Origin of the sequence: Leucobacter sp. NPDC015123 (genome assembly GCF_043080205.1) — a bacterium.
Lineage (GTDB): Bacteria > Actinomycetota > Actinomycetes > Actinomycetales > Microbacteriaceae > Leucobacter > Leucobacter aridicollis_A.
In genome coordinates this window covers 56,776-113,462 of the sequence record NZ_JBIBVH010000001.1, presented here as the reverse complement: position 1 = coordinate 113,462, position 56,687 = coordinate 56,776, and the positions used below count along the sequence as shown (strand labels likewise).

Genomic DNA, 56,687 nt, shown 5'->3' with positions numbered 1-56,687 from the left:
CGGGGAAGGGGAGAGCAGGCACGACGAGGTGGAGGAGCCACCCGACGAGCAACGCGGAAATGATGACGAGCAGCACCGACAGGCCGGCCACCGGTCGAAGATTTCGACGGAAGTCCACGAAGGGCACGTTCATCGCGGCCGAGTACAGCAGCGGTGGCAGCACGCCGAGCAGGATGATCTCTGGATTGATCTCGATGAGCGGAACGCCTGGCAGATAGCCGATCCCGATGCCGACGACAACGAGCACGAGCGGTGCCGCGATTCCGATACGGCCGCTGACCAGGGAGACCCCCACAAGCACGACGACGGCTGCTACTGCGACAAGTGCAAGCTCCATCGCCCTAGTTTCTCATGCGCGGCATGGCTCGGGAAAGTCCACGGTGTCGGCTGCGGCGGGCGCGAACGGGGGTGCCCAGCTATCTGGGTGCGAGTGCGATCTCCGGTTCGGCCTCGCCGTAGAACGCAGCCCACGGCCTCGATGCAGAGCCGAGCGCGCCAACGTCGAGGCGTTCGCCGTCGAACGGCGTGCACGCGATGACTCGCGTCTTCGGGTCGCGCCGCCACGTACCGACTGCGCGGCCCCCGTGCACGATGGTCGCGAGAAACATGCCGTTCTTCCCAGGGATCAGATGGCCGAGGTGTCGCGCGTCAAACTGGGGCGACCGCTCCGAGAAGCCGAGGATGTGTTCGTCGAACGCTGGGAGCAGCTGCCAGTGATCGTGATCGGCGCCCGGTGACTGGGTCTCCACCGCCCCGAGCGCTTCTGGCGCGGCCCACAGTGCGCCCGCGGCACCGGTCACCCCGTCGCGCCGAGCCTCGACGATTGCCCCCTGCTCGGCCGCAAGGGCGAGCCCGTGCGCAGCGCTCGCCGCTGGGAGCATTGCCCACGACGCGAGGTCCTTGCGGCTCACCGCTCCTCGCCCGCGCACGTAGCGGGCGGCGAATTCGGCGAGCGCTTCATCGCCCGCGAGGTCACGCGGCCGCCGAATCCACTCGTCGGCGAGTACGAGGCGCGGTTCAGGATCGGCCTGCGTGCCCGCATCTTGGCGCACCGGGCCAAACGTTGTGAGGCCGTTCTGGCACAGCCACCAAATGAGGTGGTAGCGCCAGCTCGGCTGCCAGTCGATCCCTGCGTCGGTCCATGCCTGGGCGAGTTCGGTGCGGTTGAGGCTCGTGCCAGCGAGTGCGGCGAGCGAGACCTCGGTCGCGCGATCAAGCACGGCATCGCTCATGCCGAGAAACGCACGCCGCTTTGCAGCACCGGCGACGACTCGGGGGTTCGTCAGCCGCTGCATCCACCCGATGTCCTCAGCAGGCACGAGATGGACGGTGCCGCGCATCGGCCAGGACCTCACGATTGCGCCAGCGTTCATCGCAGCGACGACGTCGGCTGAGGTGGTGCCCGATGCACGGACGCCGACGGCCCAGCGCGACGACCGCCAGTCCTGTCCCTGCAACGCGAAAAGGTGAGATACAACGGCACGTACGCGCCCTGTGGCCGCAGTGGCGCCCGCTGCTGAGCTGGCGGCGGCCACCGCTGGGTGTGCCGCCGAGTCGGCTGGGTGCGCCGCCTGGGCGGCAGGGCGTGCCTCCAGGTCTGCGGCGTTCGCCGAGTCGAGCCCGAGCGCGTACATTCGCGCTCGGAGGAGCGCATCGTCGGTCAGCGTGAGCGCCACGGTTTAGAACCGTGCCCGGTGGTACTGGGGCGGAACGAGATCCGCCGCGTCTTCCGCGCGCAGCTCGGCGGCCCACTGCAGCGGCAGGTGGGGGTTCGTGAGGAGCGGCCTGCCAAGAAAGACGACGTCGGCCTGGCCCGTCACGAGGATGCTCTCGGCCTGCTGCGCCGACGTGATGAGCCCAACCGCGCCAACTGGCAGCGGCCCGCGACCTACGCGTTCGGCTAGCGGCACCTGGTAGGAGGGGCCGACCCGCGGCGGGGCGACCGGGAGGTTGCCTGCAGATGAAACGTCGACGAGGTCTGCGCCGTCCTCGGCAAGCCACTCAGCGACACTGGCGGCCTCCTCGACCTCGAAGCCATCAGCCGTCCATTCGCTCGCCGAGATTCGCACAAGCATCGGGAGCTCAGGGTGTGCGGCCCGGACCCCGCGGACAACTTCACGCAGCAGCCGAGCTCGGTTCTCGAGTGGGCCGCCGTACTCGTCGGTGCGGTCGTTTGACAGCGGCGACAGAAACTCGTGCAACAAGTAGCCGTGAGCTGCGTGCACCTCGACGGCGTCGAAGCCCGCGCGGACCGCGCGCCCGGCGGCGGCGACAAACGCATCGACGAGGGCGGGAAGCTCGGCGGTGTCAAGTGCCCGGGGTACCGCGTGCGCTTCGCTGAAACGAATCGCTGATGGCGCGACGGGCTCCCAGCCACCTGACTCCACGGGCTCTGTTCCCGTCGGAAGGCCTGGCCACGCCTTGTAAGTGGACGCCTTGCGGCCGGCGTGTGCGAGCTGGACAGCAATGCGGGCGCCGTGTGAGTGCGCGATATCGACGACACGGCGGAACGCCCGCTCGTGCTCCTCGCCCCAGATGCCGAGATCTTCGGGGGAAATGCGCCCTTCGGGAACGACGGCGGTTGCTTCGACAACGACGAGCCCGGCGCCACCGCGTGCAAGCCCGCCGATGTGCTGCAGGTGCCAATCTCGGGGGATTCCGTCGCGCTCTGCCACTGAGTATTGGCACATCGGAGCAACCCAAAGTCGGTTTCGGACCTGGAGCCCGCGGAGCGTGAACGGCTGGAAGAGGAGCGGATTTGCCATGGCCCCAGGGTAACGACTCCCACCGACAACCGCATTGCCGACTGGGCCGCGTCGCGCACGCCGTGTCGGTCGTGCATGAGAAGCTTGGTGCAGTGTTCGAAGAGCTGCCGAGGAGATGAGATGCGCGAGATCAAATGCCCACACTGTGGCGAGGCGTTCACCGTCGACGAGGCAGGCTATGCAGACATTCTGAAGCAGGTCAGAGACGCAGAGTTCGAGCAGCAGCTGCACGACAGGCTGGAACTCGCAGAGCGCGAGAAGCTCAGCGCCCTCGAGCTTGCGCGAACGGCAGCCGAAAGCAAACTCCGTGAAGCGGCAGCAGAGAAGGATGCCGCCATTCAGGATCTGCGGGCGAAGCTCGAAGCGGGGGAGACCGCCAAGCGCCTCGCCGTCGCGGAGGCGCTCGGCGATGTCGAGAAGCAGCGCGACGCTCTCAAAACGCAGCTTGAGCAGTCGAAGCGCGACGCGGAGGCTGCCGTTGACCTCGCTACCGCGAAGCTCGAGGCGGCGCAGCAGCGCGCCGCGGCCGAGAAGGAGGCGGAGATCCAGGCTTTGCGCGCGAAGCTCGAGTCGGTCGAGGTCGCGCAGCGGCTCGCGATCACCGAGGCGGTGAGCGTTGTCGAGCGCGAGCGCGACGAGCTCAAGAACGGGCTCGAGCGCGCCGAGCTTTCGCAGCAGCTGTCGGAGCAGGCACTGAAAGATCGCTACGAGACTCAGCTGAAAGATCGCGACGAGGCGATCGAGCGGCTCCGCGACATGAAGGCTCGGCTGTCGACAAAGATGGTGGGTGAGACACTCGAGCAGCACTGCGAGACGACGTTTAACCAGATTCGCGCGACCGCATTTCCGAACGCCTACTTCGAAAAAGACAACGACGCGTCTGGCGGCACCAAGGGCGACTACATCTTCCGTGACCTCGATGACGGGGTTGAGATCGTCTCAATCATGTTTGAGATGAAGAACGAGAACGACACGACGCAGACCAAGCAGCGAAATGAAGACTTCCTGAAGAAGCTCGATGAAGACCGGCGTGCCAAAGGGTGCGAGTACGCCGTGCTTGTGTCGCTGCTTGAACCCGAGAGTGAACTGTACAACAGCGGCATCGTTGACGTGTCGCACAGGTTTGAGAAGATGTACGTCATCCGGCCACAGTTCTTCATTCCGATGATCACGCTGCTGCGGAACGCCTCCCTGGGTGCGCTGCAGTACAAGTCTGAGCTCGAGCTCGTGCGGTCTCAGAACATCGACATCACAAACTTCGAGAGCGAGCTTGAAACGTTCAAGGGTGCGTTCGCCAAGAACTTCGAGCTCGCCGAGCGCCAGTTCGGTGACGCGATCGATCGGATCGACAAGTCAATTGCCGAGATGCAGAAAGTGAAAGACTTGCTCATGCGCTCGGGAAACAACCTTCGGCTCGCGAACAACAAGGCGCAAGACGTGTCAATCAAAAAGCTCACCCGCGGCAACCCGACGATGCAACACAAGTTCGCTGAGCTTGATCCCGGTGAGTAGCCGAGCGGTCAGGCATCGTCAACGGCAGCGGGAGACGCCGCGCCCCCATCACAACCCGTCAGAGTTAGGACACCATGCACCTCGGAGAGATCCTCGACACCGAGCGCTTCGCTGAACCGGACGAGGTCTTCGCGATGTTCGAAGAGTGGGCATGGGAGGTGCGCGGGCTGCGCCTGTACCCGGCGCAGGAGGAAGCCATCCTCGGGATGACTCTCGGCTCGAACGTCGTCCTTGCCACGCCCACGGGAACAGGGAAGTCGCTCGTGGCGCTCGGCGCACACTTTGCTGCCCTCGCCGAGGGGCGGCGCACTGTCTACACCGCACCCATCAAGGCGCTCGTGAGCGAAAAGTTCTTCGAGCTCGTCGCCGTGTTTGGTGCCGACAGGGTCGGCATGATCACAGGCGACACTGCAATCAACTCAGATGCGCCGATCATCTGCTGCACGGCTGAGATCCTCGCGAACCTCGCGTTGCGTGACAAGACAGCGAATGGGATCACCCAGGTCGTCATGGACGAGTTCCATTTCTACGCTGAGCCTGATCGAGGCTGGGCGTGGCAGGTGCCGCTGCTGCTGATGGCGGACGCGCAGTTCCTCCTCATGTCGGCGACACTCGGTGACGTTACTGAACTCGCCGACGACCTGAGCCGGAGGACGGGCCGTGACACGGAACTCGTGACTGGCGTCGAACGGCCGGTACCGCTCGATTTCAGCTACGCCGTCGCCCCGACGCACGAGGTCATCGAGCAGCTCGTTGAGGATCGCCAGACACCCGCATACCTCGTGCATTTCAATCAGTCGCACGCAGTCGAGCAGGCGCAGGCTCTCGCAAGCATCAAACTCGTGGACCGCGCCGGGCGCGACGAGATCGCCGAGGCGATCGGGGCGTTCAGATTCTCGGCTGGCTTTGGTCAGTCACTCTCGCGGCTGGTTCGCTCGGGAATCGGCGTACACCACGCAGGTATGCTTCCGAAGTACCGCCGCCTCGTTGAGCAACTCGCGCAGCGCGGGCTCCTCAAAGTCATCTGCGGCACGGACACCCTCGGCGTAGGGATCAATGTGCCGATCCGCACCGTCGTCATTACCGCGCTCACGAAGTACGACGGCGAGAAGATGCGCCGCCTCTCGGCGCGGGAATTCCACCAGATCGCAGGTCGCGCGGGCCGTGCCGGTTTCGACACCGAGGGTGACGTCATTGCGCTCGCCCCGGAGTTTGAAGTCGAAAACGCTCGCGCTGCCGCGAAAGCGGCGGCGAAAGCGAGCGGCGGTAAGAAGGCAAAGCCGGCGAAGAAGAAGTCACCGCCGCAGGGGTTCGTTGCCTGGAACGAGCAAACGCTCGACAAGCTCGTGGCGGCGTCGCCTGAGCCGCTCGTGAGCCGCATGCGGATCACCCACTCAATGGTGCTCGGCGTCATTGGCCGCGGTGAGGATTTCGAGGGAGATGCGCTCGCGACCCTCCGCACCCTGGTATTCGACAGCCACGAGCCGCGTGCCGCGCAGTTCGCCCACGCGCGAACCGCGATCGAGATCTTCCGTACACTGGTGCGCGGCGGGATCGTCGAGACCTACGTCGACGGCTCAGGGCAGAGGCTTTTGCGCCTCACCGTCGAGCTGCAGTCGAACTTCGCGCTGAACCAGCCGCTGTCGCCATTCGCGCTCGCCGCGCTAGAGCTGCTCGACCCAGAATCGGAAAGCTACGCGCTCGATGCGATCTCAGTCATCGAAGCGACGCTCGAAGATCCGCGCGCGATCGTCCGCGCCCAGGAGCATCGCGCACGCGGCGAGGCGATCGGGGCGATGAAAGCCGAGGGCATCGAGTACGAGGAGCGCATGGAGCTGCTCGAGGAGATCACCCACCCGCAGCCGCTCGCCGACCTCCTCAGCGAAGCTTTCGAAGCGTATCTGAAGGAAGTGCCCTGGGCGCGCGACTACGAATTGCGGCCGAAATCGGTCGTGCGAGACATGATCGAGCGCGCCTTCGGGTTCCGCGACCTCGTGAACTACTACGGTCTGGGCCGGGCCGAGGGCGGTGTGCTCCGCTACCTGAGCGATGCGTACCGTGCGCTCGAGCGGACCGTGCCCGAGGCGGCGAAGACGGAGGAGCTCGACGAGATCATCGAGTGGCTCGGGGAGCTCGTCCGGCAAGTTGACTCGAGCTTGATCGACGAGTGGACCGAGCTGTCGAATCCGGATGTGGCTGCCGCGCTCGCCGCGGAGCGCGATTCGAACGAGACAGCACTCGTCGGGCCGCCACCGGCGCGCTCGCTCCTCGCAAACGAGCGAGCGTTCATGGTGATGGTGCGTAATGCCCTGTTTCGGCGAGTGCAGGCGGCGGCGTTCGAACAGTATGACGAGCTCGAGGCGCTCGACGCTTCCAATGGTTTCGCCGTGCAGAAATGGCGCGACGCCCTCGACGGATACTTCACCGAGTACGACGAGATCAGGGTCGACAGTGATGCCCGCGCCGCTGGCCTGCTCACGCTCGACAAGTCCCGGGCGGGTGCAGGGGAGTGGGAGTTCAGACAGGTGCTGCTCGATCCCGCGGGCGACCGGGACTGGGGTATTGAGGGCGAGATCGACCTCGCTGCTTCCGAGCTTGAGGGCGAACCCGTTGTGCACGTCACCCGCGTTGGGCCGACGGTCTGACGACGGCGGGGGAGAAGCTGGTGCCGCAGCTGCTGGGCGCAAGCTCCCCGGCGGAGAGCAGGGCCATCTGACGCTCTAGTTGTTGCTGGCCATGAGGTTGTTGACGTTTCTTGGGGGTAGCGGCACAGACGGGTAGACTGGGACGCATGTCGAGCCCTGAATCGGACACTCAGGGGCTTTCGGTCACGCCGTCAGCCCCTCACCTTCGCTGAGCCCTCAGCTCTCTGCTGCCCTGTGCTGTGTGCAGCACGACATTCGGGTGTCCTCTGGGCGCTGACCGTAGTGACGAGACGTTCTCTTGTTCGCACTCTCGCTTCGGAGCTACCTCGATGCCTTTCGCTCTCTATCTTCTTGCCCTGGTGGTCTTCGCCATGGGTACTTCCGAGTTCATGCTCGCCGGCCTCGTGCCCGACATTTCCACATACTTCGGCGTTCCCGTGGGGACAGCTGGTCTCCTGACATCGGCATTCGCCGCGGGCATGGTGATCGGCGCACCTGCGATGGCCGCCCTCACTCGTCGCCTCCCCGTGAAATCGACACTCTTGGGTTGCGTGACTGTATTCGCGGCGGCTCATGTCGTCGGGGCGCTGACGCCCGACTTCACTGTTCTGTTCATCACGCGCGTGATCGCCGCGATTGTCAACGCAGGCTTCTTGGCGGTCGCACTGGGCGCGGCGACGAAACTCGTGGCACCCAACGCCAAAGGTCGGGCCGTATCGATTCTGCTGGCGGGCACCACCGTCGCAACCGTCGCCGGCGTCCCCGCGGGTGCCGTACTTGGTACGGCCCTTGGCTGGCAGTCGACGTTCTGGGCGATCGCTCTCCTCTGCGTCCCCGCTGCGATCGGCATTGCCGCGGGCTTCACCACTCAAGCTGGCGACACGTCCGAGAAGGATTCGTCCTCGCTGCGGATGGAGTTGGCGCAGCTTGCCTCTCCGCGCCTCGTTCTGACGATGATGCTGGCTGCCCTGGTGAATGCCGGCACCTTCGCAACGCTGACCTTCCTTGCGCCGATCGTTACGGGAACCGCCGACCTGAGCCAGTGGTGGGTGTCGGTGGCGCTTGTGCTCTTCGGCGTCGGTTCCTTCATCGGCGTCACCGTTGCGGGACGGCTCGCTGACGCCCGACCTCGCGTCGTCATCATGGGCGGTGGAAGCGTCCTTGTACTCGGCTGGGTCGCCTTGGCGCTCTTCGCGACGAACCCCGTTGCCCTGCTCGGGCTCGTTTTCGCTCAGGGTGTGTTGGGGTTCGCTGTCGGCAGCACGCTGATTACGCGAGTGCTCTATGCGGCGGCGGGTGCACCCACCATGGCGGGTTCGTACGCGACCGCGGCACTCAACGTCGGCGCAGCAGTCGGTCCCATACTTGCCGCTGCCGCGCTCGGCGTGATACCCGGTGCGCTCGGGCCCGTTTGGGTGGCCGTCACCACGACCGCAGCGGCATTGCTGCTCACCATTCCCCTTCTCCGGCTGATCGCGCCCGCCGAGAGCGAAGTGGTCAAGTGACGCACGCTAACTCGCCCTTGACAGTCGAAGGCCGTCGCCGACTCATTGAGCGCTGCCGCTCTCGACCCCTCGCGCATGTCGCCGCAGAGATGGGCATCTCCCGCGCAACCGCATCGAAGTGGGTAACCCGGTACCGCAAGTTCGGTCAACTCGGCCTGCTTGACCGCTCATCTGCTCCAATCCGGCAGCCAAGCGCGACACCTGGCGAGACGCTAGCGCGAATCGAGGAACTACGGCGCGAGCACAAGTGGTCAGCATCCCGCATCACCTTCGAACTGCATGGAGATGGCGTTGCGATCAGTCGGCGCACCGTCACTCGGCACCTAGCCGAGCTCGGCCTGAACCGCCGTCGATTCATCGACCCAAACGGCGAGACGAACCGGCAAGTGCAGACGATCACGGCAAAGCATCCCGGGCACATGGTGCATCTCGACGTCAAGAAAGTCGGACGCATCCCCAACGGCGGTGGTTGGCGGGCTCATGGCAAAGGCAGCCCTGAGGCTCGTGCCGCCGCCCGAGCGAGAACCCGCGGGGCACGCGCCGGGTACGCCTACCTCCATTCCGCAATCGACGGGCACACCCGCCTGGCATACACTGAATCGCTCGAGAACGAACGGGCCACCACCGCCGTCTCGTTCCTGAACCGCGCCCGGGTGTGGTTCGCCGCTCACGGCATCACCCGGATCGAGCGAATCATCACCGACAATGGCGCTTGCTACCGCTCCGCGGCATTCGCCGCCGCTCTGAATGGCGCGGAGCACCGCCGTACGAAGCCCTACACGCCCAAGCACAACGGGAAAGTCGAACGCTACAACCGCATCCTCGCTGAAGAGTTCCTGTACGCAAGGACCTGGAACTCAGAAGACCAGCGCGAGAAAGCGCTGGAAACCTGGAACCTGCACTACAACTACCACCGGCCCCACGGTGTGCATGACGGGAAGCCGCCCGCATCCGCGACACCATTACGCGTCAACAACGTCCTGGCCTCATACATCTAGTCAGCCCTCCCCTCGACTGTCTCCTCGTCGAAGATTTCCTCGGTGTCCTGGCCAAGGAGCCGCGGTGGGGCAGCGACGCTGCCTGGGGTTCGCGACAGCTTGATCGGAATTCCGAGCGTCTTGCGTCCAGCAAGCTCAAGCACCATTGACCGCGCGCGAGCCTGTTCGTCGGTGAGCGCCTCGCTCACCGACTGCACGACCCCTGCCGGTATGCCACGCGCCCGGAGCTCTTCGTCCAACGCTCCGCGCGTGAGCGCAGCGATCAGCGGGGAGAGCACGGCCTTCAGATCCAGCCGGTTGCGGACCCGATCGCCGTTGGTGCGGAACCTCGGGTCAGTCGCAAGTGCTGGGACGCCAAGGAACTCGCAGAACCGATCGAACTGATCGTCGTTGCCGACTGCGATGAAGATCTGGCCGTCCAGCGCGTCGAAGCTGTCATACGGCTGAATAGTCGGGTGCGCCGAGCCACTACGTTTGGCCTCTGTGCCGTCTGCAAGCCACGAGGCTGAATGCGGGTGCAACAATGACAACGACGTGTCGAACAACGACAAGTCCACAAGCTGGCCAAGCCCGCTGTGACCACGCTCGTGCAGAGCAAACATGATGCCGTTTACCGCGTAGAAGCCCGTCACCATGTCTACCACAGGCACACCGACCTTGAGCGGTGGGCCGTCCGCCTCGCCGTTGACGCTCATCAGGCCGCCCAACGCTTGCGCAACGGCGTCGTATCCCGGCAGTCCTCCACGAGGACCCTCGGAGCCAAAGCCCGTAATCCTGCAGTGCACAAGTCGCGGCCAGCGGGTGCGAATCGTCTCATCCGAGAGCCCCCAGGACTCCAGCGTTCCGTGTCGAAAGTTCTCAACAAGCACGTCAGCGCTATCAAGGAGTGTGTGCAGGCGGCTCCTGCCTGAATCGCTTTTGAGATCGAGGCAGACATTTCGCTTGTTGCGGTTCAGGCCCTCGTAGTAGGCGCTTGATCCCTTACCAACGAACGGCGGACCCCAGCGGCGTGTATCGTCACCGGACCGGGCCTCAACTTTGATCACGTCCGCCCCATGATCGCCGAGGATCTGGGTGCACAGCGGCCCCGCGAGAACACGCGATAGATCGATCACACGAAGGCCTGCGAGCGACCCGAACTGATAGCCCATTGGGTGCCCCTCAGTACGACTTTGGAAGTCCGAGAACGTGAACTGCGACGTAGTTGAGCACCATCTCTTGGCTCACGGGGGCGAGACGGAGGATGCGCGATTCGCGGAAGTAGCGTTCGACGTTGTACTCCTTTGCATACCCCATCCCACCCAGGGTCTGCATTGCCGTGTCCGCGGCGGCGAAGCCGGCCTCCGCGCACAGCCATTTGGCCATGTTTGCCTGGCTGCCAACTGGCATTCCTGCGTCGTAGCGCCATGCGGCCTCCCGTGCCATCAGCCCGGCCGCATCCAGGTGTGTTTGGCACTTCGCGAGTGGGAAGGCAATGCCTTGATTCCTACCAATCGGCCTGTCGAACACGACGCGTTCTTTCGCGTACTTCACGGCTATCTCCATCGCGGCGCGTCCTATACCAAGGGCCTCATGTGCCAGGAGAATGCGCTCCGGGTTGAGCCCGTCGAGCAGATATTGAAACCCGAGCCCCTCCTCTCCGATGCGAGCTGCATCCGGAACGAAATAGTCGTCCAAGACGACCTCGTAGCTTGCTACCGCGTTTCGTCCAAGCTTCGGGATCGGGGTCAAGTCAATCTTTGTGGCGTCGATGTCGATCAAGAACAGTGTCATGCCGTCGGTCGGACGCGAGACATCCGTTCGCCGCTGAGTCCTTGTGATCAGCAACAGCTTCTCGGACTCGCCGGCCTTGGTGATCCACACTTTGCGACCCGTAATGCGGTAGCCGCCGGGGACCCTGGTTGCAAACGTGGAAATCTGAGTCGTGTCAGTGCCGGCTTCGGGCTCGGTCACCCCGAAGGCAACGTGGAGATCACCGCTAGCTGCACGCGGAAGAATGGTCTCTCGCTGCTCCTGAGAGCCGTGCTTGACTATGGTGTTGAGCCCGAAGATGGTGAGGTGCATGCTTGAGGCGCCGTTCATTCCTGCACCGGACGCAGCTACCTCTTCGAGGAGGAGCGCGGCTTCGGTGATCCCCATGCCTCCGCCGCCGTACTCCTCAGGGATTGCGATACCGAGCCAGCCCCCTTCTGCAAAGGCCGAGTAGAACTCCCACGGAAACTCCTGGGCCCCGTCCCTGTCTCGCCAATACTCGTGTGAGAAGCTGCGGGCTAACGTGCGGGCCCCGGACCTGATGTCTTCTTGGCTGCCGGATAGGGAAAAGTCCATATGCAATACACCGCCTCGTGTTGCGATCCGCTCATTCTCCGCATGCGAACCTAGTGCAGTTGTTATTCTGACCTACTCGTATCAAGATGTGCGGCAAATGTTACTTATGTCCAGGTGGACTGGGCTGGTTGGCCAGCTCGTGCCTGCTGCGAGATCGCCGGGTCAACTCGCGCCTGCGGCGGCCACTATCTAGACTCAAACTATGACTCACCAGGCTCTCACCCCTGAACACTTTCTCGCGAACGCTGACCACACGCTCCTCGCGCCCCCGACGACTGCAGCCGAGCTCGAGGTTTTCCTCGACGACGCAGCGGCGCTTGGCGTAAAGCGCGTCTGTGTCAGCCCCTCCTTGCTGCCAGTTGATAAGCGCGGCCTCGAGATCGTGACGGTTGTCGGGTTCCCGTCGGGAGTCCACAAGGCCGAGGTGAAAGCATTTGAGGCGGCCCAGGCAATCACTGACGGTGCAGACGAGGTCGACATGGTTGTGAACCCGGGGCTCGTGCACGCCGCCGACTGGGACGGCGTCGAAGCAGAGATTCGCGCGGTGCGCGATGCGAGCGTCGGCAAGATCCTGAAGGTCATCATCGAGAGCGCATCGCTTACAGACGATCAGATCGTTGGCTGCTGCAAAGCATCCGAGGCTGCGGGCGCCGACTTCGTGAAGACCTCCACCGGATTCAACGCGGCTGGCGGGGCGAGCGTTCACGCTGTGAAGCTCATGGCCGACACTGTCGACGGTCGGCTCGGGGTGAAGGCTTCGGGCGGAATCCGTGACGCTGAGACCGCGCGCGAGCTGTGGGCTGCCGGGGCGACGCGTTTCGGCGTCTCGGCGACAGGCGCAGTCGTTGCTGGCTGGAACTCGTCTGAGACGGCGACCGGGGCGGGCTACTAGCCACGCGACGGGGCGCGAGAAGTGACGGTAGAGATCCGTGAGCGTCGCGGGCCTGCAGTGGAGGCGCACGCCGAAATCGAGCATGCAGCCGACGAGCTATTCCGCGCGCACTTCGGCCTGCTCCCGTGGAACGAGGATGCGCCCGAGCATGCGCCGCACGGCTACGTCGAGCGCGTGTTCGACGCCGTTGACGGTGCGACGCTCGTCGGCTTCGCCAAGGTAATCGTCGCGGGAGAGTACCTCCACCTCGAACAGCTGTCAGTCTCGCCCGACCACGCCAGGCGCGGCATCGGCGGCAGGCTCGTCGATACTGTGCTGTCGGCTGCGTGGGCCGAGGGCTTTCAAGCGGTTTCGCTCCGCACGTTCGCGGAGGTCCCCTGGAATGCCCCGTTCTACGAGCGGCACGGGTTCCATGTCGTCGACGCCGTGGATACCGAGTTTCATGCGGGGCTCGCCGGCACTGAAGAGGGTCTCGGGCTCATGGAGCACGGCGCACGCGTGCATATGCTCGCGCAGCGGGCGTAGTAGGGCTGCTCCCAGAGGTCGGCTGGCTGTGGGCCGGCGCTGAGTCGTTGGTTGGGGTGCGCCCGCACCCGCCGCGAGGCTAGCGTCGCGCCCCGAGCAACTCCGAGATGTCGGCAGCAGCCGCGATGGCGCTCGGGCCGAATCGTTCGATCGAGTCGTCGGGGTGCGTGACGACGAGAGATGATATCGACAGGCTGTAGGCCGGTTCGCCGCGGTGGTTGAAGATTGGGGCCGAAACGCAGACTGTGCCGACCTCGTGCTCCTCAAGGTCGAGCGCGTAGCCGCGCTCAGCAATCTGTTCGAGGTCCTGCAGAAGCGCGTCGACCTCTGTCAGCGTTGAGTCGGTCTGTGCCGGCAGCCCGGTGCGCTCGGCGTAGCTGTGCACCTCTTCTTCTGTGCGGTGCGCGAGCAGCGCCTTGCCGAGTCCTGTGCTGTGCAGCCAGGCCGACCTGCCCGCACGTGAGTGCACCCGGTATGGGCGTTGGGACTCAGCGCCGAAGAGGTACGACACCTCCTCGGATGCGGCCTCGCCGATGTGTACTGTGCACTGGGTCGATGCTACGAGGTCGGCGATGATGGGTTCGGCGAGTGCGATGATGTCGAGCTCGGCGAGGGTACGCCCTGCGAGGAACGTGAAGCGTTTTCCCGCGCGGTAACCGTGCTCTGCATCGCCTGAGATGAAGCCCGAACCGATGAGCATTGCGAGGATGCGGTGCACCGTGGACTTGGGGAGCTCGGCAGCGTCGACGATGTCGGTAAACCTGGTGTTGAGTAAGGCTGCTTCGAGTACTGCGAGCGTTTTCTGGCTCGCCGTTTGCGGCCGCAGTAGGTACCCGTCATCGTGCTGGCTAGTGCCGTGCATCAACTCCCTTTCGCCAATCTTTCTAGCGTAGTACTCCGGGCTGACCGAATGGGAAGACAGGCTGAAAACGGAAATATTGCCGCACCAAATGTCGGGCGATGGGCTCGGCCAGCCGCTGCCTGGCCGAGGCGCCGGCCCGGGTTAGGCGGCCGAGACGCCTGCGCCGGCGAGTGGTGACCGCTGTGAGGATCGCTACACCGAGTTGAATGCGTCGCCGATGAGGGCGAGCGCTTGGGCCCGATCCACACCCAGTGCGGAGAGCTCCTGTGCGGCGCGGATGGCTATCTGGCGCGCGCTCGCCTCGACGGGGTCGTCGCCAAGGGCCACGAATGTGCCTGCCCGTCCACGGCCCTCGACGATTCCTGCCTCCTCGAGCGCCCTGTATGCGGAGGCGACTGTGTTCGCGGCGAGCCCGAGTTCGGCGGCGAGCCCGCGCACTGTCGGCAGCCGTGACCCCGGCGCGAGCTGGCCGTGTGTGACTGCGCTGACAACCGCGTCGTGCAGCTGTCTGAACGGGGGAGTCGCAGACGCCGGGTCGACCTCAAAGGCAAAGCTCGTCATGCAGGCAAGCATAGGGCCCCTGTCGCACCGAAGTGCGACAGGGGCCCGTGGCTGCAAGCAGCGGCGTGGTTAGCCGATGCCTGCCATCTCCTCGACGTGGGTCTTGCCGACGCGCTCGAGCACGGCGGGGCGCTTGGCCTTGATCCACCAGTAGCGCGAGAACGCGGCGAGCATCGTGATCACAAAGAGGTATGGAATCACGTTGAGCGGGAACGCCGGCACGGGGTAGACGTTCGCCACGAAGACGTAGGCCATTGCGAGCACCGCGACGGTCGCGGTGACCCAAATCATGCCGTTCTTCATGCCCTCGCGGGTCGTGTAGACGACGCCTGCGATCGCGACGAGCGAGTACGCGACCATGTAGCCGTAGGTGCCGTAGGTGTCGACCCAGACGGTGATATCCATGGGGTGCGTTCCGGCGAGCAGCAGGATGATGTCGAGCACGATCGCGGCGGGGCCTGCGATGAGCAGCACGCGGTGCGGGGTGAGGTGGGTCTCGTGGGTGCGGCCGAAGCGCTCGGGCACCATGCCCTCCTTGCCCATCACGTAGATGATGCGACCAACGACGTTGAGCGGCGCGACGACGACGGCGAAGAACGACGCGGCAACGCCGAACACAAGGATCGGGGTGAACCAGCCAGGCATGTTGACCTTCTCTGCGACCGCCTGGAGCGGGCTCGCGACCTCGCCAAGCTCATCGCCGAGCACTGCGATCTGCGTGTAGGCGGAGAACACGTAGAGCACGCCAACTGCGACCGCGCTCCACATGATTGCGCGGGGGATAGCCTTTTTGGGGTCCTTCGCCTCACGCCCGAGAGCGTCAGCGGAGGAGAATCCGACGAAGCCGAGGATACCGAGCACCATGCCTGCAGCGACGCCCTGGAACGGTACGCCCTCGAACGAGAACTGGGTCGGGTCCCACGCGGCGTCGCCGAGCACGATGAGTGCGGTCACGAGCAGTACGAGGATGATCGCAACCGACAACAGCTCGAGCACGAGCGAGATGCGCGCCGAGATGCGGATGCCGCGGATCGTGAAGAAGGTCGCGCCGCCGCCGATGACGACGGCGAGGGCGATGAGCCACGGCGTCGAGCCTGCTGACTCGAAGCCGAAGATCACAAGCAGGTCGGACATGTACGAGACGGCGCCGCCGAGCGAGCCTGCCGCGATACCCCATGAGCCGATGAGGAGCGCGACGCCAGCGGCGAACGCGCCGGCCGGGCCGAGGCCCTGCGCGACATAGGTGTAGAGCGAGCCCGCCGAAGCGTGACGCTTTGCGAACATGCTGATGATGTAGCCGACACACAGGATGACGATCGTGGCGAGCACGAAGGCGAACATTGTGCCGCTGCCAGCGCCGAGGAAGATTGACGCTGCGGTGAACGCGATGACCGCGCTCGGCGCGATGCTCGCGATGGCCTGGGCCGCGAGTTCGGGGCCAGACATGACCCCTTCGCGAAGGCCTGCGTCGGCCTTCTGGGTGGTGGACTGAGACATTCAACTCTCCTTTGAGAAGTCTTTTTGGGTTACGGGATGAGGAGCGTGCGGAGCACGCCGCCTGAAGCGAGGTCGTCGAGCGCGTCAGCTGCCTCGTCGAGCGAGCGGCGGCCCGAGATGAGCGGATCGAGCTTCAGCTGTCCGTCCATGTAGCGGTCCACAAGCGCGGGGATGTCGATTGACGGGCGCACCGAGCCGTAGTTCGATCCGAGGATGCGCTGGTCTGCTTCCGCGAGCACGAGCGGCTCGAACGAAGCCTTGGCGCCGGTGGGCGGCAGGCCAACGATCACAGCAGCACCGCCGAGGCCGAGCATCTGAATCGCCTGCTCGGTCGTGACAGTGCGGCCGATCGCGTCGAACGCGTAATCGACGCCGTCGGGGAGGAGCTCGAAGAGCTGCTCCACTGCGTTGCCCTCTGACGCGTCGATCCGGTCGGTCGCGCCGAACTGCATGGCCATGGCTGTCTTGTCTGCGACGACGTCGATCGCGATGATGCGTTCTGCGCCGGCGAGCGTGGCGCCCTGCACGACGTTGAGCCCGACGCCGCCGCAGCCGATCACGGCTACTGTCGATCCGGGCTCTACTGCAGCGGTGTTCATGACTGCGCCGACGCCGGTTGCGACCGCGCAGCCGACCACTGCGATCACGTCGAGGGGAGCGTCGTCGCGAACCTTGATTGCGCCGGAGGCTGGCACAACGACTTCCTCAGCGAACGACGAGACGCCGAGGTAGTGGTGCAGCGGCTCTGCCTCTCCCTCTTCGCCCTCGATGCTCAGGCGCGAGGTGCCGTCGAACAGTGATCCCTTCGCGTTGATGACCTGGGCGACCTTCTGGCAGCGCGCTTCGTGTCCCTGGAGGCAGTAGCGGCACTCGCCGCACGGCGGAACCCAGCTGAGCACGACGTGGTCGCCCACCGCGAGCGAGGTGACGCCCTCGCCGAGCTCGACGACGACGCCGGAACCCTCGTGGCCCATGACCATGGGCGCGGGGGCTTCCCACTCGCCGCGCTTCACGTGCAGGTCGGAGTGGCAGACTCCCGCCGCCGCGATCTTCACGCGGACCTCGCCTGCTTTCGGCGGTGCGAGTGTGACGTCGGCGACGGCGACGCGGGTGTTTGGCTCGCGAAAGACGACTGCTTTCATGTTGTTCCTCCTCCATTGGGGTGCGCGCTGAGAGGGCGCAAAAGTTCGTCGAAGAGATCGTAAGTACCCGACGCGCGCCATGTCACTGCGCCAAAAGTCGTTTTTGGGCGATCCGGATCATCATTTGGTACATTCAAGGCATGAGTTTCGACCTGCGAACTGTCACCCGAGTCGTTGGCGGCACATATGTCGACAACGGGATGAGCGACTACACGCCATGCGAGGGTCTCGCGCGGGTCGGCGAGTACGTTGTTGTGGCGAGTGCCGAACTCGCGACCCTCGTCACCGGAACCGTCGCTGAGCTCGACGCCAGGTTCGCGCAGGGAAGCGAGGCTGCGGCAGTGACCTCGCGTGCCGTGTTTGTGAGCCACGAAGACACACCTCGCCTGCGAAAAGTGCTCGCAGCGCACGGCATGAGCGCCGTGCTCGGGGCATCCTCATCTGGTGACGCGTTGCACTACCGGCTCGCAGCGCTGCACGCCGACGATCTCGCCGCAACAGACAGACTCGTCGCGTCGGGAACACGCGTGCTCACGCAGGTCGCGAGACGGGGCGGCGCGACTGCGGTGATGGCTGAGCTCGCCCACAGGATCGACGGCTGGGCCGTGCTGCTCGACGCCCACGGTCAGCTCATCGCGAGCGCCGGTGCGGGAAGGCTCCACCTCGACGATGCGAAAGCCGTCGCGCTCGGACGGCCCGTGCGTGTGCGGCACCCGGGCCTCCAGACCCACCAGGTCGGATCGGATCTCGATTTCACCGGGTATCTCGTTGTCGCATCCAGGTCAAGCGCGACGAGCCGCATCCGCGACCTCGCCTCGCAGGCCGCCGCACTGTTTGACCTGGTGCTGCGTACCCGCGACCCCTCCGTCACCGAGCATCTCGGGCGAGAGGCGCTCCTCGAGATCTTGCACGCAGGGGGAAACCCTGCAACCCAGCTCCTGCGCAAGTGGGGAGTGCGTGAGATCGAGCTCACCGCGTTCGTCCTCGGGACGCGAACGCGCACGGTCGACCTCGAAAGGCTCGTCGAGCGTTGGCTCGACGAGCTCGGCGTCGAGCATATCTTCGTTGGCGACCCCGGCCTCGTACGCGGATTCGTTGCGGAGCACCACGTCGGCGACCTTGTCGCGCTTGCTGATGGCTTCGAGCCGCTCGGCGCCACGTCGCTCCATCTCGGTGTCGGGGCTGCGGCCCCGATCGACGCCCTCGGCCGCAGTGCGGTGCAGGCGCGCCAGGCGTTCGACGCGGCGTTTGACGCGGGGATCGGGGCTCAACGCTACGCGGAGCTTCCGACAGTGGACTTCGTGCTTGACGTGATCTCCGAGGATCATCGCACACAGCTGGGCGGGGTGCTTGACGAGTTGCGGGATGCTCGGGGCGAGCATGGGGAACTGCTCGAGACGCTGCTCGTGTTCCTCTCGGAGAACGGTGCGCACCGCGCGAGCGCGGCACGCCTGGGGATTCACAGGCAGACGCTGGTGTCGAGAATTCACCGAGTGGAGGAGCTCACGGGCCTGTCGATGTCGCGACCAGACGACCGCGCGGCGGCCTGGCTTGCACTGCGGGCGCTCGGACACGAGGCGTTCACGCAATAGAATCGTGCTCATGCGACTCGGAGTCATCGACGTAGGTTCGAATACCGTTCATCTCCTCGTGGTTGACGCCCATCCTGGCGCGAGCCCGAACCCATACCACTCGCAGCGTTCGACGCTGCGGCTCATGCGCTACCTCGACGACGACGGTGCGATCACCGAAGAGGGTGTCACCCGGATCATCGCCGCGATCGCGGATGCAGTGAAGACCGTGCAGGAGATAGGCGTCGACGATCTTCTCGCGACGGCGACCTCCGCGATCCGTGAGGCTGCCAACGGTGAGGAAGTGCTCGCGCGGATCGAGCGCGAGACCGGTCTGAAGCTTGACGTGCTGTCGGGCGAGGACGAGGCGCGGATCACGATGCTTGCGGTGCGCCGCTGGCTGGGCTGGTCGGCGGGGGAGATTCTGCTCTTCGACATCGGTGGAGGATCGTTCGAGATCGCGCAGGGAGCAGACGAGTACCCCGACGTGCAGGTCTCCCTGCCACTCGGCGCTGGACGCTCGACGATCATGTACCTCCCAGAAGATCCACCCACAGCCGAGGGCATCTCCAGGCTGCGCGCGCACGCTCGCGAGGAGTTCACGCGGGTGCGCAAGGAGATGTTCAAGGGCAGGCCGAAGCCGAAGCGTGTCGTCGGCACGTCGAAGACGATCCGGTCACTCGCGCGCCTCATCGGTGGGCCACCCGACCCAGCGACTGGCGACCTTGCTGAGCTGCACTACGCAGGTCTTCGGGAGTGGGAGCCGACGCTGCGCGACATGCCGGGCTCGGTTCGCGAGTACCTGCCTGGGATCACGCCCGAGCGCGGCTACCAGATCATGGCAGGCGCCGTGGTGCTGCGCACGGCAATGAAGGTGTTCGATGTCTCGACTCTCACGATCTCGCCGTGGGCGTTGCGCGAGGGCATCGTGCTGCGCTACATCGATGCGCTCGATGGCCGCGGAACGGATCCGGTCTCGGAGGACAACTAACGCCCGAAAATCGGGTAGTTTTGGCGGAAGGTACAAACGCTTAACGTAGCTTCCGTGGGGTTGATATCGAAAATGCAACCATTTCCACTCTCGCGGTGCGTCGAGGGGCGTCGTGCTGTAGGAATACACTAATGAATCTCATTCGCCCGCGGTAGGCGCGGGCGCTCATCCATGGGGGTTAACCAATTGACCATCTCAACAACTAAGAAGATGCTCGGCCTCACCGCCGCGGCGGGCCTCGTGCTCGGCCTCTCGGCGTGTGGCCAGGCGCCCGAGGCTGGCGGCGAAAGCGGCGGCGCAGAGGCCGTTGCCGGCTTCAAGCCCTGCATGGTGTCTGACGAGGGCGGCTTCGACGACAAGTCGTTCAACCAGCTCGGCTACGAGGGGCTGACCAAGGCAGCCGAAGAGCTCGAGGTCGAGGCCGGCGAGACCGAGTCCAAGAGCGCGAGCGACTACGCATCGAACCTCAGCGGCCTCGTCGACGCAGGGTGCACCTTCATTGTTTCGGTGGGCTTCATGCTCTCGGAGCCGACGGTGAACGCTGCAAAGGCGAACCCCGACGTGCAGTTCGCGATCATCGACGACTGGGCTGACAACGACTTCGACGGCGAGACTGATGCGCCGAACATCAAGCCCCTCGTGTTCGACACCGCGCAGGCAGCCTTCCTCGGCGGCTACGCTGCGGCAGCTGTCTCGGAGACCGGCACCGTCGGCACCTTCGGCGGCGCAAAGATTCCGCCTGTCACCATCTTCATGGACGGCTTCCAGGACGGCGTCGACTACTTCAACAAGGAGAACGGCAAGGACGTCAAGGTCATCGGCTGGGACGTCGCGAAGCAGGACGGCCAGTTCACCGGCGAGTTCGCAGCGAACGACACCGCGAAGCAGATGGCACAGGGCATCCTCGACCAGGGCGCAGACGTGCTCCTCCCCGTCGGCGGCCCGATCTACCAGTCGGCTGCTGAGGCGATCCGCGACTCCGGCGGGACCGCGAAGCTCGTCGGCGTTGACGCCGACGTCTACCAGACTGACCCGAAGGTGCAGGACATTCTCTTCACCTCGATCATGAAGAGCATGGACATCGCTGTGTACGACGCAGTGATGGAGGCCGCTCAGGGCAAGTTCAGCGCTGAGCCGTTTGTTGGCGTACTCGAGAACGACGGCGTGAGCCTCTCCGGGTTCAACGACTTCGCAGACAAGGTCCCCGCAGACCTGCAGAAGCAGCTCGACGAGATCAAGGCAGGCATCATCGACGGCTCGATCAAGGTTGAGTCACCCTCCTCGCCGTAGGGCACTCTGATGGCGGGCCGGCGGGCGATCCTTGATCGCTCACCGGCCCGCCATCGTGGATTCACCAGGGGTTGTGCCACTGCACTACCCCAGAGAAACGAACTTGGATAGATTTACGGCATGACGCTCGAACTGCGCGGGATCACGAAGCGATTCGGATCATTCACCGCGAACGACCGCATCTCAATCGAGGTGCGACCCGGAGAAATTCACGCCCTGCTGGGTGAGAACGGCGCCGGCAAGTCCACACTGATGAACGTGCTCTACGGGCTCTACCAGCCCGACGAAGGTGAGATCGTCGTCGACGGCGAGGTGCAGCACTTCAAGGGACCGGGTGACGCGATGGCCGCAGGCATCGGCATGGTGCATCAGCACTTCATGCTCGTACCCGTGTTCACCGTCGCCGAGAACGTCATGCTCGGACACGAGAGCACGAAGTTTGCTGGCGCACTCGACCTCACGAGCGCACGCGCCCACGTGCGCGAGGTCGCAGATCGCTTCGGCTTCGAGGTCGATCCCGACGCAGTCGTCGAAGATCTCCCCGTCGGCGTGCAGCAGCGCGTCGAGATCATCAAGGCGCTGTCGCGCGACGCGAAGGTGCTCGTGTTCGACGAGCCGACAGCCGTGCTCACGCCGCAGGAGACCGACGAGCTCATGCAGATCATGCGCCAGCTGCGCAGCGAGGGCACGGCAATTGTCTTCATCACCCATAAACTCCGCGAGGTCCGTGAGGTCGCCGACCGCATCACAGTCATTCGCCACGGCAAGGTCGTCGCGGAGGCGTCGCCCGAGTCTTCGACGAACGAGCTCGCCTCGCTGATGGTTGGCCGCGCTGTCGAACTCACCGTCCAGAAGGACGCCCCGAAGCTCGGCGACGGCGGACTACGGCTCTCCGATGTCACGATCGCCGACAGCACGGGCCACATCGTCGTGGACCGAGTGAACCTCGAGGTTCGCCCCGGCGAGATCCTCGCGATCGCCGGCGTGCAGGGTAATGGCCAGACCGAACTCACCGAGTCGCTGGTGGGACTGCAGCAGCTCACGTCAGGGGACATCACCCTCAACGGGAAGTCGATCGTCGGCAAACCCGTAAAGCAGATCATCGACGACGGTGTCGGATTCGTGCCCGAGGACCGCATCGAGGACGGCCTCGTCGGCACCTTCTCGGTCGCGGAGAACCTGATGCTGAACCGTACGAGCGACCCCGAGTTCGTAAAGGCCGGAACGGTCAGGCGCGGCGTTCTCACAGACTTCGCCGAGGCGAAAATCGCCGAATACGACATTCGCACGCAGGGCCCCAGCTCTCCGGCCGGAAGCCTCTCCGGCGGCAACCAGCAGAAGGTCGTGATCGCCCGCGAGCTCAGCCGGCCGCTGAACCTGCTCGTCGCTTCGCAGCCGACGCGCGGCGTCGACGTCGGATCGATCGAGTTCATCCACACCCGGATCGTTGAGGCGCGCGACGCAGGCGTCCCCGTCGTGCTCGTCTCAACCGAGCTCGACGAGGTCTCCGCGCTCGCAGACCGCATCGCCGTGATGTACAAGGGAGCGATCATCGGCATCGTTCCAGGAAACGCTTCGCGCGAAACCCTCGGCCTCATGATGGCCGGCGAAACCCCCGAAGGAGTCGCGGCGTGAGCGCACCGACAATTGACACGAACGGGCAGCCCGCAGGGGCGAAGCCCGAGACGGCGGAGCGCCCGCCGCAGAACAAACTCATCAGCGAGCTGCTGTCGAGCTCGGTCACGACGACCGTGCTCGCGATCGTTCTGTCGATGCTCATCGGCGGCCTGCTCATTGCGTTCACCGACCCGAAAGTGATTGAAGCCTCAGGGTACTTCTTCCAGCGTCCGGCTGACACCTTCGTGGCGATCTGGGATGCGATCGCAGGCGGCTACGCCGCGCTCTTCCGCGGCTCGATCTTCAACTACGAGGCGCCGAGCTTTCTGCGCGCGATCAAGCCGCTGTCTGACACTCTGAACTTCGCCACGCCGCTCATCATGGCTGGCCTTGGCGTCGGCCTCGCATTCCGCGTCGGCCTCTTCAACATTGGTGGCCGCGGCCAGATGCTCATGGGCGCGGCGGCCTCAGGCTTTGTGATGTTCGGCATGGACCTGCCGTTCTGGCTGCACCTGCCGCTCGTCGTCGTCGCAGGCATCGCGGGCGGCGTCATTTGGGGCGGTATCGTCGGATTCTTGAAGGCCCGCACCGGCGCGCACGAGGTAATCCTGACGATCATGCTGAACTTCGTCGCGTTCTACTTCATCGCGTGGCTGCTGTCGACGCCCGGCCTCCTGATGCGCCCCGGCGGCAACCAGCCGATCTCGCCGGTCACCCCAGAGAGTGCGAAGTTCCCGCTGCTGTTCGGTGCACCGCTCACGACGCACTGGGGCTTCATCGTCGCGCTGCTCGCGGCGGGCTTCGTCTGGTGGCTGATGGAGCGCTCGTCGCTCGGCTTCCGCATGCGCGCCGTTGGCGAGAACCCGCACGCGGCCCGCGCCTCTGGCATCAAGGTCGAGCGGATCATTTTCTACGCGATGGCGATTGCGGGCGGCCTCGCAGGTCTCGCCGGCGCGAACCAGATCGCCGGCACCATCACCACCGGCTTCGGCAGCCACATCGACGCGGGCATCGGCTTTGACGCGATCACTGTCGCGCTGCTCGGCCGATCGCGCGCGTGGGGCGTCGTCTGGGCGGGCCTCCTGTTTGGCGCGCTGAAGGCAGGCAGCTTCACGATGCAGATTACCGAGAAGATTCCCGTCGATATCGTGCTCGTCGTGCAGGCGCTCATCGTGCTCTTCATTGCGGCACCGCCGCTCGTGCGCACGGTCTTTGGCCTCAAGCGCTTTGACCGAGTGCACGCACTCCAGCAGAAGGGAGCGTCGGCATGAGCGCGGTCCACGAACTCACAGGCACCCAGGTCGTCGTCGACGGCGCTGGCGTCGTCCGCACCCGCAGCCTGAAGGCGCCGATCGCGTTCGCGGTCGTCGCGGCGATCGGTCTCCTGCTCGCCTTCCCAGGCTCGCGCGCGGGGGAGAGCACGTTCCGTCTTTCCGACCGGACCCAGTCCATGCAGCTGCCCGACGTCGCGCTGCCGACCGCAGGCACCGTTATCGCGTGTGCGCTGATCCTGACCGCGATGGCGGCGCTGACGTTCGTCTTCGCAGCCCAGTACAAGCGCATCCCGCTGTGGTTCACCGTGATCTTCGCGATCATCGGCATCTTCCTGTTCCTCACCTGGTCGGCCGCCGGTGGCATCGTCCCAGTGACGGGCCTGCTCTTCGGTGCGCTGTCGCTGTCGGTGCCGCTCATCTTTGGTGCCCTCGGCGGAGTCATCGGTGAGCGCGCGGGCGTCGTCAACGTCGCGATCGAGGCGCAGTTCCTGTTCGCCGCGTTCACGAGCGCGCTCATCGCCTCGATCACCGGATCCTACGTCGCGGGCCTCATCGGCGCGCTCGTTGCGGGCGCCCTGGTTGCCGCGATCCTCGCCGTATTCTCGATCACGTATGTCGTCACCCAGGTGATCGTCGGCGTCGTGCTCAACGTGCTCATCACTGGCCTCACGAGCTTCCTGCACGGAGCCCTCCTGCAGCCGAACGCTGCGACACTGAACTCGCCGCCGCGCTTTCCGCGGTGGGCGATCCCGGGGCTCAGCGAGATCCCGATCGTGGGACCCGTGCTCTTCAACCAGACCCTCATCGTTTACCTTGCCTACATCATCGTGCCGCTCGTCACGTGGGCGCTGTACCGCAGCCGCTGGGGGCTCCGCCTCCGTGCAGTCGGCGAGCACCCGCAGGCCGCTGACACCGTGGGCATCAAGGTGAACCCGACACGGTTCTGGAACCTGCTGCTCGCTGGCGCGATTGCCGGCATCGGCGGCGCCTACTTTACGCTCGGCTCCGTTGGCGCGTTCGACAAGGAGATGGCGGGTGGCCTCGGCTTCATCGCCCTCGCAGCAGTCATCTTTGGCGGCTGGGATCCGTGGCGGGCGACGCTCGCAGCACTGCTCTTCGGGTTCACGAAGAACCTCGAGACGCTGCTGAACAACCTCGGCTCGCCAATCCCGTCCGAGTTCATGTCGATGCTGCCGTACGTCGTGACGATCCTCGCCGTCGTTGGCTTCTCGGGTAAGTCCCGTGCGCCAGCCGCGAGCGGCAAGCCCTACGTGAAGGGATAACGGCCGTGACAATTGACGACCACGGCGTCGACTGGGCGGGGCTCCGTGCCGCTGCGGTCGCGGCGCTTGATCACGCCTACGTGCCCTACTCGAAGTACCCAGTGGGAGCGGCTGCGCTCACAGACTCGGGCAGGATCGTCTCGGGGTGCAACGTGGAGAACGCGTCGTACGGGCTGACGCTCTGTGCCGAGTGTGCGCTCGTCGGCGACCTGCACATGGGCGGCGGCGGCAAGCTCGTCGCATTCGTGTGCGTGAACCGGGCCGAGGAGACGATTATGCCGTGCGGGCGCTGTCGGCAGCTCCTGTACGAACACTCAGCCGAAGGCATGCTGCTCGAGACCGTGTCGGGCATCCGCACGATCGACGAAGTGCTGCCCGACGCGTTCGGTCCGCGCGACCTCGAATGCGTCGCTGAGTCGACCTAACCTAGCCCCTTCGAAAGGAACCACCGTGAGTGTTGAGCCATTTGATGCCGTAGATGTGATCCGTGCGAAGCGCGACGGGGGAGCGGTGCCCGAGCCGGCGCTCCGCTGGATGGTTGACGCGTACACCCGTGGCTACGTCTCCGACGCGCAGATGGCGTCGTTCGCGATGGCGGTCTACCAGCGCGGGATGGCCCGAGACGAGATCCGCGTGCTCACCGACGCCATGATCGACTCGGGTGAGCGGATGAGCTTCGCTGGCCTCTCCAAGCCGACCGTGGACAAGCACTCGACCGGCGGCGTCGGCGACAAGATCACGCTGCCGCTCGCGCCGCTCGTCGCGTCGTTCGGTGTCGCTGTGCCGCAGCTGTCAGGGCGGGGCCTCGGGCACACTGGCGGGACACTCGACAAGCTCGAAGCGATTCCCGGCTGGCGTGCGGCGCTGTCGAACGAAGAGATGTTCGCGCAGCTCGACGGTGACGTCGGCGCGGTGATTTGCGCTGCTGGGTCGGGCCTCGCCCCGGCAGACAAGAAGCTCTACGCGCTGCGCGACGTGACTGGCACCGTCGACTCGATCCCGCTGATTGCGTCGAGCATCATGTCGAAGAAGATCGCCGAGGGGACTGGCGCACTCGTGCTCGATGTGAAGTTTGGCTCGGGTGCGTTCATGCAGGACTACGCGATGGCGCGCGAGCTCGCAGAGACGATGGTCGCGCTCGGCACCGACTCGGGCGTCAAGACCTCTGCGCTGCTTACCGACATGAACGTGCCGCTCGGCCTGACGATCGGCAACGCGAACGAGGTGCGGGAGTCGGTCGAGGTGCTCGCAGGTGGGGGTCCCTCCGACGTGCGCGAACTCACGATCGCGCTCGCGCAAGAGATGCTCGCGCTCGCAGGGCTGCCAGACGCCGATGTCGCAGGCGCTCTCGACAACGGCAGGGCGATGGATTCCTGGCGTGCTATGATCGCCGCCCAGGGTGGCGACCCAGACGCTGCGCTCCCCGTGGCGCGCGAGACCCACGTCGTGACCGCGCCCGTTTCTGGCGTGATGTCGAAGCTCGAGGGGCTGCCATTTGGCATCGCGGCCTGGCGCCTCGGTGCGGGACGGGCACGAGCGGAGGACCCAGTGATCCATTCGGCGGGCATCGACCTGCACGCGAAGCCAGGCGACTCGGTCGTTGCGGGCCAGCCGCTGTTCACGCTTGCCGCGGAGGACGCTGCTCGGTTCCCGCGGGCCCTTGAAGCACTCGAAGGTGCCTGGGAGATCGACGCCGACGCGGCTCCGGGAGCCCACGCGCCGGGTCCGCTCGTGCGCGAGCGCATTACCGGTTGAGGCGCGGCGCGCCCGGCGGCCGCTCGTCGCCGGGCCGGTTTTGAGTTCCGTAGGGAAACCGGGTAAAGTAATGTCTTGGTGCGGCGCTCGGAAGAGTCGCCACAGCCACAGTGGGATATGGTGTAATTGGCAACACTACGGTTTCTGGTACCGTCATTCTAGGTTCGAGTCCTGGTATCCCAGCCACAGAAAAGCCCCGGTTTTCCGGGGCTTTTTTCGTCTCACGACCCTCGGTCGCTGCTTTCTCCGCAGTGAGCTGCTGCCTGCGAGCCGCTCCCCGTGAGTCGCCCTTGCGCCAAAGGACCCTATTCTTGCAGCTGAGCCCGTTACCTACCGTCGGGAAGGGATCATGCTGCAGGAATATGGTTCTCTGGCGGGGCTGCCGATGCAGCGGGCCAAGCAGTCGGGGCTGGTGGCCCAGGGCAGCGAGCGCCACCCCCTACAGAGTAGGAATGTTCGCGAGCAGCTCCTTCGTGTAGGCGTGCGTCGGGTTGTTGAGCACCTCGTCGACCGGGCCGTCGTCCACGATCTCGCCACGGTTGAGCACGGCGACGCGTGACGCGATGTGGCGCGCCAACGCGATGTTGTGCGTGACGAAGAGCACTGTGAGGTCGCGCTCTTCTTGGAGTGTGTGCAGGAGCGAGATGATGTTCGCCTGCACCGAGACATCGAGCGCCGAGGTGATCTCGTCGCACACGAGAACCGACGGCATGTTCACGAGGGCCCGCGCGATCGCGGCGCGCTGGCGTTCACCGCCCGAGAGGTCTCCTGGCCGCCTGTCGTAGAACTGGCGGCCGAGCTGCACAGCGTCGAGTGCGTCTCTCACCCGTTCTCGGCGCTCCTCCGCGCTGTACTCGCTCGACATCTCGAGCGGCACGAGGAGTGATTGCCCGAGCGTGCGGCGCGGGTTCAGCGACGAGAACGGGGACTGGAAGATGTATTGAATCTCGCGCCGCTGGAGCTCAGTGCGACCCCGTGTGGACTTCGCGAGCTCTTCGCCCTGGTAACGGATAGAGCCCTCGTAGCCGCTGAGCAGGCCTGCGATGGAACGGGCGAGGGTCGTCTTGCCTGATCCTGACTGGCCGAGGAGGAGGGTGCTCTCGCCCGCCGCGAAATCGAGATTGATGCCGCGGAGCACCTGATTCTTGCCGTAGGCGACGCGGAGGTCTCGGATCGAGATCCGCGCTTCCGCCGAGACTGGAGCGGCAGGGCTCCCGGCGCTGCTCACACGCGACACGCCTTCGGGCCCGTGGCTTGATCGGGACACGACCTTGTCTGGGGCAGTGTGCTTCAGGATGTCGAGTTCGCCCGTCAGGAACTCTGCGGTGCGAGCGTCCATCTTCGAGAGCTTTCCGAGCTGGTTCTTGCCCGCGAGGTCTGGCACGGCCCTGAGCAGCCGGCGGGTGTAGTCGTGCTGCGGTCGCACGAGCACCTGACCGGTCTCGCCGACCTCCACGATTTCGCCGCGAAGCATGACCGCCACCCTGTCGGCGATCTCTGAGACGACGGCGAGGTCGTGGGTGATGTAGAGCCCCGCGACCCGGTTCTTCACGGTCATGTCTCGAATAGTGTCGAGGACCTGTTCTTGCGTGGTGACGTCGAGGCCAGTTGTCGGCTCATCGAGCACAATCACGTCTGGGTACATCGCGAAGGCCATTGCGATCCCAATGCGCTGCTGCTGCCCGCCGGACAGCTGGTGCGGCCAGCGGCGCTGGTACTCGTCGCTGTCGGGGAGTCCGACCTCCCGCAGCACCGAGCGGACCCGGTCCGTGCGGTCGGCCTCAGACGCGCCGTACTCGTGGATGTCGAGCACCTCGCGAATCTGGGCGCCAACCCGCATGCTCGGGTTCAGCGAGAGCGCCGGATCCTGAGGCACGTAGCTGACGCGAGCGCCGCGGAGCTGTCGCCTCGCGGACTCGCCCAGCGTGAGCATCTCGGCGGGGTCGGGGCTGTCGGATGGATAGAGCGCGACCGTTCCGCCGGTGTGCGCGAGGCCCTCGCGGATGTGGCCGAGCACTGCGAGGCCGACTGTCGTCTTACCCGATCCCGACTCGCCGACGAGCGCGAGGATCTCCGCCGCCCGCAGGTCGAGGTTCACGTCGGACACCACGGCGAGGCCGGTGGCAGCCGCGGAAATCGTGAGGTCGTCTACCTCGAGGATCGGTTCGTCGGCCGACATGCGCAGCTGCCAGGCGGTGCCGTTCTTCTGCGCGTCAGTCTCGATGGGCGCGACGGGGGACTGCTGAGTCATTACTTCTCACCTGCGTTCGTGTTGGCGGATGCGCGAGCGATCGAGTCCGCAATGAGGTTGGTGCCGACGGTCAGGATCGCGATCGCGACGACCGGGAGCAGCACGCCCGCGGGCTGCAGCGAGAGGGCGATGCGGTTCTCGTTGATCATCAGGCCCCAGTCCGCCGCGGGCGGCTGCACTCCGAGCCCGAGGAACGACAGCGAGGCGATCGCGCCGATCGAGTACGTCAGTCGGAGCCCTGCCTCGACGGCGAGCGGGCCGGTGATGTTCGGGAGAATTTCGCGGGTGAGGATCCGGCTGCGTGGCACCGCGTACATCTCGGCCGCGAGAATGTAATCCTCGTTTATGACGTTGAGCGCGGCAGACCGCGCGACACGAGCAATGCGCGGCGCGTGGGTGATGCCGATCACTGTGACGAGTACCCAGCCCTTCGGGCCGAGCACTGTCACCGCGAGCAGCGCGAACAGCAGCTGCGGCACGGCGAGGAGCACGTCGTTCGCGCGCATGATGAGCGAGTCGAGCCACCCGCCCGAATACGCGGCGGCCATGCCGAGCGCCACCCCGATGATGAGCCCGACGAGTGTCGCGAGCGCGGAGTAGATGAGGAGGCTGAGTCCGCCAGCGAGGAAGCGCGACCACACGTCGCGACCGAGGTTGTCGGTGCCGAACAGGCCGTCGGGCTGGAAGGGGCGGCTGGCGAACTCTGTCGCTGTGTATCCCGTCGCCCATGGCAGAAGCAGTGGGCCGAGGAACGCAAGCACCACGATGATCGCGGTGAGTAGCACCCCGATCTTTGCCTGACGTTGCCTCCAAAAGCGGTGCATGAACGACACGTTCGCGCCGGTGTTCGCGGACTTGCTGTGGGCGAGATCCTGCGCGGACAAGGTGTTCGTCGCGTTCAGCCCCGAGGCGTCTTGTGGGTTCGACATGTTAGTTCCCTCCTCGAGTGTGGAGTTTCGGGTTCGCGAGGATCCCGACGATGTCGGCGAGGAGATTCACGACGACGTAGATCGCGGCGACGATCATGGTGATCGCGACGACGACCATCACGTCGCGGTAGTTCACTGCCTCGATGAGCGCCTGGCCGAGCCCCGGGTACCTGAAAAGGAACTCGACGACGACCACGCCGCCGGCCATCCACGCGAGTTGGATCGCGATGACCTGCGCGACGGGTCCGATGGCGTGGGGGAGTGCATGGCGCATGATGACGCGGCGCTCGGGCACACCCTTCAGGCGTGCCATCTCGACGTAGCCCGAGTCGAGCACCTCGAGCATCGTCGCGCGCATCATGCGCACGATGTACGGGGTGACGACGAGCACGAGCACGAGCACGGGCAGGATGAGCTGGGTGGGGAAGTCCCACACCTGCGTGCCCGGGGGCTGCATCGTGACGGCGGGCAGGATCGGGAAGACCGTCGTCGCGAAGAGCGCGACGAGGGCGATGCCGACGACGAACTCGGGCAGGGCCGCGAGCACGAGGGAGATGCCGGTGATCGCCGTGTCGGTCGCGCGCCCGCGGCGGAGCGCAGACCAGATGCCGACAAGGATGCCGACAGGGATCGAGATGATCGCTGCGGCGATCATGAGAAACAGTGACGCGCCCACCCGTTCGCCGATGAGTGCGGCGACGGGCTGCGAGGTCGCCGCGGAGATCCCGAAGTCGCCGACGAAGAGCCCGCCGAGCCACAGCAGGTAGCGTTTCCACGCGGGCTCGTTGAGGTTCATCTGTTCGTGGATCGCCGCGATCCGTTCTGGGGTGGCCTGTTGACCGAGGATCGCCTGGGCCGGGTCTCCGGGAAGGAGGAGGGTGACGAAGAAGATCACCATCGAGACGACGATGAGGATCGCGACGCTGATTGCGAGGCGTCGCGCGATGAGCCGCAGAATCATGAGACTTCTCCTATCCAGACGCGCTGCAGTTGGAAGCCAGAGAGCGGGATTCCTGTGGCGTTCGGCACGAGCCCTCCGACGTACGATTGGTACGCGTCGAGTTGATTGGCGAAGCCCCAAATGATGAGGCCGCCACGCTCGTACATAGTTGCCTGCGCCGCCTCGATCAGCTCGCTGCGAGCCGCCTCGTCTGTCTCGCCGCGAGCCTGCACGACGAGATCGACGAACTCGGCATCTGTCCAGTGGGTTTCGTTGAACGGTGAATCGGGCATCGCGCCAGAGTTCGCTTGTGGGAGGAAGTTTCGCGTGTACCAGAAGCTCTGCGAGAAGGGGTACTCGAGGTAGTCGCCCCAGTACGTCGTCAGGTCCATCCGGTTGATCTCCACGGTGATCCCGGCCTCCGCCGCCTGCTCGGCGAACACCTGTGCGGCTTCGACGGTACCCGCCTGAATGGGGGCCGTCGCGAGCTCGACAGTGAGGCCGTCAGGGTAGCCGGCCTCGGCAAGGAGGCGTTTCGCTTCCTCGATGTCTTGCGTGCGTTGCGGGAAGTTTGGGTAGGCGGGGTCGAAGCTTGCGAACATGTCGTTGCCGATGGTGCCGTACCCCGAGAGCACTTGCTCGACCATCTGCTCGCGGTCCACGACGAGGCGGAACGCCTGCCTGACGCGCTCGTCGTCGAACGGCGCGACGTCAGTGCGCATCGTGAACGGGAGCCACATTCCGGTCTCGGAGTTGAGGATCTGCATGCGCGCGTCAGAGTCGATTACCTCGGCGAGCGCCGCCGGAATTTGGGCGACGGCGTCAACCTGACTCGAGAGCAGCGCATTGATGAGCGCGTCGGTGTCGTTGAAATTGAGAAGCTCAATCGCGTCGAGGAAGGGCACGTCGTCGCCCCAGTAGAAGGGGTTTCGTTCGAGAACCGTCGACTGGCCAGGCGTGAAGCTCTGCAGCCTGAACGGGCCGGTTCCGACCGGCGCAGTCGGGTCGAAGTCTTCTGGCACGATCGTCATTGTGTACTGCCCGAGGCTGTCGTCGAGTGCCGAGTCAGGCTGGCTGAGTCTGAACTCCACAGTGAAGTCGTCGATGGCGACGACCTCCGTCAGGTGCCCGAGTCCGGCCGCGCCGTTCTTCGGATCGTCGGGATCGACGATCCGCTCGATGCTTGCGACGACGTCGCGCGAGGTCATCGGGGTTCCGTCTGAGAACTTCACGTCGGTGCGCAGGTGAGCCGTCCAGACTGTCGCGTCGGTGTTCGGGTCGACCGAGGTGGCAAGCATCGGCTTGAGCGCGAAGTCGTCGTCGCGGTAGAGCAGCGCGTTGTACATATTGACGGCTCGTGCGGTGTCTCCGAGGTTCGTGGCGATCGCGCCGTCGAGGGTGTCTGCCGCGCCTCCGCCGACGAAACCGACACGGAGCGTGCCGCCGTCGACTGGGGTGCCCGGGCCGACGCTTTCCGTGCCTGGAATTGCATGGCCGCTGCAGGCCGCCAACAGGCTGGCGAGTCCGAGCGCGAGCGCGGCTCCCAGAACTCGGCGTCGCATGTGGCGACGCCGAGGGTGTGGCACTCCGGGGGTGCTGTTCACCATTGAATCGCTTCCTTTCGCATGTCCCGACCATGCATACGCTTGGCCGGAGGTGTCACGCCGAGGGTGCGAGGCTCAGCGCATGGGGGTGAGATGTCTGTCGTTGGGATCTCCTCGAGGTCAGCGATCGGGCGAAGCGCTGGGCGAAGCTGGGTGGTGTCGTTCGAGACGACTCTTCGCGAACTCGGCGCCGTCGGCGATCGCAGTCGACGCCGCATCGAGCATGCGGCCAAAGTGAAGGAACGAGTGCAGCACACCGGGCGTGATGGCCCACTGGACGTCGTGTCCGGCGGCCGCGAGCCGGCGCCCGAGAGCCTCAGTGTCGTCTCTGAGCGGGTCGAGCTCCGCGCCCAAAACAAACGCCGGCGGCAATGAAGCTTCCAGGTCAGCGCTCAGGGGCGTCACGTATGGGCTCTCTCGATCAGCGGGAGCCGTGAGGTAGGTACTGTGGATGAGGCCGAGATCGTCGGACGACATGCCGTCCCAAAACCCGCCAAAGCTCCCCCGGGAGGGAGAGTCTTCGAGACCGTATCCGCCGTAGTAGAGCAGCATCGCCTTCAGCGAGGTGGTAACTCGTTCGGGATCGGCTGCGGCCTCAGGGACGCGGGAGGGCTCGTCGCGTAGGAGGAGCGCTGTTCCGAGCGCAAGCATGGCGCCCGCTGAGTCGCCTGCGACTGCGAGGCGTTCTCCGTCGATACCGTAGCTATCTCCGCTAAGTGCGAGATGAGCGACGACCCCCGCACACTCAAGCAGGGCCTGCGGGAATCGGGCTTCCGGGGAGAGCGAGTAGTCGACCGCGACGACGGCCGCCCCCGATTCGAGTGCGAACGCGCGTGCAATCCGGTCATGCGAGTCGAGGTTTCCAAGCATGAAACCGCCGCCGTGGAAATAGACGATGGCAGGGAGCACCTTGGAGGCTGTGGGGCGGTGCACGCGCGCCCGAACCTGTGTTCCAGCGACATCAAAGGTGAGGTCCTGGGTCTCGTGCATTGCCGGCCCGCCAGTGTTCCAGAACTCACGCTCTGCAAGGTATTCGGAGCGGGCAGTCGCGAGGTCGTCGTCGGGGTCCTGCGGCCCGACCGGCCCGGGGGTCCCGCACGCCGCGCCGCACTCGTCGACAGGGGCAGCCGCGACTTCGCGCTGTTGCGCGAGGCGATCGAGCTGGTGGGCTACCACCCGACGCATCTGCGGGGTGAGTGCCTCCCGAATATGGGCTGGAATATCAGCGAATGATTGCATGCGCACCCCTCCGACATCGTTGTGCAGGGCGCTCGGGCTCGGAGCCACGCGGAAGTGCGGTGAAGCCGCGCCCTTGAGAGCCGGAACGCGTCACGGAGCGTTCACGCCGCTCGTATGCGGTTTCAAGTGAACTTGGAGGAGGGCTTGCTTGTGCGAACCCATCGCTATCACGCCACGGACCGGCGCGCGACGCCCCGGGCAGCGAGATACATGCTGCGTGGGGCGCCTGTGCAGTTCATGGCGGAGTCTGGCCCGGGGCCAAGCCGCGATTCAGAAACTGGCCACCCTCGATACTCGCTGCGGCCCTCACGGCCTCCCGACCAGCCGTGAAGGCCCACAGCTCGGGCACGGCAGATCCTGCCGAGAGGCCCCGTTTGTCTGTCAGGCAGGCAGCGACGCTGACGGGTGTGGCCTGGGGCCTCCCGTGGACTTGCTGCTTCGCGTGTGCCATGCACCGACCATAGGTGAGGCCTCGTGAAGCCCGCAAGTGGTGAGTTTCCGCTGAAAACTTGCTAACTTCTTCGCGACGAATGTGAGATAAATGCTTCACTTGCCTGTTGTGGGCTGAGTGTCGGCAGTGCGCCAGGCGAGGCGTATTGGGCGATTTGAGTGCCAAGATGGCACTGGTGAAGTTACTCAAATGTGATTTGAGAGTGCCAGTCGGTGCCGTTTTGCTCGCGTCGCGTCGATGCTTCGTCGCGCAAGGTGGTGAAATAGCGGTATGACTGATTTTGCGCCCCGAATGGATGCTCGGGAGTCACGGGCCTGGCTTGGGCTCATCGGGGTTGCCCAGTTGCTGCCGCATCTGCTCGACGCGCAGCTTGAGCGGGATTCGAGGATGACTCACTTCGAATTCACCGTGTTGTCCGCTCTCTATGTCGCGCCCGACTCGATGCTCAGAATGTCTGAGCTCGCGCAGACGACCGCGGCGACTCTCCCGCGGCTGTCTCATGTCTGCACGCGCATGGAGAAGCGGGAGCTTGTTGAGCGGGTGCCGAGTGAGAGTGATCGCCGGGCCACCAACGTTCGGCTGACCGCGGTTGGGCGCAGGGAGTTCATTCGCGCCATTCCCGCGCACATCGATCTTGTTCGCAGTCTGGTGATCGACGCATTAACAGTGGAGCAGCTCGATTCTCTCGGCGAGATCGCCGAGGCTATTGGTGACCGACTGGCTGCGCGCCGCGGATAGGGGCTTCGTGCGGAGGTTTTTCCCAGGGCGCTGATAAATGATTGTCGCAACAACCAATTGTGGGGGGGGCGAGAGTCGAATGCCAGAGCCAGTAGTTCGCAAGACAACCAAACAGCAGCGCGCAGAAGCGCGGGCCGAGAAGGTTCGAGCGCATCAGCAGCAAGAGGCGGCGCGAAAGCGCAACCGGCGCATCGCCACCGTGAGCGGGGCTGTGGGCGGCGCGGCGATCCTGGCGCTTGTCGTCACTTTCGTAGTAACGGCAACAGAGCCACTGCAGCGTCCCCAAGACATTGAGATTGAGGGACTCAAGGAGTTCACGAACCTCCCCGCAACTCACATTGATCCCGCTCCCGTCGACTACCAAGAGAATTACGGCATGGCCGTTCCAGCCGGTGGGGACCACTCGCAGATCTGGCTGAACTGTGGGGTCTACGACGAGCCGCAACCGAACGAGAACGCGGTCCACGCGCTCGAGCACGGTGCTGTCTGGGTGACATATGATCCTGACACGGCAACCGACGACGACATCGCGGCGCTCCGAAACGCCATCCCCGACCAGTACACGATCCTCTCGCCCTACCCGGGCCAGCCGGCGCCGTTCATGGCATCGGCGTGGGGAGCGCAGATCGAGATGGACTCAGCGTCTGATGCCCGTCTCGCGCAGTTCATCGACAGGTACTGGAAGTCGGCGAACGCGCCTGAACCTGGGGCATCGTGCTCCGGAGCGCTGCAGGGCCCAGGCCTTGTCGCCTAGCGGGCGCAGCACGGGGCTCACGGCGTTCATTGTCACAATGCTCGCGATCGTCCTCGTCGCCGCGTCACTGATCGTTGGGCGCGCGACCGCTAGCGTGGATCCGCTGCCCACGACCCGCAGCGCCGAGGCCGGGTTCGCTCGCGACATGCAGACCCACCACGACCAGGCTGTCGAGATGTCGATGATCGTTCGAGACCTCACCGACTCGCCAGAGATTCGGCTCCTCGCCTACGACATCGCGACCTCCCAATCGCAGCAGGCGGGACAGATGTTTGGTTGGCTTGCGACCTGGGGCCTCCCGCAATCGTCGCCAGAGCCGGCAATGACCTGGATGCACCGCCCGGTCCCGTCAGGGGAGAGTCACGTACATGGCGCGCCGGACACGGAGACGGAGGTGCCCGACGCGATGCCGGGGATGGCGACGCGGGCTGAGCTTGATGAATTCAAGTCGCTTCGCGGTGTTGCGGCCGAGCGGATGTTCTTGCAGCTCATGATCGCCCACCACAAGGGCGGAGTCGACATGGCAGAAGCCCTCCTCGACCGGAGCGACTTCCCCGTCGTGACGGACCTCGCCGGCAGCATGGCCAAGGCACAGCAGAGCGAGATTCAGCTCATGGAAGACCTGCTGGCCGCGCGTCAGTAAAGTCGGCACCCAGTGCCGCGCCGCCACCCAATCCCAGTACCAGTGACGGATCAATCTAAGGACACCCACCCATGACCCAAACGAGCCAGCCCGCGAAGCGCTCGCCGAAGCTCCTCCTCATCGTGATCGCCGCCGTAGCGCTCGTCGCAGTTGCTGGAGGTGTGCTCTGGGCAGTCCTCGCCGGTCGCGACGCCGCGCAAGGCGCCCCTGGTGCCGTCGACGCGGCGGGAGCGCCTGTGGAGCGTGCAGACGGGCTGCCGGCGGAGACGGAGCTCGGGATCACGGAGCTAAAAGTCACAAACCTCGACAACGTGCAGGCCTACTATCAAAATGCCGTTGGGCTCGCTGTCATCGACCAGCAGCCGGACTCGGTCACGCTCGGGCTCGACGGCGTGTCGTTGATGCGGCTAGAGCAGTCCGCGGAGCCGCTGCCGCAGGTCGGCGACGCGGGGCTGTACCACACGGCAATCCTCTTCGCCGACGAAGCATCGCTCGCGAAGGCAGTGCTGCAGACCGCGCAGTTCGCGCCGGGAAGCTACCAGGGCTCCGCCGATCATCTCGTGAGCCAGGCGTTTTACTTTGGTGATCCCGAGGGGAACGGCGTCGAGCTCTACGTCGACCGTCCGCGTGACGAGTGGAAGTGGAAGGACGGTGAGGTCGAAATGGGCAGCGAACCGCTCGACCCGAACGCATTCATCGAGGAACACCTTGATGAGAACGCGGCAGACACCGCCGTGATCGGTCACATTCACCTGAAGGTCGGAGACCTCGAAGACGCACGCCGCTTTTATGCCGACACGCTCGGGTTTGACGTGGTGTCGCAGTCCGAGGGTGCCCTGTTCTATTCGGCTGGCGGCTACCACCACCACATCGCGACGAACACCTGGCAGAGCGCAGGTGCGGGCCCGCGCAGTACGGAGGTGGGTCTCGGAGCGTTGACGATAGCGCTGCCGACCGCGGCTGATGTTGAAAAGGTGGCCGCCCGGGTCGAGGCCGCGGGCTTCGAACACGAAGCGATCGAGCACGGCATCGTCGTCGACGACCCCTGGGGGAACACAATCAGGCTGGTTGTCGGTGCCTCAGCTACTCAGGCCGCGTCCGAGGTAGCTCACTGACTCGGCGAGCGCCCGCGAGCTGAGCTTGCCGACGCCTGTCGCGTTCACGAACGCGTGGATGTGGCCCTCGACGAGCTGCACCGTAACCGGCACCCCGGCGGCGCGCAGCCGCTCGGCATAGGCGAGGCCCTCGTCGCGCAGCACGTCGAACCCCGATACGGCGACGTGTGCCGGAGGGAGGCCCGTGAGGGAATCTTCGGGGGCGAGGAGCGGCGACACGAGCGGATTGTGTGCGGCGGCCTCTGCCCCCTCGGTGGGGAGGTAGTGCTCGTGGTACCAATCCATGTGGGCTTCGGTGAGAAAGTAGCCCTCGCTGAACAGCTCGTACGACCGGTGTTTAGTGGCGAGGTCGGTCACCGGGAAGAACAGTAGTTGGTAGTCTGGCGCGCCTGTCTCGTCGTCGCGCGTTGCGATGCAGATCGCTGCGCTGAGGTTTCCGCCTGCACTGTCCCCGGCGACGGCGATGCGGCCACCAGGGCGTTCGGCCCTAGCCCAGCGGTATGCGTCTATTGCATCTTCGAGCCCTGCGGGGAATGGGTGCTCAGGGGCGAGGCGATAGTCGACAGCGATCACCTCGAGCCCGCTCTCGGCGGCGATGAACCTGCACGCGGAGTCGGCGGACTCGAGGCTGCCAACGACCCAGCCGCCGCCGTGAAAGTACAGCACTGTGCCGCGTGTGCGGGCATCAGGAGTGTTCGCGTATCGGCGGGCGCCGACAGTTCCAGCCCGGGTCGGGATGACGAAGTCGGTGACCTCTGCAACGTCGTGGGTACCGCCGAAGATGCGCGCTTCGGCGTCGATCTGCGCGCGCGCCTCGGCGAGGGGGAGCTGTGTGAAATCGTTCCCGGGCAGTCTGTTCAGGATCCGCAGCGCCATCTGCACCTCGGTGGCGAGCTGCTGGCCGTCGACCTCGACTGGCTTTCCCGCGATGATGCGCTGGGCCCAGTGCGGCATGCCGCCGAGCGTGCGAATCGCGCCGCGCATGAGGCGCTCTGAAAGTGGCGGGGGTGACGGCATCGTGACTCCTGGGTCGGCAGCGGTGGCGACGGGCAGGGGCGCGACGCTGCGCACCCTTGCAGATCACCTTAGTGGGCGCCGTCGCCAATACACACCATTCTCGCGAGAACACACGAACCCTGCGGTAGGGAAGGGATGATCTCGCGAGGAAGGTGTGTATTGGCGCGTGTGGGTCGCGCGGGTCGGCCCAGGCTAGGGCGGCCGCCCGCGACTACTTGTCGTAGCTGTAGAAGCCCTCGCCGGTCTTGCGCCCGAGTTTGCCAGCGTCGACGTAGCTGCGGAGCAGCGTGCGCGGACCCTCCGGTAGGTTCGGGTTCTCTGCTGCGTAGTGCTCCTCGATATCGAGCACCACGTCGAGGCCCACCTGGTCCATGAGAGCGAACGGCCCGGCATGGATCCCCATGTTGGCCTGCATGATCGCGTCGACGTCCGCTGGAGTGCTCACGCCGTCGGCAACGACCGCGAGCGACTCGCGCTTGATCGCTGCCCAGATGCGGTTGAAGATGAACCCAGTGCTCTCGGCGAGCGCGATGAACGGGGCGAGCCCGAAGCGCTTCAGCTCCTCGGCGACCGCGGGCAGCAGCCCCTCGCTCGTCTGCCCGTCGCTCATAAGCTCGACAGCCATGCTCTGCGGCGGCATCGCGAAGTGCATGTTGAAGACCCGCTCGGGGTTCGCGACCTCGTCGATGACCTCGCGCGACTTGTACGACGAGGAGTTCGTTGCGAGTACCGCGTCGGCGTCGGCGAGCTTGTCGAGCGTGCCGAAGAGTGGGCGCTTGATATCGAGCCGCTCGGGGACTGCCTCGACGACAAGCCACGCACCGGGCAGTGCCTCCTCGACAGTCGGAACCGCGGTGACGGTGCCTGCGGTGGCGTCGATGCCCTGCTTCTCGAGCCGCGCGGTGAGCTCGGGGAGTGCCTCGGCAACGTAGCCGAGCGCCGCCTGGCGCTGCGGCTCCTGCAGCTCGGCGATGCGGACGTCCGCGCCGCCTGACGCGAAGACCGCAGCGATGCGCCTGCCGAGGGTGCCGCCGCCCACAACGACGATCGGTCGCTCTTGGGCGTTGGTCGGAACGGTGAATTGCATGTGATTCCTCATTTCCTTTTGATGCGTACGCCTTGCATTCTCGATGCAATGTGTATTGAATGCATTATGCATCGAACATTCGACGGAAGGAACCCCTGTGGCAGTTCGCGCTGAGAACCTCCCAGGCGACATCAAGACTTCGGCGGCTCAGCCGCCAGCTCACTTGGCAGCTCAGCCGCCAGCCACGGCTGCGGCCCCGGCGAGACGTCGAGCGCGAGTACACACCCGCGCCGCGCTCCTCGATGCTGCCGAGGCGATCTTCGCTGAGCGAGGCGCGCCAACGGCAACGATCGACGAAATCTGCTCACGTGCGGGCTTCACCAGGGGGGCCTTCTACTCAAACTTTCGCACCGTGACAGACGTGTTCTTCGCGCTCTACGAACGAAAGACGGCAGACCTGCTCAGCGGTACGAGCCGGTTCGAGGTGCACCTCGCACCCGGCTCGCACCCGGCTGACGTGCTCGAACGCTTCGTCTCCGAACTGCTCGCGGTCATCCCTGCCGACACGCAGTGGTACGCCCTCCGCGCGCTGTTCGGGCTGCGCGCTACCACGGATCCTGAGCTCGCTGCCCTGCTGCGCGAGCACGGCGAGGAGTTCCAGCGGGGGATCACCCCCGTACTCGAACGCATCGCCGGGGCGCTCAACGCAACCCTCACGCCCACCGCTGACGAGGCCGCCCGGGTGATCATCGCGGCCCACGTGGGCTCAGTGCTGCAAGGCCCGTTCGTTGATGACCCCGATAGGTTGCGGCACGCGGCCGTGCTCGCAGCGCTGCGCGGCGTGCTCAGCCCTACCTAGCGGGCTCAGGGGCTGAACGCGGCCTGCTGCGCGGAGTGAACGTGACCCGGCTAGCGGTGTGCGTCGGCTTCTGTGTCCGTTTCTGCGCCGGTCTCTGTGCCGGTCCCTGTGTCCGTTTCTGCGCCGGTCCCTGCGCCGGTCTCCGCGCTCGCCGCAGCGCCAGCGCGTGCGAGGAGCTCGACAGCTGCGGGGAGCTGGTGCGCGACATCGAGGGCAACGATGGGTCGGCCCGCGGCTCCCGAGGGCCCCACGGCTCCCGAGGGCCCCACGGCTCCCGAGGGCCCAGCGGCTCCCGCCGCGAGCCGGGCGGCGGTGTCATGGAGCAAGGAGGCCGTCGCGCACAGCTCGGCAAATGCCCAGGGGTGATCTGGGTCGCCGATGGCCTCCGCGTGTCGCGCGGCAAGCGCGCCGAGGACCCCGGCGAGTACGTCTCCCGTCCCGGCCGTCGCGAGCCACGGGGTCGCCGGGCCGACGGTGATGACGCGACCGGCTGGGGACGCGACTGTCGTGACGGCGCCCTTCAAGAGCACCGTGACGTTGAGCGTTGCTGCAAGGACTGCGGCGGCCTCCGCGTCGTCGGCGGGCTGCGGTTCGCCCAGCCCGCGCCAGAGCCGGGCGAACTCGCCGGCGTGCGGGGTGATCGCGACCGGTGCGGCGCGAAGTGCGGTGTCACGGCGGCCGAGGCAGAGTTCAAGCGCGCCGGCGTCAACGACGAGGGGGCGCTGCTCGCCGAACAGGCTGGTGAGTGCTGCGGTCTCGGTCGCGTCGCGCTCGGCTGGGTGGGTGCCGCTGCCGATGAGCCAGGCGGTCACCCGCGTGGCGTCGCGCGTGACAACGGTTTCGGGTCGTGTCGCGAGCACCAGTTCGGCGGGCGACTGCATGCCGAAGCGGGGGCCCGCGTCGCCGAGCTGCGGGGTGAACTGCACGAGCCCGACGCCCGCGCGCCAGGCGGCCTCGACCCCGAGAGCTGCCGCGCCGGGGTAGGAGCGGGAGCCCGTGCGCACGCCGAGCACGCCGCGAGAGTACTTGTGGTCGCGCGGCGTCGGTGCCATGAGGTGTGCCGCTGCATCCGAGGCGGTCCACTGGAGGGAGTGGTTCACGGAGTTCCTTCCCTGGCTTCGCGGGCACCGCTCGCGGAGCCGCCGGTAACTGGCGCGGTACGAGGTGATCGTTCTGTGGGTCAGGATCGAGCGCCCTGCACCCAGCGTAGCCCTGTGGGCATGAGGCGACGTTGCAATGGTGAAACGGCTATGAGTTTGCATGGAGAATTGGTGAATTCTCCCAGCAAGATCCAGTCCGCCCGTGCGATGCTTAGGGCCCGAAGTAATGCCTGTTTTTCGAGAGCGAGTCCGTGAAGAAACCACTCAAAATTACCCTCACCACTCTTGGTGTCATCGTCGGGCTCGTCGGGGCAACGCTCGCCACGACCTCGATTGTAAACGCCGTGAAGACCCCGCGCGAGGTTGCCGCGCTCGAACCATATGGTGAGCTCGTGGAAGTCGACGGCAAACAGATGAACGTCGCCGAATTCGGCAGCGGCGAGCAGACGATCGTGCTCACGCCGGGCGCCGGAACCGCTTCGCCGGTAGCCGACTTCGCGCCCGTGATCAATGGCCTGAAAGACGAGTACCGGATCCTCGCGGTCGAGCCGTTCGGCTATGGGCTGAGCGATCAGGCGGATACGCCGCGGACGACGGAGAACATCGTCGCCGAGATCCACCAGGCCGTCTCGAGTTTCGGTGTCGACGAGTACATTCTCATGGGGCACTCGATTACAGGTATCTACGGTCTCGCATACGCGAACACGTATCCCGACGAGGTCACCGCCTTCGTCGGTATCGACACCTCCGTGCCCGAGCAGCCAGGCATGGACAGGGTGCCAGGGATTCTCAAGGGCGCCCCTGCGATCCGTGGGCTCGGGCTGCTGCGCGTGATCACCGAGCTTGGCGGCAACCCGCTTGAGGGAAACCCGGCGTACACCCCCGAGGACATCGAGCGTATGGACGTGCTCGCGATGCGCAACTCCATGGCCCCCACTTACCTTGACGAGGTCAACCACCTTGCCGAGAACTTCGCTGCCGCGAAGGGGCAAACGTTCCCGAAGGACCTGCCACTGCTGCTCATGTATCAGGCGCACAACCCAGACTTTCCCACCTGGACCGACATGCATAAAGCGCAGGCGGCGACAGTCGACTACGCGGTCACCCTCGAGATCGACGCTGACCACTACCTGCACCACACAAAGGGTGAGGAAGTCGTCGCGGCGACGAAGGAGTTCCTCGCGGGACTGCCAGCCGAGTAATAGCGGCGGCTGCCCAGCCGAAGCGAGAGGGGCCTGTTGTTGCGCGAGCGCGCAGCGCCAGTGCCCCTCTTGCAGTGGACCATCCAGGGCTAGGCTGCCTGCGCTGCACCCTCGATTCGCGCTGCGAGCCCGCGGGCGAGGAACAGGATCACGACAGCGAGCGCAACCGAGATCATGTAGGCGATGCGCATCGAGCTGAGGTCGGCGATCGGGCCGATGAGCGCAGCGCCGAGCAGGAACCCGACGTAGGTGAACGTGTTCGCGCGCGCCACGGCGACGCCCGTGTCGTCGATCGTTCCCGCCGCCGCGAACGCGAGCGGCGCGATCACGCAGAGGCCGCCGCCTGCGAGCGCAAACCCGACGAGTGCCATCCACGGCGCCGTGGCGAAGACAACCGCAAGCATGCCGGCGAGCGCGATGAGCGCGCAGACCTGGATCACGCGCTTCGCGCCGAACGCCCTGATCAGCCAGTCGGCGCTGAGCCTGCCGATGAGCATCGCGGCGCTGTAACCCCCGTACGCGAGGGCGGCGACGCTCTCCGGGGCCGCGAGCGTGTCGTGCACGTAGACGGAGCCCCAGCTCGATGCCGAAGACTCGATGAAGTAGGCAGAGGTGAGAACGACGCCGATGCTGAGTACCGGGAGCCAGGGAACCTTGACGCGTGCCGGGGCGGCGCCGGGCCGGGCCTCCGCCGAACCTGCAGCGCCGACGCGAGCGTGCACGAGTGATCTGCCCGTCCAGAGCAGCAGAGGCACGAGCACGAAGAATTCGGCACCGAAGAAGACCCAGAGCGGTAGCCCTGCCTGGGCGGTGAACGCCGCAGCGAGCGACGCGATGATGCCTGCCGCGCTGTAGATCGCGTAGAAGCCGACGACGATGCTGCGCCTGTACCGCTGCTGCAGCGAGACCGCCTTCATGTTCATTGTGGCGTCGACCATTCCAAATGCGATGCCCATCACGATCCACGCCGGAATGAGCATCGCGAACGAATCGGCGAACCCGATGAGTGCGAGCGCCGTGAGGTTCGCGACGCTCGCGAGCCGCAGCAGGGTGTCGCTATGGACGCGTTGCACAATTGAGCCGGTGATGAGCGTCGCTACTCCGGCCATAAGCGGCAGCGCGAGTGTCATGAGTGCGAGCGTTGAGTCGCTGAATTGGAACGTCGCTTTGACGGTTGGCAGCCGCGCAAAGAGGGAGCCGAACCCAAGCCCTTGCGCGAAGAACACGATGAACAGGGCGATGCGTGCCTGGCGCATGCCCGCCGTGATGTGGGTGTCGGTGGAGGTGATATTCGTCATTGTATGTCTCCTCAATCCCGGCTCTCCGTTGAGCCGCTAGTGGGTGTGGGTGCTGCGGGGCGTCAGGCTCGCGCGAGCCGGCGGAGGTGCTGTTTGTCGACCTTGCCAACCGGGAGCAGCGGGAGCGCGTCGACGATGACGAACTCCTTCGGCACCTTGTAGTTGGCGAGGTGCTCACGGGCGTAGGCGCGGAGGGCGTCGGCTTCGGGCGCGCACCCCGCCGCGGGGACGACGTAGGCGACTCCGACCTCGCCGAACGTGTCGTCTGGCCTGCCGATGACGGCGGCAAGGGCGACATCGCTGTGCGCCTCGATGCGCAGCTCGATCTCGCGCGGGTACACGTTGTAGCCGCCCGACTTGATCATGTCTGACATGCGCCCGACGAGGCGGAGCGCCCCGTCGTCTCTAAGGACGCCCACGTCGCCGGTCTTGAACCAGCCGTCCGCTGTGTACGCGGCTGAGGTGCCATCGGGGTTGCCGAAGTATTCGAGAAACAGGCCCGAGTGTCGTACTTGCACTTCGCCCTGAGTGCCGGGCGCAACCGGGCCCTGCTCGTCGGCGAGCCGCACCTCCATGCCGGGGTCGAACCGCCCGACAGTCTCAGCGAGCACCTCGTCGCTGTCGCCGTCGCGTGTGAACGTGATTGAGGCGATCGTCTCAGTCATGCCGTAGACGGTCATGAGCGGGATTCCGCGGTCTTTGTAGGCCCGGATCACGTCGATCGGTAGGGGAGCGCCGCCCCAGACGACCCGTCTCAGCGATGTCAGGTCGGTGGCCGCGAACTCGGGCTGGGCCGCGATGAGCTGCAAGATGGTTGGCACGGTCATGAGGTTCGTGAGCCCGAGCTCCGGCACGAGCGCCAGCAGGCTCGCCGGGTCGAACTGTTCGAGGAGCGCGAGCATTCCGCCTGCCGCAAGGGTGGTGCCCGTGAGGTCTGCAAGGCAGGCAACGTGGTTGATCGGCAGGTTGCACGGCACGCGCGGTGCGCGGATGCCGAGCACGTCGGCTTCGACCCGCGCCGCGTAGACGAGGCCTCCGTGCGAGAGCACCGCGCCCTTCGGTGACCCGCTCGAACCCGAGGTGTACACGATCGTCGCCGGGTCGGTGGGGTGAATCTCGGGGTAGCTCGCGGGCAGGGGGGCGGCCTCCGGCAGCTCCGGCAGCTCCTGCAGCGCCGAGGCCACAGTCCGCGGCCCGATCCTGAACGCGCCGCGGGCGCCGACCGCCGCCGCGAGCTCAGTAATCTCAGCACCGTACTCGCGCCCGTCGACGGCGTCGAGTGAGAGAAACACTGACGGCCGTGCGTCGGTGGCGACGTGACTCAACTCTGAGAGCGTGTATTTCGGGTTAAGCCCTATCCAGACTGCACCCGTGCGCATCGTCGCGAGTAGCGAGATGAGGTACTCGGGCCGCGGGGTGCAGAGCGTCGCGACGCGCGAGCCAGGAGCGACGCCCAAGGCGGCAAGTGTCGCGGCGAGCTCGTCGACGCGAGTGGCGAGGTCGCTGTAGCTCAGTGTGACGCCCTCGAACCATACGGCGTCCGCCTCGGGGGTCGCGAGCGCGTAGTGGTCGAGGTAATCGAGGTAGCTTGTGGGCTGCGGCACTGCAGCGGTGGCGTGCACGGCTCAGCGCTCGACGTTTGTGCCGTCGTCGCGGGTCGCGAAGAGCGACAGCCACCTGGCCACCATGGCAGGCTTCTCCTCGCCCTCGACTTCAATCGTGTTGTCGGTCGTCACGAGCACGGTGCCGTCGGGGCGTGGGGTGACCTCCGCGAGCGTTGCGACGCAGCGGATCTTCTGTCCGATGAAGACGGGGAGCGTATAGCGTACGCGATCGAGTCCGTAGTTGAACCCGTAGATGCCCTCGCCTCGGACCGGGCTGTTGTTGAAGTGGAACATCGTGAGCAGGCTTGTGAGCAGGAAGCCGTCGACGAGCGTCGCACCCAGGGGATTGTTCTTCGACGCGGTGAGGTCGGCGTGCTCGGCGTCGAGATAGCTTGCTGTTGCGAAGGCCGACAGGTGCTCGGCGTCGATCGCGAGCCAGTCGGAGGTGAAGAACTCTGTCCCAGCGTGGAGGTGGAGGTCGGAGAGCAGGATTTCGCGGCGTTGCGACATTGAAACTCCTAAACGTAAGTAAATACTTACTTTAGTATGAGCGTGAAGGTGTCAGTGGTCAAGCCCGGTGTTGTAGCGCAGGCGCTGCAGCGCATCTCGGGCAGTGCGCCACGCGAAGTCCGGGCCGATGCGGCAAGATGGATCGAAACGCGCGGCAACCGGGCCGGGGGAGGAAGGATGGTGACGGCAGTGGAGCGACAAACACCCAAGCAGGCGCGCGGGCGCGCCGCTGTCGCCTCCATTTTGGCGGCAGCGAGCGAACTGCTCGAGGAGGGCGGCTTCGACAGCCTGACCACGGCGACGATCGCAACCCGCGCCGGGGTGAACATTGCGACGCTCTATCGCTACTACCCGAACAAATTCGCAATCGTGCGCGAGCTCGCGCAATCAATCGAGGAGGAGCGATCAGGCGTTGCGCTTCGTGAGCTTTCTGAGCTGGGGGTGGCGCCCGACTGGCGTGAGCCAGTCGCGCGCGCAATCCGCGCGATGGCGCAGCTGCGGCGCGACACCTCTGGCGCGACGGCGATCAGGCGGGCCCTCCAGTCCTCGCCCGAGCTGTGGCATCTCGACCACGACGTGAACGCTGCGACCGCCGAGGCCATCGCCCCATACCTGCTGCGGGTGAACCCCGCGCTGCCGGTGGAGCGGGCCGCGGCGATCGCCCTCACTGTCGTGCACACGGTTGCGAGCCTGCTCGATCTCGCGGCTGGCGAACGGGAACGGGGACTCGATCTTGAACGGGAGCTCGAGCTCGTCGTCATCAACTACCTCGCGCCCGAGCTCGATCCTCCGAGGGGCATCTGAGGCGTGTGGCGCAGCGCGCAACCAGAATTACGCGCGCAGAACCTGCCAGGGGTTCGCTAACGTTAGTCCATGACCCCCGAGTTCACCCCGCGCCAGATCGCGGACCGCGACGTCTCAGCGTTTTCGAGTCAGGATCTGCACCGCGAGGGCACTCGCAGTCGCGACTCGATGCCGATTGGCGCCGTGGTGCACACGTTTGGTCCGCTGTTTGTGATCGAGGCCTCGGGTGGACCGACCGAGATCGAGCGGCGCCCGCTGCTGCCTGGCATGCCAACGATTGACTTCGTGTTTGTGGCACGCGGCAGGTTCACCTACCTCGAGGACGGCGCGTGGCTCGAGTCGAGCGACCCGCTGCTCGTTGCACCGAGCGGCCTGCCGATGCGCGTGCGGTTTCTCACCGACTGGAAGTTTCTCGTCGCTCGGATTCAGCGTGATGCGCTCATCCCGTTCCTCCCGCGCCTCCCTGACGGGGCGACTGTCTACCCTGAGCTCACGCTGCCCGAGCGGGCAATGCGCGGCTACCTCGCTGAGCTCTCCGAGGCGCCGGCAAGTGTTGGGCCTGGCGACGCTGCGACGGTGTCGCGGGTGGCGGTCGAGATGGCGGGCGCGCTGCTGCGCGGACGGTTCCCGCTGCTGTCGTCGCAGCCCACGCAGGGCGCGAAAGATGTGTGGGGTGACGCGATGGGGGTGATTGCTCGGGAGTGTCGGGAGGCAGGGTTCGGTACCCGGGAGCTCGCTGAGGCCGTTGGATGTTCCGTCAGGCGACTCCAGCTCGCCTTTACGAATCACGAGACGAGCGTCGGGGCAGAGCTGCGGCGCGAGCGCGCTCGAATCGCGCGGTCGACGCTCCAGAACCCCGAGCACGACGGCTTGTCGGGCGCCCAGGTTGCAGCCCGTTCAGGGTTTGGGTCGGCGTCGACGATGTATCGCGTGCTCCTCGACACGTATGGCGTGACGCAGCAGGACCTGCGGCGCAGGGCGGCGCCCTCGCGAGGCGCGTAATGGCGAACGTCTCGCACGTCTCGACGGCATCGCAACGAATCCGGGGTTTCCTGCTCACAAGTGTGCGCCACGAGAGTCGCAGCATTCGGGCATGGGAAGCCGAGGTGCACGAGCACGACGAGCTCATCTGGTCGACAGCCGGAGTCGCTCGAGTTCGCGCCGGTGACTCGGTCTGGACTGTGCCGGCGCAGCGAGCTGTGTGGGTGCCGAGCGGCGTGCCGCACACGATCGAGACCTCGGCTGACTCGCTGTTCTACGCAACCTTTCTTGAGGCGGGGCTCGCCGCGCAGCTGCCACGGGAGGCCATGATCGTCGAGCTCATTCCCGCGGTCCGAGAGCTGCTGCTGCTCAATGCCGAGGCTGAGATGCCGACGAGCACGCGGCTCCGGCTCCAGCGCCTCGTGATCGAGTTGCTCACGCCAAGCCCCGGGGCTCAGGTGGATCTGCGGATGCCTGTGACGCCGAGCCTGCTGGCGGTAGCCGAGCAGATCCTTGCTGATCCGGGCGCCTTCGAGACGACAGTTGACTGGGCCGAGCGGGTCGGGCTTCCGCCGCGAGAGCTGACGCGGGCGTTCATCTCGGAAACCGGGCTCTCGCTCACACAGTGGCGGATCCGCGCGCGAGTGCGCGCCTCACTCGTCCGCCTTGCATCCGGTCAAACCGTCGCGGCGGCGGCCGCCGCCCTCGGTTATTCCAATCCGAGCACCTTCATCGGTCACTTCCGAGGGATCGTGGGGACGACCCCGGCAGCGTACTTTGCGGGTGCCGTGACAAAAAGCGATATAGATTGACCGCATAGCGATATTTGGCTTCGCTATGGTGGGTGAAGTAAGGCAAACCTTACCAAGATCGCACCAATGTCAAAGGATCGCTCGTGCCCGTTTTTTACTCCGGTTTCGCGTCGCCCCGCGAGGCGGCTACCTCAGAGCGGAGGGGCTAGTCGTGGCAATCCCATGCGCTCCGGCGCGCGTCGTCGAGACCCGTCGGCTGACGCCCAACATGATTCGAATCACCGTCGAAGCTGTCGGCGACTGGTTCTGGCCCACCCACGGTCGCGGGGACGAACGGGTCGACATCGCACTGCCGGCACCCGGCGAGTCTGTCGCGAACATCGACGTGTTCAACCTGCCCGAGTACGGTCGCGGGTGGGAGGGCGAGGAGCCGCCGTGGCGGCACTACACCGTTCGCCAGGTCAGGGATGGTGGCAGGCTCATCGACATCGACTTCGTCGTGCACGACGGCGGGCTCGCGTCGGGCTGGGCCGAACGGGCGGAGCCCGGACACGTCATTGGAATCTTTGGGGCGGGCGAACGCGAGGAGCCCTCGTCGTACTATGCGGCTCCCAGCGACGCCAAGTTCCAGCTGCTCGTCGCAGACGCGACGGGTGTGCCTGGCCTCGGCCGTATCCTCGAGCAACTCCCTGCCGGCGCCCGCGTGCTCGCAATCGCCGAGGTACCAACCGAAGCAGACATTCAAGAATACGAGACCGCCGGAGACGTCGAGATCCGCTGGATCATCGGATCTGGCAACGGGCATGGCCCGAGCGCGCTCGCGGCTGAAGTCGCAGGCTTCAGCGCCCCCGAGGGGCCGTGGTACGCCTGGGTCGCATGCGAGGCGTCGACGAGTCGGGCAATTCGGCGAGACCTGCGTTCACGGCTCGGACTCGCGCGGGACAGGCATCACGCGATCGGGTACTGGACCCAGGACCGCACAGGCAACATGTCGGCAGACGTCGACTGATGGCTCGACGGCGAGCCGCGACGCGGGAGGCAGCGGAGCAGCCGGTTCCCAACCTGCTTCGCGTTGCCCTCGCTGGTGGCCGGCGCGACCGAAAGCTCGCCCTCGCGACCCTTGGGCTCATGCTTCATCAGGCGGGGGAGGCGGCAGTTCCGATCCTGATCGGTGTCGTCATCGACCGCGCGATTGAGCCGGGGAGTCTTTCGGCGCTGATCTTGTGGCTCGCCGTGCTCGGCGTGGTGTTCTTCGTGCTCTCGCTCAGCTACCAGCGCTCGGCGCTCGCGATGGTGAGCGTGTTTGGGTATGGGGAGCACGATCTCCGGCTGCTCGCTGCCCGGCGTGCGCTCCACCCGCGCGGGCTGCGGACCGGCCGCCATCCCGGGGAGCTGCTATCAATCGCCACGAGCGATACGGGCCGCGTGGCCGGGATCGCCTGGAGCATTGCCCAGCAGGCGGCGACACTCATGGCGGTGGTCGCCGCCACAGTCGCGCTTCTGGTCATCTCGGTGCCACTCGGACTCGGAGTCGCGCTTGGCGCCGTCGCAGTGCTGTTCGTAATGCAGTGGCTCGCCAGGCCCGTTGAGCGCGCAGGCGCGACCGAACAGCAGGCAGTCGCGACGGCGAGCGAGGTCGCGACAGACTCGCTCGCCGGGCTCCGCGTGATCCACGGACTCGGTGCCCAGACTGAGATCGTGCGCCGGTACCGGCGTGCGAGCGTTGCCTCGCGCAATGCAGGTATCGCGGCCGCGCGACTGCTCGTCACTTACCAGGCCGTCAGCAGGACGGTGTCGGTGCTCTACCTCGCCGCGCTCGCGCTCGCGGCTGGATGGCTCGCAACCATGGGAGAGATCACCCCGGGGCAGCTTGTCACAGTTGTCGGCCTCGCGCAGTTTCTGCAAGGGTCGCTCGCGCACGTCGGCACGTTTGGCGCGAACTGGGCGCACAAGCGCGCCTCAACCAAGCGACTGCGGGGGCTCCTCGAAGAAGAGTACGCGTTGGGATCCGGCACCCCCGGCGCTGTCGAAGCGCTTGAGCGCGCGCCGGGAGTCGGCACCTTGCTCGAGTGGGACGCGCCAAGCGGGGAGACGCTCACCGTGCGTTTCGATGATGGGCTCGTTGGGGTTCGCGTGCGGACCGCTGCAGAGGCGCGGACAGCCGCCGCGACGCTTGGCTTTCGCCGTGATCCTGCACCGGGCGAATTGCGGATCGGTGGCCTGTGCGCCTGCGAGCTCGGGCCCGAGTGCGTGGCGCGGCGGGTCGTTGCGCCCCCGCACGACGCCGCACTCTTCACCGGAACGCTGCGCACGAACGTCGCGCGGGATGGGTGCCTCCTGCAGCGGCCGATCAACGCCGCAGCCTTGGCAGACGTCGTTGATCACCTCGGCGATGCCGACGAAGAGATCGGCGCGGGCGGTCGTAGACTTTCCGGTGGCCAACGCCAGCGCGTGTTGCTCGCGCGTGCACTGCACACTCCGGGTGACGTCGTCGTGCTCGACGAGCCAACGAGCGCGCTCGACCCAATCACCGAGCAGCGCGTTGCAGAGTCGCTCGCGCTCCTCGGGCGACCTGTCGTCGTCGTCACTGCGAGCCGGACCCTGCTCGCGGCGTGTTCGCGCGTCGTCGACGGGCGCTGCCCTGAACCCGAGCGGCAGTGCTGCTCGGCCGCGGCGAGTCCGGCACATGCGGGCGCCCCCTGCTGCGCGTTTGGGGCGCGGTGATGGGTGCGGCAAACCTCGGACGGGCGGACACTCCAGCCGGCGGCGAGCGTGCGGCGATCTTGCCCACATCGACGGCGGGACCTGCGGCTCGGCTCGGCGCGAGGCTCCTCTGGCGGCAACGTTGGTTGCTTCTCGCGACAGTCGCCCTGCTGCTCCTCGGAACCTCGGCGATGCTCGTCATCCCGCCACTTCTTGGCGAGATCGTAGACGCGGTGATCGGCGGTGAACCGTTCGCGCGTGTACTGTGGCTCGCCGCAGGCGTCGCGGCGGCAGGCGTTGTGGCCGCCGCGCTCGAGGGGATCGGCGGCGTGCTGCTCGTTCGCTGCCTCCAACACGCGCTCGCGGCCCTGCGCGAGGACGTGTTCGAGGCGGCCCTCAATCTACCGCTTGGCCGCGTGGAAGCCGCGGGCGACGCTGACGTCATCTCGCGGGTGACGAACGACGTCGAGGCCGTGACTGAGGCGATCTCAGGGGTGATCCCGCTGTGCGCGCGAGCGGTGTTTACAATTGTGCTCACGCTCGTTGGCATGGCAGTTCTCGACCCGTGGCTCGCGGTCGCCGCGCTCGTCGCGGTCCCGATCCAGATCGTCAGCACGCGCGTCTTCATGCGCCGCTCGCGTCCGCTCTACGCCAGGCTGCGGCGCGAGGAGGCGGAGCGCGGGCGCGCCTTCGTGGAGGCCGTCGCCGGGGCTGAAACCGTGCGCGCGTTCGGCACGGCTGATGAGCACCTCGCCGCGATAGCGGCAGCGAGCGACACTGCGGTGCGCACGCACAGAGAGACCGGCAGGGCGCGAAACATTTTCATTGGGGGCTTGAACGGCGCGGAGTTCGTTGGCCTCGCCGCGGTGCTCGCCGTCGGGTTCGTTCGCGCCACTGCGGTAGGGCTCTCGGTTGGCGCGGTGACGGCGGGAGCGCTTTACTTCCACAGGCTCTTCAACCCGATCGGTGATCTGCTTGGGAGCATGGACGACCTACAGCGCGCCCTTGCAGGGCTGCAGCGCCTCACTGGAGTCGTGAACGCTGGCGCCGCGGAGCGAGCAGGCAGAGCCGCCGGTGCCAGCGCCAGCGAGGTCGCGAACGGCGCGATCGAGCTCCGCGGCGTGAGCTACAGGTACGGGGCGCGGGCTCGGCGCGCCGCGCTCCGCGGCATCGACCTTGAGATCCAAGCAGGCGCTACCGTCGCCCTCATCGGCACCTCCGGGTCGGGAAAGAGCACGCTTGCGCGCCTCATCGCTGGGTTCGATGAACCCACCGCGGGTGAGGTGCGCATCGGCGGCATGCCAGCGCACGAGGCGCGCGCTGGCGGGCGCCCCGCCGCCCTGCTCGTCGCGCAGGAGACGCACATGTTCGCGGGGTCAACCGCAGACAACCTCAGGATCGCGGCGCCCGGCGCGACCGACAGTGAACTCTCGCAGGCGCTCGCCGATGTCGGGTTCGACCTCGCGCTCATCGAGGGCGGGCTCGCCGGATCGCTTCCCGCAGCGGTGAGCCACCGCGAGGCCCAACAACTCGCGCTTGCCCGGGTGCTGCTCGCGGACCCACCGGTGGTCGTGCTCGACGAGGCCGGCTCACAGGCCGGCTCGGACGCGTCACTCGCTCAGGCCATGCGGCGCGTGAGCGACGGTCGCACCGCCGTCGTCATCGCCCACCACCTCGACCAGGTGCGCGGCGCCGACCGTGTCGTTGTGCTCGAGCACGGGCACATCATCGAGCAGGGTGCACCCGACGAGCTGCTCCGGCGGCCAGACGGCGCGTTCTCGAGGCTGTGGCGCATGGCTGGCGGTTCCGAGCTGTAGTGGCTGCCTGCGCCTGGTGGCTGTTGCTGGGCGAGCATACAGCACCCCTTCCAAGCGTCACCAGCCGCTACTAGCTGGGCTGAGCGGCAGTCGGGATCTTGATGTCAACGTCGCGGCTGTCAGGGGCAGCGTCGTGCGAATCCGGTGGTCGGTTTGGGGTCCACGCTGTGGCTACCGAACGATGTCGATGCCCGTACTCTCAGCCGCTTCGGCCAGGGAACCAATGTTTGTCGCGCTCGTGAAGCCCGCGGCGCTCATGAGCGCCGCGGCCTGGCCAGAACGGTTGCCCGAGCGGCAGTAGAGCAGGTAGGTGGCGGCAGGGTCGAGCCCCGGGATTGCTGCTTCAATCTCGCCGCCGTTGAAATCGATGAGGCGGGCGCCCCGGAGGTGCCCCTCCGCGAACTCCGCTGGCGTGCGAGTATCGATGATGATCGGCTCGGCCGTGCGTTCGTGTGCTTCGTTCATGAGGTTCCTCTCGGGGCGTCCACTCAGTCTGGCAGAGCGGTCGCCTAGGCGGCCGCAGACGAGGGGAGCTGCCCGACCGCTGGCTGGTTGCCAGAAATCGCGCTCCAAGCAAGGTAGCTCCCCTCGAGCTCGGCGACCTTGTACCCCTCTCGCCGCAGGGCGCTCGCCGCAACGCTGTTGCGAACCCCGCTCTGGCAGTACGTCACGATGGTTCCCTCGCCCTTCTCGGGAAGCTCAGCAAGATTCCACAGCAGCCGGCCGCCCGACAGCTGGGCGGCGCCGGGGATGTGCCCGTCGGCGTACTCGGTCTTGTTGCGCACGTCGAGCAGGGCCACATGATCGTGCCCGGCGAGTTCGCTCGGCGCCACTGTCTCAGGCGTGACAAGTGCGAGGCCCGCGAGGGACGTGATGAAACCTGCCACCGTGTCGATCCCGACACGCACGAGGTGGTCTCGCAGCGTCGCTGCCTCGTCGCGGTCTGCGGCGAGCAGCACGAGTGGTCGGGTTTCGACGTCCGGGTTGTACACCCAGGCGCCGTAGCTCGCGGCCTTCTGAGTACCGGGCACGTTGAGCGAACGCCCGACTGTGCCGGTGTGGACCTCGTCGTGGTGGCGGGTGTCGACGAAGATAACCGTGTCGTTTGCGAGGGCGTCAGCTAGCTCGGTCGCCGAGTACTCGGTGAGCTCCGGGGCAGCGCCGATGACTGCCGGGCCGAGCTTGTTCTGCACCTTCATGCGACCAAAGTAGGCGTGCGCGTCTGGCTGGCCGCTGAGCAGTTCGTCGACGAATCCCTGCTGGTCATCGTTCCGCAGATACTTTCCCCACCACGAGAAGTTCCGCTCGTAGCCGACGGTCGTCGACGGTACCGAGCCGAGCGCCTTGCCGCAGGCCGAGCCGGCGCCGTGCGCGGGCAGCACCTGGACGTAGTCGGGGAGTGTGAGGAAACGGTCGCGGAGACTAGCGAACAGATCCTCCGCGCCCGCGAACCTCGTGTCGACCCCGCCGGCAGCCTCGTCGAGCAGGTCTGGCCTGCCGAGGTCGCCAACGAACACGAAATCACCTGTCAGCATGAAACCGGGCTCGTCAGACTGCGCGCCATCGGTCACGAGGAAGGAGAGGTGCTCTGGGGTGTGGCCCGGGGTGTGCACCGCCTCGACGGTGATGTTGCCGAGCCTGATCCTGTGGCCGTGCTTCATGCGCACGGCGGTGTCGAAGCCCGCACCGTAGGTCCAATCGGGGCCACCCTCGTCCGAGACGAACATCGTGGCGCCGGTGCGCGCAGCGAGCTCGCGAGTACCCGACAGGTAGTCTGCGTGAATGTGAGTCTCGGTGACTCCGGTGATGGTCATGCCGTTCTTCGCGGCAATCTCTATGTAGACGTCGAGGTCGCGGCGCGGGTCGACGACGATCGCCTCGCCCTTCGCTTGGCAGCCAATAAAGTAGCTTGCCTGGGCGAGGTCTTCGTCATAGATGCGTTCGAGCAGCATGGTGGTTCCTTCTTCCGTGAACGGCAGGGGGTGGGGAGCGAGTGTTGGCCTAGTTGCAGCTGCAGCGGTCGGCGACCGCCACGCCCTCAAGTGCCTGTTCGATGTGTTCTCCGCAACCCGCCCAGGTCGGCTTGTTGCAGGTCGTGCAGGTGACTCGTGCGCACATATGTGGACTCCTTGTGATAGGTGCTTGGGTGTGTACGTGGGTGTTTTCGCCGGAGTGGTCGCTAGGCGGATGCGTGCGCGGATCCTGACTGGGCGGCTTCGGCGAGCTGCCGACGCACGTCGTCCATGTCAAGGTCGCGAGCGCCCTGAATAAGGTGCTCGAGCTGCTGTGCGGGGAGCGCCCCAGCCTGCGAGAAGACAAGGATGCCGTCGCGAAATACCATGAGCGTCGGGATCGAGGTGATCTGGAATTCTGCCGCGAGTGCGTGTTCGGCCTCCGTGTCGACCTTGCCGAAGGTGATGTCGGTGTGCGTTTCAGACGCCTGCTCGAAGACGGGTGCGAACGAGCGGCATGGACCGCACCAGGCTGCCCAGAAGTCAACGAAGACGATGCCGTCGCCTTCGACAGTAGGGGCGAACGTGTCGACAGTGAGATTGGTGGTGGCCATGTTGGTGACCTTTCGTGTCTGGTGGGGGAGTGTGATTAGCGGCCGAAGAGCCGTGCGAAGAAGCCCGGTCCCCGTGCGGCCTGCGCCGCGTCGATTTGCGCCTGCGTGTGCTTCCCGTTGCACCACTCTGATGCGGGGACGCTCATCTTGACCATCTCGACGTGCTGACCGCAGCCTGCCCAGGTTGTCTTGCTGCAGGTGCGGCATTTCGTCGGTCGGCACATGTGAGTTCTCCTTCGTGGGCCAAGGGCCGCTGCATGGCTGGATACCCCCGGGGGTATCTTGATGACGAGCATAACTATACCCCATGGGGTATCCTGGTGGTCAAGTCTGATCCTGAGAGAGGGCCCCATGCCAGAAGTAGAGACCACCGCAATCCATGAGCGCGACGAGGCAACGTCGGTTGCCCCTGCAGTCGCGGCCGGAACTGGAACGCCCGAGGCGAAGCGCAAGATTGTGAACCGCCTGCGCCGTGCGCACGGGCAGCTGGCGGCGGTCATTGAGGCCGTGGAGGGGGAGGCGCACTGCCGCGACGTCGTCCAGCAGCTCTCTGCAGTCACCAAGGCGCTCGACCGCGCAGGCTTCCTCGTGATCTCGACGGCCCTGCAGGAGTGCCTCGCAGACCCCGACAACGAAGACTCGGCGAAGCCTGAGGAACTCGAGAAGCTCTTCTTGTCGCTCGCGTAGGGGGAGGGCGTTAGGGCTCTGGCGCTGCGACGCTGTGCTCGGCGGGCAGCAACACGTAGGGTGTTCGCATGAGTAGAACAGAT

The 56,687-nt window shown here is 65.9% G+C and carries 52 protein-coding genes and 1 tRNA gene (2 of these 53 only partly in view); 29 read left to right on the top strand and 24 right to left on the bottom strand.

Annotated elements, in window-relative coordinates; genetic code table 11:
- The 3 genes from ACF07D_RS00520 to ACF07D_RS00510 all read right to left on the bottom strand — a co-directional run.
- A protein-coding gene (locus tag ACF07D_RS00520; RefSeq protein ID WP_119282960.1) for a sodium:proton antiporter crosses the window boundary here: on the bottom strand, positions 1–337 show its 5' end (the start). The gene continues 1,400 nt to the left of window position 1, outside the view; 337 of the gene's 1,737 nt are visible here — the first part of the coding sequence; its start codon is at positions 335–337; its stop codon lies off the left edge, out of view.
- A gap of 79 nt (positions 338–416) precedes the next feature.
- Positions 417–1,676 (bottom strand): winged helix DNA-binding domain-containing protein, encoded by a 1,260-nt coding sequence (locus ACF07D_RS00515; protein WP_391503503.1) that lies wholly within the window; start codon positions 1,674–1,676, stop codon positions 417–419.
- A gap of 3 nt (positions 1,677–1,679) precedes the next feature.
- Positions 1,680–2,765, bottom strand: coding sequence for an NADH:flavin oxidoreductase/NADH oxidase (locus tag ACF07D_RS00510; RefSeq protein ID WP_119282962.1), 1,086 nt, complete (start codon positions 2,763–2,765; stop codon positions 1,680–1,682).
- A 120-nt stretch (positions 2,766–2,885) separates the two neighbouring features.
- On the opposite strand from ACF07D_RS00510, the gene ACF07D_RS00505 reads away from it, so the two are divergent.
- From ACF07D_RS00505 to ACF07D_RS00490, 4 genes are all read left to right on the top strand, one after another.
- Positions 2,886–4,277, top strand: coding sequence for a DUF2130 domain-containing protein (locus ACF07D_RS00505; protein ID WP_255809491.1), 1,392 nt, complete (start codon positions 2,886–2,888; stop codon positions 4,275–4,277).
- A 74-nt stretch (positions 4,278–4,351) separates the two neighbouring features.
- On the top strand, positions 4,352–6,922 hold the full coding sequence (locus tag ACF07D_RS00500) for a DEAD/DEAH box helicase (protein WP_391503502.1): 2,571 nt from the start codon (positions 4,352–4,354) through the stop codon (positions 6,920–6,922).
- A gap of 329 nt (positions 6,923–7,251) precedes the next feature.
- A complete protein-coding gene (locus ACF07D_RS00495) occupies positions 7,252–8,427 on the top strand; it encodes a Cmx/CmrA family chloramphenicol efflux MFS transporter (RefSeq protein WP_005882743.1) in 1,176 nt (391 codons plus the stop codon).
- Positions 8,424–9,425: an IS481 family transposase gene (locus tag ACF07D_RS00490; protein ID WP_040347806.1), complete on the top strand. Its 1,002-nt coding sequence runs from the start codon at positions 8,424–8,426 to the stop codon at positions 9,423–9,425. The genes ACF07D_RS00495 and ACF07D_RS00490 overlap by 4 nt, the downstream gene beginning before the upstream one ends.
- Here ACF07D_RS00490 and ACF07D_RS00485 read toward each other — a convergent pair.
- Both ACF07D_RS00485 and ACF07D_RS00480 read right to left on the bottom strand, forming a co-directional pair.
- Entirely contained in the window at positions 9,422–10,576 is a 1,155-nt protein-coding gene (locus tag ACF07D_RS00485) for a CaiB/BaiF CoA transferase family protein (RefSeq protein ID WP_391503501.1), read from the bottom strand. The two genes, ACF07D_RS00490 and ACF07D_RS00485, sit on opposite strands and share 4 nt — an antisense overlap.
- A gap of 10 nt (positions 10,577–10,586) precedes the next feature.
- Positions 10,587–11,753 (bottom strand): acyl-CoA dehydrogenase family protein, encoded by a 1,167-nt coding sequence (locus tag ACF07D_RS00480; RefSeq protein ID WP_391503500.1) that lies wholly within the window; start codon positions 11,751–11,753, stop codon positions 10,587–10,589.
- A 202-nt stretch (positions 11,754–11,955) separates the two neighbouring features.
- Here ACF07D_RS00480 and deoC point away from each other — a divergent pair, with 202 nt between their 5' ends.
- Both deoC and ACF07D_RS00470 read left to right on the top strand, forming a co-directional pair.
- Positions 11,956–12,645, top strand: a complete 690-nt coding sequence (gene deoC, locus ACF07D_RS00475) for a deoxyribose-phosphate aldolase (RefSeq protein ID WP_119282967.1) — start codon at positions 11,956–11,958, stop codon at positions 12,643–12,645.
- Between the two features lie 21 nt (positions 12,646–12,666).
- Complete coding sequence (locus ACF07D_RS00470; protein WP_391503499.1) at positions 12,667–13,170, top strand: GNAT family N-acetyltransferase; 504 nt, start codon at positions 12,667–12,669, stop codon at positions 13,168–13,170.
- Positions 13,171–13,249: 79 nt separating this feature from the next.
- On the opposite strand, the gene ACF07D_RS00465 is transcribed toward ACF07D_RS00470, so the two are convergent.
- The 4 genes from ACF07D_RS00465 to ACF07D_RS00450 form a co-directional block, all read right to left on the bottom strand.
- Positions 13,250–14,032 (bottom strand): IclR family transcriptional regulator, encoded by a 783-nt coding sequence (locus ACF07D_RS00465; RefSeq protein ID WP_391503498.1) that lies wholly within the window; start codon positions 14,030–14,032, stop codon positions 13,250–13,252.
- A gap of 192 nt (positions 14,033–14,224) precedes the next feature.
- Positions 14,225–14,593, bottom strand: coding sequence for a GntR family transcriptional regulator (locus ACF07D_RS00460; RefSeq protein ID WP_391503497.1), 369 nt, complete (start codon positions 14,591–14,593; stop codon positions 14,225–14,227).
- A gap of 69 nt (positions 14,594–14,662) precedes the next feature.
- A complete protein-coding gene (locus ACF07D_RS00455; RefSeq protein ID WP_162921157.1) occupies positions 14,663–16,090 on the bottom strand; it encodes an APC family permease in 1,428 nt (475 codons plus the stop codon).
- A gap of 29 nt (positions 16,091–16,119) precedes the next feature.
- The gene (locus tag ACF07D_RS00450; protein ID WP_391503496.1) at positions 16,120–17,232 is read right to left on the bottom strand and encodes an alcohol dehydrogenase catalytic domain-containing protein; all 1,113 of its coding nucleotides are present in this window, start codon (positions 17,230–17,232) and stop codon (positions 16,120–16,122) included.
- A 140-nt stretch (positions 17,233–17,372) separates the two neighbouring features.
- Between ACF07D_RS00450 and ACF07D_RS00445 the strand changes: the two genes are divergently transcribed.
- The 9 genes from ACF07D_RS00445 to ACF07D_RS00405 all read left to right on the top strand — a co-directional run bounded on the left by ACF07D_RS00445 (position 17,373) and on the right by ACF07D_RS00405 (position 27,199).
- On the top strand, positions 17,373–18,824 hold the full coding sequence (locus ACF07D_RS00445) for a CdaR family transcriptional regulator (RefSeq protein ID WP_119282972.1): 1,452 nt from the start codon (positions 17,373–17,375) through the stop codon (positions 18,822–18,824).
- Between the two features lie 10 nt (positions 18,825–18,834).
- On the top strand, positions 18,835–19,794 hold the full coding sequence (locus ACF07D_RS00440) for a Ppx/GppA phosphatase family protein (RefSeq protein ID WP_119282973.1): 960 nt from the start codon (positions 18,835–18,837) through the stop codon (positions 19,792–19,794).
- Between the two features lie 186 nt (positions 19,795–19,980).
- The gene (locus tag ACF07D_RS00435) at positions 19,981–21,084 is read left to right on the top strand and encodes a BMP family protein (protein WP_119282974.1); all 1,104 of its coding nucleotides are present in this window, start codon (positions 19,981–19,983) and stop codon (positions 21,082–21,084) included.
- A gap of 120 nt (positions 21,085–21,204) precedes the next feature.
- A complete protein-coding gene (locus tag ACF07D_RS00430) occupies positions 21,205–22,719 on the top strand; it encodes an ABC transporter ATP-binding protein (RefSeq protein WP_255809499.1) in 1,515 nt (504 codons plus the stop codon).
- Complete coding sequence (locus tag ACF07D_RS00425) at positions 22,716–23,972, top strand: ABC transporter permease (protein WP_255809500.1); 1,257 nt, start codon at positions 22,716–22,718, stop codon at positions 23,970–23,972. Before ACF07D_RS00430 ends, ACF07D_RS00425 begins: the two co-directional genes overlap by 4 nt.
- On the top strand, positions 23,969–25,258 hold the full coding sequence (locus tag ACF07D_RS00420) for an ABC transporter permease (RefSeq protein WP_119282976.1): 1,290 nt from the start codon (positions 23,969–23,971) through the stop codon (positions 25,256–25,258). Before ACF07D_RS00425 ends, ACF07D_RS00420 begins: the two co-directional genes overlap by 4 nt.
- A gap of 5 nt (positions 25,259–25,263) precedes the next feature.
- Entirely contained in the window at positions 25,264–25,683 is a 420-nt protein-coding gene (locus ACF07D_RS00415; protein WP_391503495.1) for a cytidine deaminase, read from the top strand.
- Between the two features lie 25 nt (positions 25,684–25,708).
- Complete coding sequence (locus ACF07D_RS00410) at positions 25,709–27,013, top strand: thymidine phosphorylase (RefSeq protein ID WP_391503494.1); 1,305 nt, start codon at positions 25,709–25,711, stop codon at positions 27,011–27,013.
- A 111-nt stretch (positions 27,014–27,124) separates the two neighbouring features.
- Positions 27,125–27,199: transfer RNA gene (locus tag ACF07D_RS00405), tRNA-Gln, on the top strand.
- Between the two features lie 253 nt (positions 27,200–27,452).
- Here ACF07D_RS00405 and ACF07D_RS00400 read toward each other — a convergent pair.
- The 5 genes from ACF07D_RS00400 to ACF07D_RS00380 all read right to left on the bottom strand — a co-directional run bounded on the left by ACF07D_RS00400 (position 27,453) and on the right by ACF07D_RS00380 (position 33,976).
- Entirely contained in the window at positions 27,453–29,264 is a 1,812-nt protein-coding gene (locus tag ACF07D_RS00400) for an ABC transporter ATP-binding protein (protein WP_391503493.1), read from the bottom strand.
- On the bottom strand, positions 29,264–30,088 hold the full coding sequence (locus ACF07D_RS00395) for an ABC transporter permease (protein WP_391503935.1): 825 nt from the start codon (positions 30,086–30,088) through the stop codon (positions 29,264–29,266). The genes ACF07D_RS00400 and ACF07D_RS00395 overlap by 1 nt, the downstream gene beginning before the upstream one ends.
- Before the next feature lie 106 nt (positions 30,089–30,194).
- Positions 30,195–31,154, bottom strand: coding sequence for an ABC transporter permease (locus ACF07D_RS00390; protein ID WP_391503492.1), 960 nt, complete (start codon positions 31,152–31,154; stop codon positions 30,195–30,197).
- Positions 31,151–32,740 (bottom strand): ABC transporter substrate-binding protein, encoded by a 1,590-nt coding sequence (locus ACF07D_RS00385; RefSeq protein WP_391503491.1) that lies wholly within the window; start codon positions 32,738–32,740, stop codon positions 31,151–31,153. The genes ACF07D_RS00390 and ACF07D_RS00385 overlap by 4 nt, the downstream gene beginning before the upstream one ends.
- 117 nt (positions 32,741–32,857) lie before the next feature.
- Positions 32,858–33,976 (bottom strand): alpha/beta hydrolase fold domain-containing protein, encoded by a 1,119-nt coding sequence (locus ACF07D_RS00380; RefSeq protein ID WP_391503490.1) that lies wholly within the window; start codon positions 33,974–33,976, stop codon positions 32,858–32,860.
- 721 nt (positions 33,977–34,697) lie between these two features.
- Here ACF07D_RS00380 and ACF07D_RS00375 point away from each other — a divergent pair.
- The 4 genes from ACF07D_RS00375 (at position 34,698) to ACF07D_RS00360 (ending at position 37,677) form a co-directional block, all read left to right on the top strand.
- Positions 34,698–35,165, top strand: a complete 468-nt coding sequence (locus ACF07D_RS00375; protein ID WP_391503489.1) for a MarR family winged helix-turn-helix transcriptional regulator — start codon at positions 34,698–34,700, stop codon at positions 35,163–35,165.
- A gap of 79 nt (positions 35,166–35,244) precedes the next feature.
- Positions 35,245–35,919 (top strand): DUF3105 domain-containing protein, encoded by a 675-nt coding sequence (locus tag ACF07D_RS00370; protein ID WP_391503488.1) that lies wholly within the window; start codon positions 35,245–35,247, stop codon positions 35,917–35,919.
- Positions 35,920–35,956: 37 nt separating this feature from the next.
- On the top strand, positions 35,957–36,562 hold the full coding sequence (locus ACF07D_RS00365; protein WP_391503487.1) for a DUF305 domain-containing protein: 606 nt from the start codon (positions 35,957–35,959) through the stop codon (positions 36,560–36,562).
- A gap of 71 nt (positions 36,563–36,633) precedes the next feature.
- A complete protein-coding gene (locus ACF07D_RS00360; RefSeq protein WP_391503486.1) occupies positions 36,634–37,677 on the top strand; it encodes a VOC family protein in 1,044 nt (347 codons plus the stop codon).
- Here the strand turns inward: ACF07D_RS00360 and ACF07D_RS00355 are convergent.
- Positions 37,642–38,694, bottom strand: coding sequence for an alpha/beta hydrolase (locus ACF07D_RS00355; RefSeq protein ID WP_391503485.1), 1,053 nt, complete (start codon positions 38,692–38,694; stop codon positions 37,642–37,644). The genes ACF07D_RS00360 and ACF07D_RS00355 overlap by 36 nt on opposite strands.
- Positions 38,695–38,905: 211 nt before the next feature.
- Entirely contained in the window at positions 38,906–39,781 is an 876-nt protein-coding gene (locus ACF07D_RS00350) for a 3-hydroxyacyl-CoA dehydrogenase family protein (RefSeq protein ID WP_391503484.1), read from the bottom strand.
- A 97-nt stretch (positions 39,782–39,878) separates the two neighbouring features.
- Between ACF07D_RS00350 and ACF07D_RS00345 the strand changes: the two genes are divergently transcribed.
- Positions 39,879–40,580, top strand: coding sequence for a TetR/AcrR family transcriptional regulator (locus tag ACF07D_RS00345; protein ID WP_391503483.1), 702 nt, complete (start codon positions 39,879–39,881; stop codon positions 40,578–40,580).
- Between the two features lie 50 nt (positions 40,581–40,630).
- On the opposite strand, the gene ACF07D_RS00340 is transcribed toward ACF07D_RS00345, so the two are convergent.
- A complete protein-coding gene (locus ACF07D_RS00340; protein ID WP_391503482.1) occupies positions 40,631–41,680 on the bottom strand; it encodes an NAD(P)H-hydrate dehydratase in 1,050 nt (349 codons plus the stop codon).
- Between the two features lie 251 nt (positions 41,681–41,931).
- On the opposite strand from ACF07D_RS00340, the gene ACF07D_RS00335 reads away from it, so the two are divergent.
- The gene (locus ACF07D_RS00335; RefSeq protein WP_391503481.1) at positions 41,932–42,882 is read left to right on the top strand and encodes an alpha/beta fold hydrolase; all 951 of its coding nucleotides are present in this window, start codon (positions 41,932–41,934) and stop codon (positions 42,880–42,882) included.
- 89 nt (positions 42,883–42,971) lie between these two features.
- Here ACF07D_RS00335 and ACF07D_RS00330 read toward each other — a convergent pair whose 3' ends face one another.
- From ACF07D_RS00330 to ACF07D_RS00320, 3 genes are all read right to left on the bottom strand, one after another.
- Complete coding sequence (locus tag ACF07D_RS00330) at positions 42,972–44,180, bottom strand: MFS transporter (RefSeq protein WP_391503480.1); 1,209 nt, start codon at positions 44,178–44,180, stop codon at positions 42,972–42,974.
- Positions 44,181–44,242: 62 nt separating this feature from the next.
- Positions 44,243–45,802: a class I adenylate-forming enzyme family protein gene (locus ACF07D_RS00325; protein WP_391503479.1), complete on the bottom strand. Its 1,560-nt coding sequence runs from the start codon at positions 45,800–45,802 to the stop codon at positions 44,243–44,245.
- Between the two features lie 3 nt (positions 45,803–45,805).
- Entirely contained in the window at positions 45,806–46,294 is a 489-nt protein-coding gene (locus tag ACF07D_RS00320) for a MaoC/PaaZ C-terminal domain-containing protein (protein WP_119282998.1), read from the bottom strand.
- A 36-nt stretch (positions 46,295–46,330) separates the two neighbouring features.
- Here ACF07D_RS00320 and ACF07D_RS00315 point away from each other — a divergent pair, with 36 nt between their 5' ends.
- The 6 genes from ACF07D_RS00315 to ACF07D_RS00290 all read left to right on the top strand — a co-directional run bounded on the left by ACF07D_RS00315 (position 46,331) and on the right by ACF07D_RS00290 (position 53,351).
- Positions 46,331–47,098, top strand: a complete 768-nt coding sequence (locus ACF07D_RS00315; RefSeq protein ID WP_391503478.1) for a TetR/AcrR family transcriptional regulator — start codon at positions 46,331–46,333, stop codon at positions 47,096–47,098.
- A gap of 69 nt (positions 47,099–47,167) precedes the next feature.
- A complete protein-coding gene (locus ACF07D_RS00310) occupies positions 47,168–48,100 on the top strand; it encodes a helix-turn-helix domain-containing protein (RefSeq protein ID WP_391503477.1) in 933 nt (310 codons plus the stop codon).
- Positions 48,100–48,891, top strand: a complete 792-nt coding sequence (locus tag ACF07D_RS00305; protein WP_391503476.1) for a helix-turn-helix transcriptional regulator — start codon at positions 48,100–48,102, stop codon at positions 48,889–48,891. Before ACF07D_RS00310 ends, ACF07D_RS00305 begins: the two co-directional genes overlap by 1 nt.
- 151 nt (positions 48,892–49,042) lie before the next feature.
- Complete coding sequence (locus ACF07D_RS00300) at positions 49,043–49,840, top strand: siderophore-interacting protein (protein WP_391503475.1); 798 nt, start codon at positions 49,043–49,045, stop codon at positions 49,838–49,840.
- Complete coding sequence (locus ACF07D_RS00295; protein ID WP_391503474.1) at positions 49,840–51,555, top strand: ABC transporter transmembrane domain-containing protein; 1,716 nt, start codon at positions 49,840–49,842, stop codon at positions 51,553–51,555. The genes ACF07D_RS00300 and ACF07D_RS00295 overlap by 1 nt, the downstream gene beginning before the upstream one ends.
- Positions 51,555–53,351, top strand: coding sequence for an ABC transporter ATP-binding protein (locus tag ACF07D_RS00290; protein ID WP_391503473.1), 1,797 nt, complete (start codon positions 51,555–51,557; stop codon positions 53,349–53,351). Before ACF07D_RS00295 ends, ACF07D_RS00290 begins: the two co-directional genes overlap by 1 nt.
- Before the next feature lie 171 nt (positions 53,352–53,522).
- Here the strand turns inward: ACF07D_RS00290 and ACF07D_RS00285 are convergent, their stop codons facing one another.
- The 4 genes from ACF07D_RS00285 to ACF07D_RS00270 all read right to left on the bottom strand — a co-directional run bounded on the left by ACF07D_RS00285 (position 53,523) and on the right by ACF07D_RS00270 (position 56,141).
- Positions 53,523–53,816, bottom strand: coding sequence for a rhodanese-like domain-containing protein (locus ACF07D_RS00285; RefSeq protein WP_391503472.1), 294 nt, complete (start codon positions 53,814–53,816; stop codon positions 53,523–53,525).
- A gap of 44 nt (positions 53,817–53,860) precedes the next feature.
- Positions 53,861–55,303 (bottom strand): rhodanese-like domain-containing protein, encoded by a 1,443-nt coding sequence (locus ACF07D_RS00280; RefSeq protein ID WP_391503471.1) that lies wholly within the window; start codon positions 55,301–55,303, stop codon positions 53,861–53,863.
- A 227-nt stretch (positions 55,304–55,530) separates the two neighbouring features.
- On the bottom strand, positions 55,531–55,917 hold the full coding sequence (trxA, locus tag ACF07D_RS00275; protein ID WP_391503470.1) for a thioredoxin: 387 nt from the start codon (positions 55,915–55,917) through the stop codon (positions 55,531–55,533).
- 35 nt (positions 55,918–55,952) lie between these two features.
- Positions 55,953–56,141, bottom strand: a complete 189-nt coding sequence (locus tag ACF07D_RS00270) for a hypothetical protein (RefSeq protein WP_119283008.1) — start codon at positions 56,139–56,141, stop codon at positions 55,953–55,955.
- Between the two features lie 127 nt (positions 56,142–56,268).
- Between ACF07D_RS00270 and ACF07D_RS00265 the strand changes: the two genes are divergently transcribed.
- Together ACF07D_RS00265 and ACF07D_RS00260 are read left to right on the top strand one after the other, a co-directional pair.
- Entirely contained in the window at positions 56,269–56,604 is a 336-nt protein-coding gene (locus ACF07D_RS00265; protein ID WP_391503469.1) for a metal-sensitive transcriptional regulator, read from the top strand.
- Between the two features lie 68 nt (positions 56,605–56,672).
- Positions 56,673–56,687: the start of an SRPBCC domain-containing protein gene (locus ACF07D_RS00260; RefSeq protein WP_391503468.1), read on the top strand. The gene runs 447 nt beyond the window's last position; the window shows 15 of its 462 coding nt (coding positions 1–15); it begins with the start codon at positions 56,673–56,675; its stop codon lies beyond the right edge, outside the window.

Excerpts from the sequence above, each read along its gene's own strand:
- ACF07D_RS00510 (WP_119282962.1), bottom strand. The coding sequence starts at position 2,765 with ATGGCAAATCCGCTCCTCTTCCAGCCGTTCACGCTCCGCGGGCTCCAG.
- ACF07D_RS00505 (WP_255809491.1), top strand. The coding sequence starts at position 2,886 with ATGCGCGAGATCAAATGCCCACACTGTGGCGAGGCGTTCACCGTCGAC.
- ACF07D_RS00500 (WP_391503502.1), top strand. The coding sequence starts at position 4,352 with ATGCACCTCGGAGAGATCCTCGACACCGAGCGCTTCGCTGAACCGGAC.
- ACF07D_RS00495 (WP_005882743.1), top strand. The coding sequence starts at position 7,252 with ATGCCTTTCGCTCTCTATCTTCTTGCCCTGGTGGTCTTCGCCATGGGT.
- ACF07D_RS00485 (WP_391503501.1), bottom strand. The coding sequence starts at position 10,576 with ATGGGCTATCAGTTCGGGTCGCTCGCAGGCCTTCGTGTGATCGATCTA.
- ACF07D_RS00480 (WP_391503500.1), bottom strand. The coding sequence starts at position 11,753 with ATGGACTTTTCCCTATCCGGCAGCCAAGAAGACATCAGGTCCGGGGCC.
- deoC (WP_119282967.1), top strand. The coding sequence starts at position 11,956 with ATGACTCACCAGGCTCTCACCCCTGAACACTTTCTCGCGAACGCTGAC.
- ACF07D_RS00465 (WP_391503498.1), bottom strand. The coding sequence starts at position 14,032 with ATGCACGGCACTAGCCAGCACGATGACGGGTACCTACTGCGGCCGCAA.
- ACF07D_RS00460 (WP_391503497.1), bottom strand. The coding sequence starts at position 14,593 with ATGACGAGCTTTGCCTTTGAGGTCGACCCGGCGTCTGCGACTCCCCCG.
- ACF07D_RS00455 (WP_162921157.1), bottom strand. The coding sequence starts at position 16,090 with ATGTCTCAGTCCACCACCCAGAAGGCCGACGCAGGCCTTCGCGAAGGG.
- ACF07D_RS00450 (WP_391503496.1), bottom strand. The coding sequence starts at position 17,232 with ATGAAAGCAGTCGTCTTTCGCGAGCCAAACACCCGCGTCGCCGTCGCC.
- ACF07D_RS00445 (WP_119282972.1), top strand. The coding sequence starts at position 17,373 with ATGAGTTTCGACCTGCGAACTGTCACCCGAGTCGTTGGCGGCACATAT.
- ACF07D_RS00440 (WP_119282973.1), top strand. The coding sequence starts at position 18,835 with ATGCGACTCGGAGTCATCGACGTAGGTTCGAATACCGTTCATCTCCTC.
- ACF07D_RS00430 (WP_255809499.1), top strand. The coding sequence starts at position 21,205 with ATGACGCTCGAACTGCGCGGGATCACGAAGCGATTCGGATCATTCACC.
- ACF07D_RS00420 (WP_119282976.1), top strand. The coding sequence starts at position 23,969 with ATGAGCGCGGTCCACGAACTCACAGGCACCCAGGTCGTCGTCGACGGC.
- ACF07D_RS00400 (WP_391503493.1), bottom strand. The coding sequence starts at position 29,264 with ATGACTCAGCAGTCCCCCGTCGCGCCCATCGAGACTGACGCGCAGAAG.
- ACF07D_RS00395 (WP_391503935.1), bottom strand. The coding sequence starts at position 30,088 with ATGCACCGCTTTTGGAGGCAACGTCAGGCAAAGATCGGGGTGCTACTC.
- ACF07D_RS00390 (WP_391503492.1), bottom strand. The coding sequence starts at position 31,154 with ATGATTCTGCGGCTCATCGCGCGACGCCTCGCAATCAGCGTCGCGATC.
- ACF07D_RS00385 (WP_391503491.1), bottom strand. The coding sequence starts at position 32,740 with ATGGTGAACAGCACCCCCGGAGTGCCACACCCTCGGCGTCGCCACATG.
- ACF07D_RS00380 (WP_391503490.1), bottom strand. The coding sequence starts at position 33,976 with ATGCAATCATTCGCTGATATTCCAGCCCATATTCGGGAGGCACTCACC.
- ACF07D_RS00375 (WP_391503489.1), top strand. The coding sequence starts at position 34,698 with ATGACTGATTTTGCGCCCCGAATGGATGCTCGGGAGTCACGGGCCTGG.
- ACF07D_RS00370 (WP_391503488.1), top strand. The coding sequence starts at position 35,245 with ATGCCAGAGCCAGTAGTTCGCAAGACAACCAAACAGCAGCGCGCAGAA.
- ACF07D_RS00365 (WP_391503487.1), top strand. The coding sequence starts at position 35,957 with ATGCTCGCGATCGTCCTCGTCGCCGCGTCACTGATCGTTGGGCGCGCG.
- ACF07D_RS00360 (WP_391503486.1), top strand. The coding sequence starts at position 36,634 with ATGACCCAAACGAGCCAGCCCGCGAAGCGCTCGCCGAAGCTCCTCCTC.
- ACF07D_RS00355 (WP_391503485.1), bottom strand. The coding sequence starts at position 38,694 with ATGCCGTCACCCCCGCCACTTTCAGAGCGCCTCATGCGCGGCGCGATT.
- ACF07D_RS00350 (WP_391503484.1), bottom strand. The coding sequence starts at position 39,781 with ATGCAATTCACCGTTCCGACCAACGCCCAAGAGCGACCGATCGTCGTT.
- ACF07D_RS00330 (WP_391503480.1), bottom strand. The coding sequence starts at position 44,180 with ATGACGAATATCACCTCCACCGACACCCACATCACGGCGGGCATGCGC.
- ACF07D_RS00320 (WP_119282998.1), bottom strand. The coding sequence starts at position 46,294 with ATGTCGCAACGCCGCGAAATCCTGCTCTCCGACCTCCACCTCCACGCT.
- ACF07D_RS00315 (WP_391503478.1), top strand. The coding sequence starts at position 46,331 with ATGAGCGTGAAGGTGTCAGTGGTCAAGCCCGGTGTTGTAGCGCAGGCG.
- ACF07D_RS00310 (WP_391503477.1), top strand. The coding sequence starts at position 47,168 with ATGACCCCCGAGTTCACCCCGCGCCAGATCGCGGACCGCGACGTCTCA.
- ACF07D_RS00305 (WP_391503476.1), top strand. The coding sequence starts at position 48,100 with ATGGCGAACGTCTCGCACGTCTCGACGGCATCGCAACGAATCCGGGGT.
- ACF07D_RS00295 (WP_391503474.1), top strand. The coding sequence starts at position 49,840 with ATGGCTCGACGGCGAGCCGCGACGCGGGAGGCAGCGGAGCAGCCGGTT.
- ACF07D_RS00290 (WP_391503473.1), top strand. The coding sequence starts at position 51,555 with ATGGGTGCGGCAAACCTCGGACGGGCGGACACTCCAGCCGGCGGCGAG.
- ACF07D_RS00285 (WP_391503472.1), bottom strand. The coding sequence starts at position 53,816 with ATGAACGAAGCACACGAACGCACGGCCGAGCCGATCATCATCGATACT.
- ACF07D_RS00280 (WP_391503471.1), bottom strand. The coding sequence starts at position 55,303 with ATGCTGCTCGAACGCATCTATGACGAAGACCTCGCCCAGGCAAGCTAC.
- trxA (WP_391503470.1), bottom strand. The coding sequence starts at position 55,917 with ATGGCCACCACCAATCTCACTGTCGACACGTTCGCCCCTACTGTCGAA.
- ACF07D_RS00270 (WP_119283008.1), bottom strand. The coding sequence starts at position 56,141 with ATGTGCCGACCGACGAAATGCCGCACCTGCAGCAAGACAACCTGGGCA.
- ACF07D_RS00265 (WP_391503469.1), top strand. The coding sequence starts at position 56,269 with ATGCCAGAAGTAGAGACCACCGCAATCCATGAGCGCGACGAGGCAACG.